General features: G+C 68.2%; 19 protein-coding genes (1 of these 19 only partly in view). 12 read left to right on the top strand and 7 right to left on the bottom strand.

Annotated features, from left to right (window positions below; genetic code table 11):
• Positions 1-56: 56 nt before the first annotated feature.
• Both ACH438_RS41095 and ACH438_RS41090 read right to left on the bottom strand, forming a co-directional pair.
• Complete coding sequence (locus ACH438_RS41095; RefSeq protein WP_397015713.1) at positions 57-860, bottom strand: SDR family oxidoreductase; 804 nt, start codon at positions 858-860, stop codon at positions 57-59.
• A 179-nt stretch (positions 861-1,039) separates the two neighbouring features.
• Entirely contained in the window at positions 1,040-1,267 is a 228-nt protein-coding gene (locus ACH438_RS41090) for a hypothetical protein (protein WP_397015711.1), read from the bottom strand.
• Positions 1,268-1,596: 329 nt separating this feature from the next.
• Between ACH438_RS41090 and ACH438_RS41085 the strand changes: the two genes are divergently transcribed.
• Complete coding sequence (locus tag ACH438_RS41085; RefSeq protein WP_397015709.1) at positions 1,597-2,793, top strand: cytochrome P450; 1,197 nt, start codon at positions 1,597-1,599, stop codon at positions 2,791-2,793.
• Between the two features lie 41 nt (positions 2,794-2,834).
• On the opposite strand, the gene ACH438_RS41080 is transcribed toward ACH438_RS41085, so the two are convergent.
• Complete coding sequence (locus ACH438_RS41080) at positions 2,835-3,185, bottom strand: zinc-binding dehydrogenase (RefSeq protein ID WP_397015707.1); 351 nt, start codon at positions 3,183-3,185, stop codon at positions 2,835-2,837.
• A 12-nt stretch (positions 3,186-3,197) separates the two neighbouring features.
• Between ACH438_RS41080 and ACH438_RS41075 the strand changes: the two genes are divergently transcribed.
• Positions 3,198-3,488 (top strand): hypothetical protein, encoded by a 291-nt coding sequence (locus tag ACH438_RS41075; protein ID WP_397015705.1) that lies wholly within the window; start codon positions 3,198-3,200, stop codon positions 3,486-3,488.
• A gap of 105 nt (positions 3,489-3,593) precedes the next feature.
• On the top strand, positions 3,594-4,301 hold the full coding sequence (locus ACH438_RS41070) for a YoaK family protein (protein ID WP_397015703.1): 708 nt from the start codon (positions 3,594-3,596) through the stop codon (positions 4,299-4,301).
• Here the strand turns inward: ACH438_RS41070 and ACH438_RS41065 are convergent.
• On the bottom strand, positions 4,256-5,632 hold the full coding sequence (locus ACH438_RS41065; RefSeq protein ID WP_397015701.1) for a histidine kinase dimerization/phospho-acceptor domain-containing protein: 1,377 nt from the start codon (positions 5,630-5,632) through the stop codon (positions 4,256-4,258). The two genes, ACH438_RS41070 and ACH438_RS41065, sit on opposite strands and share 46 nt — an antisense overlap.
• An 82-nt stretch (positions 5,633-5,714) precedes the next feature.
• Here ACH438_RS41065 and ACH438_RS41060 point away from each other — a divergent pair, with 82 nt between their 5' ends.
• On the top strand, positions 5,715-6,413 hold the full coding sequence (locus ACH438_RS41060) for a response regulator transcription factor (protein WP_397015699.1): 699 nt from the start codon (positions 5,715-5,717) through the stop codon (positions 6,411-6,413).
• A gap of 82 nt (positions 6,414-6,495) precedes the next feature.
• Positions 6,496-7,371, top strand: a complete 876-nt coding sequence (locus ACH438_RS41055) for an oxaloacetate decarboxylase (protein WP_397015697.1) — start codon at positions 6,496-6,498, stop codon at positions 7,369-7,371.
• A 25-nt stretch (positions 7,372-7,396) separates the two neighbouring features.
• Here ACH438_RS41055 and ACH438_RS41050 read toward each other — a convergent pair whose 3' ends face one another.
• The 3 genes from ACH438_RS41050 to ACH438_RS41040 all read right to left on the bottom strand — a co-directional run bounded on the left by ACH438_RS41050 (position 7,397) and on the right by ACH438_RS41040 (position 11,665).
• Complete coding sequence (locus tag ACH438_RS41050) at positions 7,397-9,298, bottom strand: BTAD domain-containing putative transcriptional regulator (protein ID WP_397015737.1); 1,902 nt, start codon at positions 9,296-9,298, stop codon at positions 7,397-7,399.
• 319 nt (positions 9,299-9,617) lie between these two features.
• On the bottom strand, positions 9,618-10,709 hold the full coding sequence (locus tag ACH438_RS41045) for a hypothetical protein (protein ID WP_397015695.1): 1,092 nt from the start codon (positions 10,707-10,709) through the stop codon (positions 9,618-9,620).
• Entirely contained in the window at positions 10,706-11,665 is a 960-nt protein-coding gene (locus ACH438_RS41040; protein ID WP_397015693.1) for an ACP S-malonyltransferase, read from the bottom strand. Before ACH438_RS41040 ends, ACH438_RS41045 begins: the two co-directional genes overlap by 4 nt.
• Before the next feature lie 260 nt (positions 11,666-11,925).
• Here ACH438_RS41040 and ACH438_RS41035 point away from each other — a divergent pair, with 260 nt between their 5' ends.
• The 7 genes from ACH438_RS41035 to ACH438_RS41005 all read left to right on the top strand — a co-directional run.
• Entirely contained in the window at positions 11,926-20,226 is an 8,301-nt protein-coding gene (locus ACH438_RS41035; RefSeq protein WP_397015691.1) for a type I polyketide synthase, read from the top strand.
• A gap of 14 nt (positions 20,227-20,240) precedes the next feature.
• Complete coding sequence (locus ACH438_RS41030) at positions 20,241-25,817, top strand: type I polyketide synthase (RefSeq protein WP_397015689.1); 5,577 nt, start codon at positions 20,241-20,243, stop codon at positions 25,815-25,817.
• Positions 25,814-39,784 (top strand): type I polyketide synthase, encoded by a 13,971-nt coding sequence (locus ACH438_RS41025; RefSeq protein ID WP_397015687.1) that lies wholly within the window; start codon positions 25,814-25,816, stop codon positions 39,782-39,784. The genes ACH438_RS41030 and ACH438_RS41025 overlap by 4 nt, the downstream gene beginning before the upstream one ends.
• 175 nt (positions 39,785-39,959) lie before the next feature.
• On the top strand, positions 39,960-41,216 hold the full coding sequence (locus ACH438_RS41020) for a glycosyltransferase (protein WP_397015685.1): 1,257 nt from the start codon (positions 39,960-39,962) through the stop codon (positions 41,214-41,216).
• Positions 41,213-42,694 carry an NDP-hexose 2,3-dehydratase family protein gene (locus tag ACH438_RS41015; protein WP_397015683.1) on the top strand — a complete coding sequence of 494 codons (1,482 nt, stop codon included), beginning with the start codon at positions 41,213-41,215 and terminating at the stop codon, positions 42,692-42,694. The genes ACH438_RS41020 and ACH438_RS41015 overlap by 4 nt, the downstream gene beginning before the upstream one ends.
• Positions 42,691-43,719 carry a Gfo/Idh/MocA family protein gene (locus ACH438_RS41010; protein ID WP_397015681.1) on the top strand — a complete coding sequence of 343 codons (1,029 nt, stop codon included), beginning with the start codon at positions 42,691-42,693 and terminating at the stop codon, positions 43,717-43,719. The genes ACH438_RS41015 and ACH438_RS41010 overlap by 4 nt, the downstream gene beginning before the upstream one ends.
• Positions 43,720-43,781: 62 nt before the next feature.
• A protein-coding gene (locus ACH438_RS41005; RefSeq protein WP_397015679.1) for a type I polyketide synthase crosses the window boundary here: on the top strand, positions 43,782-57,671 show its 5' portion. Its footprint extends 1,065 nt past the window's final position; only the first 13,890 of its 14,955 coding nucleotides appear in the window; its start codon is at positions 43,782-43,784; its stop codon lies beyond the right edge, outside the window.

The following is a 57,671-nucleotide window of genomic DNA, read 5'->3' as shown; positions in this document are numbered from 1 at the left end:
TGGACGCAGGCGAAGGGAGGTCCTGCTGGTACCCCCGAGGGCTGCGCACCCCGTCGCTAGGTACCGGATGCCGTGGTGGCGATGCCGCCGTCGATCGGGATGATGGTGCCCGTGAGGTAGGACCCGGCCCGGCTGGCGAGGAACACGGCGATCCCTGCCATGTCGTCATCGCGGCCGAGCCGGCGCAACGGGGCCTTCGCCACGATCGTGTCACCGACGGCATCGAGCGTGGACGCCATCATCTCCGACGGGAACGGTCCCGGCGCTACCGCATTCACCGTAATATGCTGCGGGCCAAGCTCTCTGGCCAGCACCCTGGTGAGCTGATGCAATGCCGCTTTGCTACCGGCGTACGAATAGTTGGGCGACTCAGCAACGTGGATCGCGGCGATACTGCCGATATTGATGATCCGCGCGGGATCATCGGCGCTGCCCGCCTTGCGAAGCGCGGGAAGCAGCGCCTGCACCAGCCAGAACGGTGATTTGAGATTGAGATCGAGCACCGCGTCCCACGCCTCGTCCGGGAACGTCTCCAGTGGCTCGCGCCGCATCGCTCCCGCGTTGTTGACGAGAATGTCCAGGCGTTCCGAGTCGTCCATGACGAAATCAGCAAGGCGCTGACACTCATCGTGCTTGGACAAGTCGGCGGGAATTGCCCGAACGTCACCGAATTCGGACAGCAGCTGCTGTGCCTCCGCGCACGCGTCTGCGTTGCGCGAACTGATAATGACGCGGGCGCCCGCCTGCAGCAGGCCGCGCGCAATCATCATCCCGATACCCTTGGTGCCGCCAGTGACAAGTGCGCACTTCCCACTCAGATCGAAAAGTGCTGTGTGAGTGGTGAATTGGTTCTCCGCCATCGGTCTTCGCCCGTTCTGCCGTGAATGCATGTGCTGACACGGTCAGATTGACAGGCGTCCCGAACGTCTGGGAGACCCTGGTGATACAGGCACTGGGAAAGCCTCCCTTATCAGGAACGGCCGGTCCGTCAAAGGCCTTTGACGGACCGGCCGTTCTCATGGGCTGCGCACCTCCTGGATTAGTGGTGCTGCAGTTTCTGCTTCATCTCGTTGTTCATGTCCTTGATATCCGACCGCGCCTGCTGGGCTTCACGCCGCACGCCGCCGCCGAGACGGTCCATCTCGCGCTTGGCTTCCTCGGCCATCCGGTCCATGTTCTGTTCCGCACGCTGGCCTTGGTCCTTCATGCCCTGCTTGGCCTTGTTTGCCATCTGGCCGGGTTTTCGGCCCTTATTGCGATCAGACATTCCAAACCTCCGAATCGGTAGGTTTCCGGTCCGAACTACAAGAATGGGACGCCGTATTACGGGTCCTTCGTGTCTTCGAGCGCTGCCGGGCGGTCTCTGTTGCGTTCCTGGGATCGCTGACAGCCGGAATAGCGCGGCAATCTGCCCTGGGAGGCAGTTGCGCCTCGTAAAGCCTGCCGACTTTGACTCTCCGCTGTCAACGTTTTCGCGAAATCGACCGGATTCGCGCCGGTGAGGGCGTTGACGTCGGTAGGGTGACCTCGTTCCGCGTCCGGGATGTGCGGTGTTCGGCGGCGGTGGAGTATTGCGCACCGTATGAAGTGGGGTCGATGTCAGAGTCAGTGCCCGGGGTGCCCCTCTACACCCCGGCGTTCGCCGCGGATCCGCATCGGGCCTATCGGGAGATGCGCGAGCAGTACGGGGCCATGGCTCCGGTGGAATTGGCGCCGGGGGTGCCGGCCACGCTGGTACTCGGATATCGCACGGCGGTAAGGATTCTCAACGATCCGGAACACTTTCCCGCCGACCCGCGACGGTGGCAGGCGGTGGTGCCCACGGATTGTCCGGTGTTGCCGATGATGCAGTGGCGGCCGAATGCCTTGCGCAGCGCGGGGATCGAGCACGCGCGGTATCGGCGGGCCAATACCGCGGGGCTGGCGGGGATCGATCAGTACGCTCTGCAGCGCGCGGTCGGGCGGGTCGCCGTGGCGCTGATCAATTCGTTCTGTGCCGACGGGTCGGCAGATCTGGTGAGCGACTTCGCTTTTCCGCTCGCGTTCCAGGTGCTCAACCAGATGCTGGGTTGTCCGGTGGATATCGCGGGGCAGGCGGCGGAGGGATTTCGCGCGATCTTCGAGGGTGTCGGCGCCGAGCAGGGTAACAAGCTGCTCGCGGACGCCTTGCATCGACTGACGCTGCACAAACGAGTGCAGCCGGGCGACGATGTCACCTCGCGCATGCTCGGTCACCAGTCCGGGTTGAGTGATACCGAGATGGTGCATCAATTGGCCACGCTCTACGGTGCGGGGATCGAGCCGCAGCAGAACCTGATCGTCAATACGCTGCTGTTGCTCCTGGTGGATGACCGGTTCGGCGGCAGTGCGCTGGGTGGGAGCCTGTCCACGCGCGACGCGCTCGATGAGGTGCTCTTCGATGATCCGCCCATGGCGAACTTCTGCATCAGTTTTCCACCGCAGCCGGTGCTGATGGACGGCTATTGGTTGCCCGCGCATCAGCCGGTCGTCATCAGCATGACGGCCTGCAACACCGATCCCGCGATCCGCGCGGGCGGGTTCGCGGGCAACCGTTCACATCTGGCGTGGGGTGTGGGCCCGCACGCCTGCCCGGCCAGTCCGCTGGCCTACCTGATCGCGCAGGAAGCCGTGGATCAATTGCTCGACGCGCTACCGGAAATCCGGCTGTCGGTGCCCGCCGACCAATTGTCTTGGCGCCCAGGGCCATTCCATCGCGCTCTGAGCGCCCTCCCCGTGATCTTCACCCCCGCACCACCATTGCCCGAGGCATGAGAACGGTTTCTGCTGCGGTCATGGCGCACGTTGGATAACCGTCAGGGCAGCAAGACGATTCTTCCGTGCGTTCGCCGCGCGGCGAGCTGCCGGTAGGCCTTGCGGACATCGTCGAGCGGGTAGGTGGCGGCGACAGGAATCTCGAGCTCGCCCGCGGCTACCAGATCGACGAGGCGTCGAAGTCCGTCCGCCCCTCCGGCATCGTTGGTGCCGGCGATGCCGGCGCGGCCATCGATCCCGGCTTGAAAGTCGACGACGGTATTGATGCGTTTCGCCGGTATACCCAGCTCGTGGGCGAGATCGACGTAGTCGGCGCCGAAGGTATCGATGAATGCGTCGAGGCGGCCGCCGAGCGCGCGGATCCGGGCCGACAGGCCGTCGCCGTAGGTCACCGGGGTGACGCCGTGAGCTCGCAGCCAGCCGTGGTTGTTCTCGCTGGCCAGGCCGACGACTGCCGCGCCTCGATGACGGGCGAGCTGAACCGCCACCACACCGACCGCACCTGCGGCGCCGGACACGACGACCGTTTCCCCAGGCGCGGGGGAGACGGCCTCGACGCTGGCGAGCTTCGATCATCGAGCGCCGACATCGACGAAGAGCTCCTCGGCCCGCTCGCCCCGACCGACCGGGCCGCCTTGCAACGCGCACTGCATGCGCTGCTCGAAGCATCCGGCATGCACCCTTGGCGGCACTGACACAGAACGCCAGCCAGGTCTGCTGGGCATCGTGGGTTGCGAGAACTGCAGCACCGCAACAGGGTTCGCAGCTCGCGGGTGAGATCTTCGGTACGATCCGCAGGCATGGTCCGATCATTCGCGAAAGTGCATGCGGGGAAAGTTCATCTGTGGCTGTTGATTGTGCTGACTTTCAGCACGGGGGTTGTCGATGCGGCCGGATTCCTGGGGCTCGGCCGGGTGTTCGTCGGCAATATGACCGGCAACATCGTGATTCTCGGGATGGGTGTGGCCGGGGCCGATGAGCTTCCGGTGACCGGACCGTTGGTCGCGTTGGTCGCTTTCGTTGTCGGCGCGGCGATTGCCGGGACCGTGCTGCGCGGGCAGCAGACCGGCTGGAGTCCGCGGATCACTTACTGTTTGGGTTGTGCGGCAGTGATTCTCGCGGTGTGTGCGGTTCTGGTATCGGCGGATCGGCCGCTGGGCAAGGAGTTGTTCGAACTGCTTGCGGCCGCGGCGGTCGCGGGTGTGATGGGCGGGCAGGCTGCTGTTGCGCGCAAGGTCGATGTCAAGGACGTGACGACTGTCGTTGTGACTTCCACGCTTACGCTTTTCGCCGCGGAACTGCCGACGAAACCGCTGGCGGCCGCACTGGGTAATCGGCGGGTGGCCGCTATTGTCGCGATTCTGTTGGGTGCCGGTGTCGGGGCGCTGCTGCACGTGCATATCGGGACATGGGTGGGCCTGACGCTGGCTGCGGTCCTGACGGGAGTTGTTGCGGCTGTGGGTCATTTCCATACACGCACGCTCGCCATGGTGCCGTCGGCGGTGTAGGAGCGGGGCGCGCTCGGTAGGAGGAGGCCGAAGGTTGGATGGGGTGCGGCGTGGCGCACTACGAGGCGTCCGCCTTCGGCTTCGGCGAGGGTACGGGCGAGGGCCAAGCCGATGCGGTGTGTGCCGTCGGTGTGTGAATCGCGGGGTGCGAATGCCCGGTCGGGGTCGCTGAGTCCGGGGCCTTGGTCGGAGACCTGAATCAGCAGGCCTTCGGCCACGGCTTGCGCCTCGACGAGGGTGCGGCCGGCGCCGTGTACGAGTGCGTTGTCGACGAGGACTTCGATGACGTGGCGGATCGCTGTCGTCGAGGCGTCCACCTCGGGAAGGTCAGGGGCGCACTGGACCTGGAATGGGCGGTCGCGCTCGGTGAATGCGGCGTGCCAGTGGTTGCGTACAGCATCGAAGAGCTGCGGGACGGCCAGTGGCGGGCGGTCGCGGGTCTCGGTGTCGCGGGCCAGTCGCAGCAGATCCTCGATGGTGGAACCCAATTGCTCGCCGCGGCGCAGCGCAGTGACCGCGGCCTTCCGCAGGTCGGCGCCGCGACGGGCGAGCGCGGACTCGAGACCCAGAAGTAGCGCGGTCAGTGGTGTGCGCAACTGGTGTGAGACCTGCGTGGTGAAGGCACGCTCGCGTTCGATCAGCGCCCCCAACCGTTTCGCTGTTGCCTCGAGTGCGTCGCCGAGCGTGTCGACCTCGGCGATACGGGAACGGCAGGAGTGGATGGTGAAATCGCCGTCACCCAGGGCGCGGGCCGAAATCGTCAGCCGTTCCAGGGGTTTGGCGATCCGCTGTCCTTCGGAGCGAGCCAGCAGAGCGGCGGTGGTCAATGCGAGCGCACCCAGTACCGCCATGGCAATCCACGCTTTGCGGGTCCGCTGCGCGACGAGAGCAGCCGGGGTGGACACTCGCACCACGGCAACGACCGCGCCACCGACGACAACCGGCGCCGAAACGGCCAATTCCGCGTTCTCCGACCCGATATGGGTGCGACCGTCGATAGCCGACGCCGCCAGCGACGACACCGCCGGACCGCTGTGCGCGCTCAGACGCCCGTTCGTGGAGTACACCCCGACACTGCGATCGTCGGGCAGATCGATCGGCAGCTGCAGCGGACTCGCGTCGGGCGATTCCGTATCGGGCATCATGGCGGCGACTCCGACGGCGTCACGCTGCAATTCGGTGACCGCTTCGGTGTGGTTCATGCGCTGAATGACCACCGCCAGCGGAACCGCGAACAGCAGGACCGACAGCGCCGCCACCACGATGATGGACGCACGCACCCGCGCCCGCAATGACAGCACCCGCACCCGAGCCGACCCCTCCGCGATCATCACAGTCTCCTCCATCCGAAATCGCTGTTGTCCCAACGGGAGTGCGCTTCACGCGCACCGGCCTCCTGCCTATCATCGGATCATGGGATCAGCACAATTGCTTGTCGTCGAGGATGATCCGGATATCGGCGGTGAACTCCGTGACGCACTGACCGGACATGGCTATGGCGTCGACTGGGTCCGCACTGCCGCCGAGGCCGAAGCGGCAGTGGTGCAACGACATCCGGATCTGATTCTGCTCGACCTGGGCCTGCCCGATCGTGACGGCGTGGCGTTGTGCCGGTCGCTACGGCAGGCGCTGCCCTCGACGGTCATTGTCGTATTGACCGCTCGTACGCAGGAAATCGAGGTCGTCGTCGCCTTGGATGCCGGCGCCGACGACTACCTCACCAAGCCGTTCCGGCTCACCGAACTGCTCGCGCGCCTGCGTGCGCATTTCCGGCGCCGTTTCGCCGATGACGGGCCGAGGATGCTCAGGGAAGGCAGTCTGCGGGTCGACCCGTCGGCTCGGCGCGTCTGGGTCTGTGATGTCGAAATATCCTTGCGGCCCAAGGAATTCGATCTGCTGCAGCTGCTCATCGAACATGCGGGTGATGTGATCAGCCGCGACGTGCTGATGGCCAGCGTCTGGGACGAGCACTGGTACGGGTCGACCCGCACACTCGACGTGCACGTCTCGGCCTTGCGCCGCAAGCTGGCCGAATACGCCGATGATCCGTTCGATATCACCGCCGTGCGCGGTCGCGGCTATCGGTTCGAACGCTGCGGCCGGGAAATGTGAATGCTTCTTTTACCTTGCGCTGTCCTGTCCCTGACTTTCGCGACCCTAATCTCGTGTCATACCAACGAACTCAGGAGAGCATATGCACCACGGCACAGCGCTTCGCACCGAGATTCAGAGTGACGACATCACCGCCCTCATAGGTATTTTCGATATGTACTCCGCTTCCTTGGCAGCACAGCAGTACGACGGAATGTTCGTGTCGGGGTTCGGATTCGCGGCCTCGTACTACGGGCTGCCGGATATCGGATTCATCGCGTGGCCGGACATGGTGGACTTCGTGCAGCGACTGCGTGTGGCCTTCCCTGATCAGCATCTGCTGGTCGACATCGACGACGGCTATGTCGATACCGAGGTCGCCTGCCACGTCGTGACGCACCTGGAACGAATCGGGGCCTCCGGAGTCATTCTCGAGGACCAGCAGCGGCCGCGGCGATGCGGGCACGTCAGCGGAAAGCAGATCCTGCCTTTCGATGAATACCTCGACAAGCTGAACCGGGTGCTGGACACCAGAACCGACATGGTCGTGGTGGCCCGCACCGATGCCACCGAGGAATCGGAGATCCTCTATCGCGCGGCGGCCCTGTCGGATACCGACGCGGATGTGCTGCTCGTGGACGGGGTGCGCAGCGTGGAATGGATCCGCAGGATCCGCTCGGTGATCGGGGATAAGCCGTTGCTGTTCAACCAGATTGCCGGTGGGCTGTCACCGCGGCTGTCGCTGACCGAGCTGGAGGATCTGGGTGTGAATGTGGCGATCTACTCCACGCCGTGCCTGTTCGCGGCGCACACCGCAATCACCGACGCGCTCACCGAGCTGCGCGCCAACGACGGCCGCCTACCCGAGAGTGATCCCTCCCAGGTAGGCGTCGGCACGTCTCTGACACTGCTGGAACGCAATCTCGTCACGCATCGCGGCGCAGCAGCTCGCCGCACTCCGCAGTTGGCCGGTCGCTGATCCCAGCGCGTCGCCGGGACCGCTGTCAGATGGGCAGGGGTCCCGGCGGCGCGACGGGCAGGTCGGCCGGGTAGCCGTTGCGGCCGAGCCGGCGCAATGCCGCGACGTAGGACCCGGACAACTCCTCCTGGTACATGCGTTCACAGGCGAAGGCCGCGGTCAGACGATCCATCGTGTAGTGGCCCCCACCTGCGGCTTGCAGCAGGTGAGCATCGGCCAGGTCGTCCAGCAGTTCCTCGGCATGGCCTACCGAGCACTCCAGCAGCACAGCCACGGTCTGCGCCTCGATGTTGTGGTCGGGGATCATGCTGAGGCAGCGGAAGGCCTTGCACAGATCACTGCCCTTGCGTGAGCAGCGGCCGAGCGCGTCGTACACCCGCGCCAGTGCCGCGCGGACCGCGAGATCACCGATCTGCAGTTCGTCGAGGACCTGCGGGGGATCCGAAAGCCGTTGCGCGGTCTCGGACAGACTGCGATTCGGGCGGCTCAATGCCCGCAGACCAGCGATGCGCAACGCCAGCGGCAGTCCGGCGCAGGCGTGCACGATCGCGCGGGCCGCCTCGGGTTTGGCCTCGATCCGTTCGCGGCCGAGGATGCCGGTCAGCAGGTCCACCGCGGTGCGTTCGTCGAGCGAGCGCAACACGACCGTGCTGGACCCGTCGAGACCGGCCAGGCGTCTGCGGCTGCCGACCAGGATCCGGCTCTCGCCACTGCCGGGCAGCAAGGGCCGCACCTGCGCGGCGTCGCAGACGTCATCGAGCACGATCAGAATCCGCCGCCGCGCGACGACCGACCGATAGAGCGCCAGCCGGTCGGCATCGTCCTCGGGAATCGCCGATCGCGACAAGCCCAGCCCGATCAGGCAGTGCAGCGCCACGCAGGCGGGGTCGACCGGCGAGCCGGGTGCGCCCTCGAGGCTGGCGTAGAGCTGACCATCGGGGAAATCGGCGCTGGCCGCGTGTGCCACCCGCAGCAGCAGGCTGGTCTTACCGACCCCGGCGGCACCGGTGACAATGACCGCCGACGCCGGGCGTTCGGCCCTGGCCCCGTCGATGAGCAGGTCACGCACCTCGCGGGTTTCGGCGATGCGGCCGGTGAAATCGCGCACCGCGGGCGGTAATTGGGCCGGCATCGGTATCTCGACGGTGTCGACGATCGCCGGAACCTCGACAGGTGGCGTCGCCGCGATGGCGACCGGTTCGTCCTCCCCGCGCAGGATGCGTCGCTGCACCTCACGCAATTCCGGGCCCGGTTCCATACCGAACTGACCGATCAGATCGGCACGAACGCGCTGGAACAGTCCCAGCGCTTCGGGCTGTCGGCCGACGCGCGAGAGCGCGAGCATGAGCCGCCCGACGAAGGCCTCGTGCAGCGGCTGTTCGCGCACGACCCTGCGCAGTTCCGGGAGGATCTCCGCGTGCCGATGCAGCGCGAGCTGCATGTCCATGCGCCAGCCCAAGGTCTGTAATCGCAGTTCTGCCAAATGCATTCCCTCCGAATCGTGCAGCCGCGTGCACGGCACATCGACGAAAGGATCACTGCGCCACAACATGAGCCCGCGATCGAGTTCGCGCACCGCGGCGGCGGTATCACCGGATTCGGCGAGCCGCTTCGCCTCGATCCGATGGGCGAGGAATCTACCCAGATCGGTATCGCTCTCCTCGATGCGGATGCGATAACCGGGCGCGACCGTCTGGATTCGTTCGGCGCCGAATGCACCGAGCACGCGCCGCAATCGCATGACATAGGTGCGGACGGTGGCCGCCGCGCTGGGCGGCAAGGGTTCATCCCAGACGAATTGTGCGATGCGGTCGACGGATACGACCTTGTTGGGGTTGAGCAAAAGCGTTGTCAATACGATCCGTTGGCGTGGGGCCGAGACGGCCACCTCACGATCCCCCGAGCGAACAACCAACGGGCCGAGCATCAGGAACTCCACAACTCTCCTTCGAGGACAGCGTGGAACAGTCACCCGCTGTTCCGGACCGCCTTACACGTACCATTCATTTCCTGCGGTCCCGGGCCATTGCCGGGCCATTGCAGGCGCAATATCAGTGAATAGGTTGAATCTGTGCAACCGCGCGGCAATTGCTGATAAAACTCCTTCAATCTGTTGTCCTGGGGTGCCGCCGACCGTACCAGAGAGTACGTACTACCGTCGATAACAGACATCGACGGTAGTACGTTATGCCGCAGGCGCTTTCGATATTGCGCGCCCGCAATTATGGGTGCCGGATTGTTGGGATTCAGTAAAGACCTTCCGGTGCGGTGCTGGTGATCTGCAGCGGACGGACATTGGCGACACCGTCAGCAGGCCAATCCGGGCCGGTGTCGAAGCGCAGCGCCTGATCACGTTCGAGGACATTGGGCAGGAACAGATCCTCGTGCAGGACCGTGAGGCGGACCTGCCCGGATGTGCCGTAAGGGACTGTCGCCGACCAGTTGTCGCGTTCGACGACACTCATGGTGACCTGGGGGTAGTTGGGGGCGTAGGGGAGCAGTTCGCCGTCTGCTTCGGCGGGCAGGCCGGCGCCGTTGCCAAAAGTATTGCCGTAGCTGCGCCCACAGATTCCGCCGTCGAGCGCGGCGACGAGGTCGCGGTAGAGATCGGGGGTGACCTGGGTGCCGCTGAGGCGGGCACCGCTCAGGCCCGCCACCAGGTCCGGGTAGCGGCGTGCGAGCACCTGCAACAGCGCGGGAGTGGTGTTGAGGTAGTCGACGCGGCCGTGCTGCAGGACATCGGCGATCTGCTCGACGAGGTGGGTGCTGTATTCATTGGCCTCGACCAAGCGGCCTTCGCGGATAAGGCGTTTCACCCAGCGCGGGTCCATATCGATGCCATAGACCAGGCCGGCGTGCAGCTCACCTGCCTCCCAGGAGCCGTTGCCGATCAGATGCGGCCCGGTGGGCGTGGCCTGCAACCAGGTGCGATGAGCCTCGAAACCCTCGGTGACGAACGACCATCGACGCCAAGCGCCGCGATGCATGAGCATCTCGGGGGTGTAGTAGACACGGCAAGGGGTGCCCGTGGTGCCGCCGGTATCCCACATACGGCCGGTCAGCGGGCGCGATACGGCCAGCGGCACGAGTTCGGCCGGGTCGTGGGTACGCAGGGTATCCAGGGGAAACGGGCCGAACGCCGTGAGCTCCTCATAGCGGGTGATGTCGCGGGGTTCGAAATCCAGCTCGGTCGCGCGGCGCAGCCAATAGGGCGCACCGGACAGCGGGTCGAAGGTCCGCCGGATGACGCGGCGGGTCCAGTCGTCGAGGTCGGTATCGAGCCAGCCCTGGATCAGGGCGTCACATTCGGCGGCGCGCGGCGCGTAGGCGGTGGTCATCGCGTCACCCGCGGGGAGATGTCGACACCGAGATCGAAGACGGTGGTCAGGGCCTGCTCGAGGTGTTCGGGCCGGTCGACGTGCACAACCGGGAACGGGAAACGCAGCACGCCATCGGGGATGGATCCGCCCATGATCAGGCCCAGGCGCACGCCCTCGTCCTTCATGGCGTCGTAGAGGTAGGGCAGGCTGATCGGGGCAGTTGGGTTGCGCTGGAAGGTGTCTCGCACATCGGCCGCGCTCACCAGGATCTTGCGGTCCAGACACGAGATCAGCGGCAAGGCCGGATCGGTGAAGGGCATGGCATCGATGTAGGGCGCCATGAACGTGCGGAAGTGGCCGCGCAAGGGGGAGTGGATGGCCATCGAGCGGCCCGGGAGCTGGATGACGGCGTCTTGCGGGAGGTCCGCGCCGAGCTGTTCGAGGGCTGCGCGCTCGCCGGAGAGCATGAGGATTCGGGTCGCGCCATCGGTGGTGGGACCGAACTGCCCGGCCAGATACACGCCGGGATGGTCCGCACCGCGGTAGCGGCCGGTGGTGTCGGCGATCGGTTCGAAGGCCAGGGCGAGTCCCTGTTCGGGGCTGTCGGCGGGTCGGTCCGGGGCGTTGCGGGCATGGGCGAGCATCTCGAACAGTGCTCGGCGATCGATCGCGCCGGCCAGGGCGGCAGCCGACATGCCACCAAGGCTCAGGCCACCCAAAACTGCTGGCCGCAGCCCCTTTTCGGCGAGTGCGTCGTGGACGGCGATGGCGTGGACCGACTCTCGGATCGTGCCCACGCTCTGTCTTATCTCGGGTGGGGTCGGTAAGTCCTCGTCCAAGATCTGGCCGACTGTCAGGCCGGTCCACTCCGCGACCTGACTGTAGAGCGCCTGCACGCCGGGATAGGCGCGGTACAGCTCGACACCGCGTGGTTCGCTTCCGACTCCGCCGCCGAATAGATAACCCAGGCTCATAGTATTTCTCCCGCTGCATATTTGTTGATGGAAATTCATCGTCCGCAATGGACGGCGGCGAGGGGCCGTCCTATTTTCTCTTTGTACCTAGCGACGCATTGGTTTACAAGTCCGCGACATGCGGTCTCGGCGCACGCTATCGGGACGATATCGCCATGAGGAATGATCATGTTTCAGCGGAGTTGAAGCGTCGATTGTCTTAGTCAGAGGTAAAAGGAAGTCGATCTCGGCATTGCCGAGGAATTCGAGGCACCGGTTTCATGAATTCCATCGTTCCCATCGCCGTCGTCGGCTACTCGTGCCGGTTCCCGGGAGCCGATGGCCCAGCCGAGTTCTGGCGGCTGCTGGCCGCCGGCCGCGACGCGATCACCGAGGTCCCGGCCGACCGCTGGGACCCCGCCGCCACCGCGGCGACACGCTGGGGAGGCTTCCTCGACGACCCGGCCATGTTCGACGCCGGGTTCTTCGGAATCTCACCGCGCGAGGCCGCGGCCATGGACCCGCAGCAACGCCTCGTCCTCGAATTGGGCTGGGAGGCAATGGAACACGCCGGGATCATCCCGGCCGCCGTGTCCGGTAGCCGGACCGGCGTGTTCATCGGTGCCGCACTCGACGACTACGCCGTGCTGCGCGGCCGCCTGGGTGCGGCCGGCATCACCACCCACACCACCACCGGCACCCTGCGCAGCATGATCGCGAACCGGCTGTCCTACCTGCTCGGCGTGCGCGGGCCCAGCCAGATCGTCGACTCCGGGCAGTCGTCCGCGCTCGTCGCGATCCACCAGGCCTGCGAGAGCCTGCGCGCGGGCGAATGCACTGCGGCACTTGCCGGTGGCGTCAACCTCATCCTTGCGGGGGAGACCACGCTGGCCCTCGACGCTGCGGGTGCGCTATCGCCGGACGGGCGCAGCTACACCTTCGACGAGCGGGCCAACGGGTACGTGCGCGGCGAGGGCGGGGCGCTCGTACTGCTGAAGACCCTCGATCAGGCGCACGCCGACGGGGATCGCGTGCGCTGCGTGATCTCGGGCTCGGCGGTCAACAACGGCGCGGCCGCCGCCGCGCTCACCATCCCGGAGGCCGAAATCCAGTGCGAGGTCATCGAACTCGCGCACCGGCGAGCCGGGATCATCGCATCAGATGTGCACTACGTCGAACTGCATGGGACCGGCACCGCGGTCGGTGACCCGGTCGAGGCGGCCGGGCTCGGTGCGGCGATCGGCGTGTTCCGCCCTGCGGATCGCCCGCTGCGGGTCGGGTCGGTCAAGACCAACATCGGTCACCTCGAAAGCGCCGCCGGAGTGGCCGGGCTGCTGAAAGTCGTGCTCTCGCTGGAGAACCAGGCACTGCCTGCCAGCCTCAACTACCGCACGCCGAACCCGGGCATCCCATTGGAGCGGCTCAACCTGCGCGTGCAGCAGACACTCGAATCCTGGCCGGCGCACGGCGACATCCGCCGGGCCGGGGTAAGCGCCTTCGGGCTCGGCGGCACCAATGCGCACCTGATCGTGGAGGAAGCGCCGCGCGAGACCGGAACCGTTGCGGCACAGACGAAACCGCGATCTGATGACCCGGCAGCGCCGGTGCTGTGGGCCTTGTCCGGGCGCAGTGACGAGGCGGTGCGGGCCCAAAGTTCACGGCTTTACGCGTATCTGACAGAACACCCGGAGCTGACACCGGCCGATATCGGCCGGTCACTACTCACCGCACGTACCGCCTTCGAATATCGCGCCGCAGTGGCCGGGCATGACCGTGACACGCTGCTCGAGGGCTTGGCGGCCTTGGCCGAAGGCCGTATCCACACCTGTCTCGTCGAAGGTGTCGCGGGACCGGCTGCGCGACCGGTCTTCGCCTTCCCCGGTCGGATGCCGCGATGGACCGCGGCAGCGGCGCGATTGCTCGAGCAGGCGCCCGCATTCGCGGCGCGAATAGCGGAGTGCGAGAACGCAATCAGCCCCTACATCGACTGGTCACTGACCGCGGTCCTCCGTGGTGACGCCGATGCGCCGCAGCCGGATCGAGTCGATGTCGCGCAGCCCGTGCTGTTCGCCGTCACGGTGTCGCTGGCAGCGCTGTGGCGCTCCTACGGTGTCGAGCCCGGCGCCGTCGTCGGCCACGGTCAAGGCGAGATCGCCGCGGCAGTGGTGGCGGGCGCGATATCGCTCGAGGACGGCGCGCGCATCGTCGCGCTGGGCAGCCGGGCCTTGCAGCAGCTGACCGGCCGCGGCGCGATGCTGGGCGTAGCCGCACCGCTCGGCGAGACGTCGCGGCGACTCATGTCCTGGGCGGGACGGCTCTCGGTCGCAGAGGTCAATTCGCCAGGGGCGCTGATCGTTTCGGGCGACCCGGAAGCGCTGGACCAGTTCGGCGCCGAGCTGACCGGCGACGGGGTGCTCTCGTGGCGGGTGCCCGGTGTCGGGTTCGCGGCCAACTCCATCCAGGTGGAAGAGGTACGCGCCGAATTGCGGGACGCCTTCGCCGGGATCACACCGCTGCGTTCGCGGATCCCGTTCTACTCGACGGTCACCGGTGGTCGGATCGAAGCCTCGGTGCTGGATGGCGAGTACTGGTTCCGGAATCTGCGTGAGCCAGTGGAGTTCGCGGCCGCAGTCTCGACCGTGCTGCACAACGGGCACGCGGAGTTCGTCGAGATCGGCCTGGAACCCGTACTGGCGGAACGGCTACGTGAGGCCGTGCAGCGAGCAGGCGGAAGCGGTGGTGTGGCCAGCGTTCCCGGCGATGATCGCGACGGGCTCGACGGATTCCTGATGGCGCTCGCGACGGCACACACGAACGGCATCGCGATCGACGCGCAGGCAGTTTTCGCGGGCGGATGCCCGGTCGACCTGCCCACCTATGCCTTCCAACGCCGCCGCTACTGGCTCACCCCGGCAGCGGCCACAGCCAGCGAATCGACACCTACGGCCGCCGCGGTTGAACTGCAGGCGGAGAAGTCGGCTTCGGAGCCGATCGGAGATGTCGCCGCGTTGGTCAGGTCACAGGTTGCGGAGGTGCTCGGCCACGATGAGGCCGGCGCTGTCTCGACGGCCAGCACCTTCAAGGAACTCGGCCTCGACTCCCGGATGGGCGCGGAGCTGAGCGAGATTCTCTTCCGCAGAACGGGCGTACGCCTCTCGGGCACCGTGATTTTCGACTATCCGACGCCTGAGGCCCTGATCGCTCACCTGCGCCGCAAACTGCGCCGGGCCACCGCGTCGCGGCCGGTGACCGCGCCACAATCCTCGACCGCCGGGGTCCTCGGCGCGACCGCTCCGCAGACCGGCACCGCGCCGGGGTCCCCGGCGGTCGAGGAAGACGATCCAATAGTCATCGTCAGCATGGCGTGCCGGCTGGCATCCGGGATCAACTCACCGGATCGGTTGTGGCAGGCAGTCACCGAGGGTGTCGACGCCATCTCGGCATTTCCCACCGACCGTGGCTGGGAGCTCGGGACGTCGGCCACGGCCGACCGGCTCGACGCGGTAAACCGTGGCGGATTCCTCGACACTGCGGCGGATTTCGACGCCGGGTTCTTCGGCATCAGCCCGCGCGAGGCCACTGCCATGGACCCGCAGCAGCGGCTTCTGCTCGAAACTGCCTGGGAGGCCTTGGAGCACGCCGGAATTCGGCCCGACGGGCTGCGAGGCGGCCGCGTCGGCGTGTATGTCGGCGGTACCGCCATGGAATACGGGCCGCGGCTGCACGAGCCGATCGGGGACACCGAGGGTCTGCGATTGACCGGTACGACCGCCAGCGTCATGTCCGGCCGGATCTCGTACGTGCTCGGGCTGGAAGGTCCTGCGGTGACGGTGGATACGGCTTGCTCGTCGTCGCTGGTGGCCTTGCATCTGGCTGCGCGGTCGCTGCGCGGCGGGGACTGCTCGCTGGCGCTGGCCGGTGGCGTCACAGTGATGTCGACCCCCGGCATGTTCGTCGAATTCGCGCGCCAGCAGGGTCTGGCGCCGGACGGGCGGTGCAAATCATTCTCCGAGGACGCCGACGGGACCGGCTGGTCGGAGGGAGTGGGATTACTTGTCCTGCAACGATTGTCGGAGGCGCGACGCGCGGGACGGCCGGTGCTGGCAATCGTGCGTGGATCGGCGATCAATCAGGACGGCGCATCGAACGGCCTGACCGCGCCGAACGGTCCGGCACAACAGCGAGTCATCAAGGCGGCGTTGGCCGATGCCTGTTTGACCCCGGCGGACGTCGATGCCGTAGAGGCGCACGGGACAGGCACCAGACTCGGTGACCCGATCGAGGCGCAGGCCTTGCTGGCAACCTACGGCCAGGACCGGCCTGCCGAGCGACCTTTGTGGCTGGGGTCGCTGAAATCGAATATCGGGCACGCACAGGCGGCCGCGGGTGTGGCGGGCGTGATCAAGATGGTGCAGGCCATGCGACACGGAGTACTGCCGCGGACACTGCACGCGGATGTTCCCTCGCGGCAGGTGGACTGGTCGTCGGGGGCAGTCCAGCTGTTGTCGGAGTCGCAGGCGTGGCCGGATTCCGGGCGGCCGCGGCGAGCGGGCGTGTCATCGTTCGGGATCAGCGGGACCAATGCGCACGTCATCCTCGAATCTCCGGGAAACGACATCGAGACAACGTCGCCGGAGCCTAGGCCCACCGGCGACGAACCGATGCCCTGGGTGTTGTCGGCCGGCACCGAGTCGGCACTGCCCGTGCTGGCCGCGGACATTGGGAAGGCCGCCGCCGAGTTGCATCCGCTGGATGTCGGCTGGTCGCTGGCAACGACGCGAGCCGCGTTGAGCCACCGCAGCGTGGTGCTCGGCCATGATCGAGACGAACTCCTCGACGGTCTGCGGGCGGTCGCCGAAGGCCGATCAAGTGTCGGCGTGGTGCACGGGCGAGCCGTGTCCGACGGTGCGGTGTTCGTCTTCTCCGGTGAAGGCTCGCAATGGGCCGGTATGGCCGCGCGACTGCTCGACATCTCACCCGCCTTCGCGGACAAGATGTCAGAATGCGCCAAAGCGCTCGCACAGCACATTGACTGGTCACTCCTCGCTGTAATTCGCGGCGAGAACGATGCGCCCTCGCCGGAGCGCGTCGATGTCGGTCAGCCCGTGCTGTTCGCCGTGAGCGTGTCGCTCGCCGCGATGTGGCAGTCCTACGGCGTCCAGCCCGCCGCGGTGATCGGGCACTCCCGTGGCGAAATCGCCGCGGCCTGCGTGGCGGGGCTGCTCTCACTACACGACGCGGCTCGACTGATCGCGGCCCGCGGGCGCCTGCTGGCCGAATCCGGGCTGGCCGGTCAGGGCGCGATGGTCTGGCTGGCACTGAGTCGCGAAGAGGTGAGCGACCGGCTCACCGACGGGCTCGACATCGCCGCAGTGAACGCGCCCTCCTCGGTTGTCGTCGCCGGTGATCCGGACGAACTCGCCGAATTCACGCGCGCCTGCGAGGCCGACGGCATCCGCACCCGGAAGACCGCCTCGGACTTCGCCTTCCATTCCGCGCAGATGAAGATCGTGGCCGACGACCTCGCCGAGGCCGTCGCCTCCGTCCATCCCACAGCGGCGGCCGTGCCCTTCTTCTCCACCGTGACCGGCGCCGTGCTCGACGCCGATGCCATGGACGCGGACTACTGGCGGCGAAATCTGCGCGACACCGTGCGATTCGACGACGCCGTCCGTGCACTACTGACCGGCGGGCATCAACTCTTCATCGAAGTCAGCCCGCACCCGGTACTGATCACCGCGATCGAGGAGACCGCCGAAGAACTACGCGTACCGATCGCGACCGTCCCGACCCTGACCCGCGGCGCCGACGATCGCGAGCGCCTGCTTACCAGTCTGGCGCGCGCGTACGCGCATGGCGCACCGGTCGATTGGACCGGCGCATTCGCCGGATCGGGTGCGCGCATCGTCAGTCTGCCCACGTATCCCTTTCAGCGGCAGCGGTACTGGCTCGATGTCGGCGCAGGAGCAGCCTCTCGCGCGGTCGATCCGCATCCGGGACTGCGCTCGGCGGCGCATCCACTGCTGACCGCAGCAATAGAGGTCGCGGACGGCGGCACTGCGGTCGTCCTGACCGGGCGGCTGTCGCAGCAGACACATCCGTGGCTTGCCGACCACACGATCGACGGCACTGTACTGCTCCCGGGCGCCGCGTTGATCGAGCTCGCCCTGCGTGGCGGCCAGGAGATCGGCTGGGGCGCAGTCGAAGAACTCGTGCTGCAGGCGCCACTGATCCTGCCCACCGAGGGTGCGGTCGACGTGCAGGTTTTGATCGGTGACGTCGCGGGAGACCAGCGACAGCTCAGCATCTTCTCCCGAGCGGTGGAGGACCGATCCGGTAGCGAATGGACTCGGCACGCGAGCGGGACACTCAGCACCGACAACCCGGCCCGCCCGGACACCGATCCCTCGCCCTGGCCACCGGCTGGCGGTGCGGCAGTCGCGATGGATGACGTCTACGCGGGATTGGCGGAACGCGGCTACGAGTACGGTCCGGCGTTCCAGGGACTACGCGCCGCCTGGCAGCACGAGGACGAACTGTTCGCCGAAGTCGACCTACCCGCTGCCGCCGCGGCCGGGGAATATGCCGGGGTGCATCCTGCGCTGCTGGATGCCGCCGTACAAGCAGTGCTGCTGTCTCCCATCACGGATGAAGGCACCATGTTGCCCTTCGCCTGGGCCGGTGTCCGCCGGTATACCGCCGGTGGATCCGTGTTGCGGGTCCGGATCAAACCGGTTTCTGCCGATGCCGTGACGGTGACCATCACCGACGAGCACGGCGCGCCGGTCCTGACGATCGACACCTTGACCATGCGCGCCATCGCGCGCGGGCAGCTGGCGGCCGAGGGTGAGCATGAACTCTACGAAGTGCATTGGGTCCCAATGGAATCAGGCACCATTACGCCTGTCGCCTGGACGGAATGGGCCGGTGACGCCACCCCGACGCAGGTAACCAGCGGCGCGGTCCTGCTCGACACCCGCACGTTCGGCCGTGAGCTGGTTGCCCGCGACGCCGGGGCCGCGCAGGCCGCGGTCGGGCAGGTGCTGGATGCATTGCAGCGGTGGGTGAATGCCGAAGGCTTCGACCGTTCCCAGCTGGTCGTGGTGACCGCCGGTGCGGTGGGGCCGGAAGTGACGGACGTCGTCGGATCGGCCGTGTGGGGCCTGGTGCGGACGGCGCAGGTGGAGTTTCCCGGGCGATTCGTGTTGGTCGACGTGGACGGCGCTGTCGAGTCCTCCGGAGTGGCGACTCTGCTGGACGAGCAGGGGTTGCTGCGGTTGTCGGATTCCGAGGATCAACTACTGGTGCGTTCGGGCCAGATGTCTATTCCGCGGTTGAGTCGCGTTGCGACAGAGCCGAATTCGAGCGAACCCGCACTGGGCGACGGCGCGGTGCTGATCACCGGTGGCACGGGGACGCTGGGTGGGCTGCTGGCGCGGCATATGGTGCGGCACAAAGGTGTCCGGCATCTGGTGTTGATGTCGCGGCGCGGACCTGCGGCGCCGGGCGTGCCGGAGCTGGTGGCCGAGTTGGAGGGCCTGGGCGCGCACGTCGAGGTCGTGGCCTGCGACGTGTCCGACCGCGAAGCGCTCGCGGCCGCGCTGGCAGCACTGCCGTCGTTGTCGGCGGTGGTGCATGCGGCGGGCGTGCTGCGGGACGTAACGCTCACTGGCATGTCGCCACAGGATGTCGACGAGGTGTTCCGGGCGAAGGCGTTGTCGGCCTGGCATTTACACGAGTTGACCGCTGGCGCTGGGCTCTCGGCGTTCGTGCTGTTCTCGTCGGTGATGGGTGTGCTCGGCGGTGCCGGACAAGGCAATTACGCGGCCGCGAACGCCTTCCTCGACGGGGTCGCGGAGATGCGGCGCGCCTCCGGCTTACCCGCCGTGTCGATGGCATGGGGGTTGTGGGACGCGGCGAGCGGCATGACGGGCGGATTGTCGGAGGCTGACCGGCAGCGGATGGCGCGCAGCGGTCTGGTCCCGATACCGGATGACCGGGCGCTGGCCCTGTTCGATGCCGCTCTCGGTGCGGGACGGGCCACGGTCGTACCGATGGGCGTGGACCTGACCGCGCTGCGTCGCGGTGCGGCGGACCCGGCCCCGATGTGGCGAGGCATGATCCGCCCTGCCCGCCGAGTCCTGGCCGCGCCTGCGGCACCGCTCGATTTGGGTCAACGGCTCGCCGCGCTGCCGGTGGCCGAGGACCGGGAACGGCTGGTGGCCGACGTCGTGCGCGGAGAGGTTGCGGCCGTGCTCGGGCAGTCGGATCCCGAATCCATCGACCTGCATCGGGCTTTCAAGGAACTCGGGTTCGATTCGCTGATCGCCCTCGATCTGCGCAATCGCCTGATCCAGGCGACCGGTTCGAGGCTGCCCTCGACGCTCGTGTTCGACCATCCGCGCCCGGCCGCGATCGTCTCCTATCTCCTCGGAGCGCTGATCGATACCGAAGACGCCGTCGTTGCCACAGAAACCGCGGCAGCGGAGCGGTATTCGTCTCCCTCCGCTCCGGATGACGACGTGATCGATGGGTTGGGGATAGCGGATCTGATTTCTCTGGCGCGTGAAGGGGCTGAGTAGTGAAGGGTTCCGAAATGGGAAGTGGCGTGCCGGGTGGGTCCGTCGAAGAGTTGGTGGGTGCACTGCGTGATGCGGTGAAAGAGACTGTGCGACTGCGCAAACAGGTCGCCGCGGCGCGGGAGCCGATAGCGATCGTGGGGATGGCGTGCCGGCTGCCCGGTGGGGTGAGTTCGCCGGAGGGGCTGTGGGATCTGGTTGCCTCGGGTGGTGACGGGGTATCGGGATTTCCGACCGACCGCGGCTGGGATCTGGAGGGCTTGTTCGATTCGGATCCGGATCGAGCGGGCCGATCGTATGTGCGTGAGGGCGGGTTTCTGCATCAAGCGGCGGACTTCGATGCCGAGTTCTTCGGTATCTCGCCGCGTGAAGCATTGGCGATGGACCCACAACAGCGCCAGCTGCTCGAAACAGCCTGGGAAGCAGTGGAATACGCCGGGATCGACCCGTCCTCGCTCCGAGGCACCCGCACCGGTGTCTACGCCGGTGCCATGTACCACGATTACGAGCCGGCCCTGCTGGAACGCCTACCTGCCGTCGAGGGCCAGCGCATAGCTGCTGCCACGAGCGTGCTGTCGGGACGGGTGTCGTTCGTCCTCGGGCTGGAAGGCCCGGCGGTGACGGTGGATACGGCATGCTCGTCGTCGCTGGTGGCCTTACATCTGGCCGCGCAAGCACTGCGCCGCGGCGAATGCGATCTCGCGCTGGCAGGCGGTGCCACCGTGATGGCCCGGCCGGCGGTCTTTGTCGATTTCAGTCGCCAGCGTGCACTGGCCGCCGATGGCCGCTGTAAAGCGTTCGCCGCCGCGGCCGACGGCACCGGCTGGTCCGAGGGCGTCGGCGTGCTGCTGGTCGAACGTTTGTCGGATGCGATGGCCAATGGTCATCGGGTGTTGGCGGTGCTGCGCGGTTCGGCGGTCAACCAGGACGGTGCATCGAACGGCCTGACCGCACCGAACGGGCCCGCGCAGCAACGAGTCATCCGGGCCGCATTGGCCGACGCGGGATTGAATGCCGCCGATGTGGACGCCATCGAGGCGCACGGCACCGGCACCAAGCTCGGCGATCCGATCGAGGCGCATGCTCTGCTGGCCACCTATGGCCAGGACCGGCCCGCCGATCGGCCGCTGCTGCTGGGGTCGCTGAAGTCGAACATCGGCCACGCGCAGGCAGCGGCAGGTGTGGCCGGCGTGATCAAGATGGTGCAGGCCATGCGGCACGAGATATTGCCGCGGACTCTGCATGTCGATGAGCCCTCGCCGTTCGTCGACTGGGATTCCGGGTCTGTCTGCTTGTTGACAGCGGCGGTCGCGTGGCCGCGGGGTGAGCGCCCGCGACGGGTAGGTGTGTCCTCGTTCGGGATCAGCGGGACGAACGCGCATGTGGTGCTGGAGGAACCGGCCACCGCGGACGCCGAGATCGAGGACGACGCCGAGATTCCCACTCGACCTGCCGACGCCGAGGCGACCGGTGTGCTGTGGCCGATCTCGGCGAACACCGAAGCGGCCCTGCGCAATCAAGCGCAACGTCTGCGCGCGCATCTGGTGGACCGGCCGGGCTGGCGGCCCGCCGATATCGGCTTCTCGCTTGCGACTACGCGTGCGCCCCTGCGGCATCGCGCCGTCGTACTCGGTGACGACCGCGAATCTCTGCTCACAGCGCTGGCCGGACTGGCCGGGGCAGGCTCTTCCACCCGCGTCGTGCGCGGTACGCCCGCTGGTGGCGATCTGGCGTTCCTGTTCACCGGGCAGGGTGCACAGCGCCCCGGAATGGGCCGCGGGCTCGCCGCCCGGTTCCCGGTCTTCGCGCAAGCGGTGGACGAGATCTGCAGCGCCTTCGGCGACCGCCTCGGCCGTCCACTGCGCGAGGTACTCGACACCGACGAGCCAGAGTTGCTGGACCGCACGGTCTTGACACAGGCAGCCCTGTTCACCATCGAAGTCGCGCTGTATCGACTGCTGCAGCACATCGGAATCCGGCCCAACCGCGTGGCCGGGCACTCGATCGGCGAGATCGCCGCAGCCCACGTGGCCGGCGTCTTCTCCCTCGAGGATGCGGTCACCCTCGTCGCGGCGCGCGGCCGGCTCATGCAGGACCTGCCCGCCGGCGGCGCAATGATCGCCGTCCGCGCCACCGAGGACGACGTGGCCGAACTACTGGCCGGGCAAGAGCTTCACGCCGGGATCGCGGCAGTGAACGGGCCACACTCCCTGGTGATCTCCGGCGACGACGACGTCGTGACGACGATCGCAGACCAGCTCGCGGCCCGCGGGCACAAGACGAACAGACTGCGGGTCGCCCATGCCTTCCACTCCCCGCGCATGACTCCGATGCTCGACGAATTCGCCGCTGTGGCAAGCACTCTGACCTACAAAACGCCCAGTATCCCGGTGGTGTCGAATCTGACCGGCACGGCCGCAGGACGAGACATCTGCACGCCCGCCTACTGGGTCCGCCATGTCCGCGAGGCAGTGCGGTTCGGGGACGGCATCCGCCACCTGCACGACCGCGGCGTCACCACCTACCTCGAAATCGGACCCGACGCGGTGCTCACCGCCATGGCACCCGAATGCCTTACCGACGACGAGGCGCAAACCTCCGAATTCATTGCGGCACTGCGGAGGAATCAGCCCGAGGAACTCTCGTTCCGGACCGCCGTGGCCCGGTTGCAGGTCCGAGGCTTCGAGCCGGACTGGACTGCCCTGTACACGGGAGCGCGCCGAGTCGACCTGCCCACCTACGCCTTCGAGCACAAGCGCTACTGGCCGAGCGTCACCTCCGGCGCCGGCGACGGCGCGCGCGGGCTGGGACTCGATGCCACCGATCACCCGCTACTCACTGCCGCGGTTCGCCTGGCTGGTACCGACTCGGTATTGCTGACCGGGCGGCTCTCGCTGGGCGTGCATCCGTGGCTGAACGACCACAAGGTGTGGGACCGGGTCGTATTCCCCGGAGCCGGCCTGGTCGAACTGGCGCTGGCCGCGGCCGAACGGGTGGGCGCGGACACCATCGAAGACCTGACCTTGACCACCGCACTCACACTCTCCGAGGAGAGCGCGGTCGATATCCAGGTCTTCGTTGCCGAGGCCGATGACGACGAGCGGCGGTCAGTGACCGTGCATTCCCGACCCGCACAGGACGAGGCGACCGAGGACTGGACTCTGCTCGCCACTGGCACGGTCACCAGCAGCGCGGGCGATGCGGAGGCCACTGCTGACTTCCCCGCCATATGGCCTCCTGCGGATGCCGAGGCGGTCGACTTGACCGGCTGGTATGACACCCTCGGTGCGAGCGGACTGGAATACGGTCCCGTATTCCAAGGACTGCGCGCGGCGTGGCGCAAGGGCGCGGAGGTTTTCGCCGAAGTCGTTCTCGCCGAGGAGGAATCGAAGCAGGCGGACTCGTTCGGTCTGCACCCGATACTGCTCGACGCGACACTGCACGCTCTCGGACTGGGTACGCTGCCGCTCACCGAACACGCTCAGGTGCCGTTCGCGTGGACCGGCGTACGCCGCTGGTCCAGCGGGCCGTCGGCGCTGCGCGTGCACATCACGCCGGTCGGTGCGGCCGCGATCGCGCTCACCGTGACCGATCCTGCCGGGCGGCTGGTCGCCTCAGTGGCCTCGCTGAGCCTGCGACCGGTCACAGCCGACCAGCTCGGCGCGGTCTCCGACTCGCTGTTCGACCTGCAGTGGATTCCCATTGCGGCAGAGCCGGTCCCGCCGCCCATCGCATGGACCGTGGTCGGTGACAGCCTCGGACTGACCGAGCAGTTGATCGATGCCGGGCACGCTGTCGACGTCTTCGCCGATCTCAGGGCTCTCGCCACCGCCATCGACGGGGGAACGGCCACACCGGACGTCGTGCTGATCCCGTTCGAGGGTGGAGCAGACGACTCCGTCGACGTGGCGGCGGCTGTCCACACTGCGTGCCACCGAGCAGCAGGACTAGCCCGAACGTGGCTGTCGGACAGCCGGTTCGGAGCTGCGCGTATGGCCTTCGTGACGCGCGGGGCGATCGCAGCCCGCCCAGGTGAGAACATCACCGACTTGGCGGCGGCGAGTGCTCGAGGGCTGATGCTGTCCGCCCACACCGAGAATCCGCAGCGCTTCGTCGCGGTCGACCTGGATTCCGACCCGGCATCGCACCGCGCCCTGACCGCAGTGCTGGAAGCCGATGAACCCCAAAGCGCGCTGCGGACCGGCACCTTGCTGGCGGCGCGCCTGGCAGCAGCCGGGACGGCGATCTCGCCGGAGTCGAAATCGCCGACGCAGGAGCTTGATTCGGCTATTCCGCGAGGGGGGTGGTCTACGGAGGGCACAGCGCTGGTCACCGGCGCGACCGGTGCGTTGGGCCGACTCATCGCTCGCCATCTCGTGCTCGAACACGGTGTGAGGCGGCTGCTGCTCGTCAGCCGGCGCGGGGAACAGGCCGGCGGTATGGCGGAGCTGTGTGCCGAGCTGACTGGGCTGGGTGCCGAAGTTGTGGTGGCTGCCTGTGATGTCGCGGAACGCGAGGCGCTCGCTCGGACGCTGAAGAGCATTCCAGCCGAGCGCCCACTGACAGCCGTGATTCATGCGGCCGGAGTCCTTGATGATGGCGTTATCGGCGCGCTGACCGCCGAGCGGATCGACAGCGTGCTGCGGCCCAAGGTGGATGCCGCGTGGAATCTGCACGAGCTGACACGAGACGCCCAGCTTGCGGCGTTCGTGCTGTTCTCGTCTGTTTCAGGTGTTTTCGGTACGGCCGGGCAAGGGAACTATGCGGCGGCCAACGCATTCCTCGACGCGCTGGCCAGGCAGCGGCGCGAAATGGGAATGGCCGGTATCGCGCTCGGCTGGGGTGCCTGGGCGGAACGCGGCATGGCGGCCGAGCTGGGCAAGGCCGAGCGTGCTCACACGGCGCGGGCCGGGATCGGCGGCTTGAGCGATGCCGACGGGTTGCGGCTGTTCGATATCGCGCTGCGACAAGATGTCGCGTACCTCGCGCCGATGCTGCTGGATCGCGCCTCGATCGCAGGCGAGACACCGCCGTTGCTGCGCGGGCTGATTCGCACTCGTCGTCCGCAGCGGCGCGGTGAGACGTCCGGTGACCCCGATTTCCTGCGGCGCCTGGCCGTATTGACGCCGGAGAGACAGGAACAGGCACTGCTGGATGTGATTCGCGCCGAAGTGGTTGCGGTACTGGACTATTCCGGCGTCGGACGAGTACCGGACGGGCGGACCTTCACCGAACTGGGCACGGACTCGCTCACCGCGCTCGAACTGCGCAACCGACTCACCCAAGTTACCGGGCTGCGACTGCCACCGACCGTCCTGTTCGACCACCCCACGCCTGGCGAGCTCGCCCGCAAGCTGCGTGCGGACCTGTTCACCGCGACCGCAGAAGACGCGGACGACGGATTCGACGAGGCCCGCTTCCGCCGCGAGTTCGCCGCGGTACCGATCAGCAGACTCCGCGAGGCCGGGCTGCTGGAAGGGCTGCTCGCCGTGCTCGATTCGCGGCCCGGCACCGCCGAGGTGGACGAGGACGCAATCGACGGACTGGCACTGGCGGATCTGATTTCTCTGGCGCGTGAAGGGGCTGAATCGTGAAGGATTCCGAGACCGGGTCCGCCGAGCTGATCGGCGCTCTTCGGGATGCGGTGAAAGAGACCGTGCGGCTGCGCAAGCAGAACCGTGAACTGGAAGCCGCCGCACGGGAGCCGATCGCGATCGTCGGGATGGCATGCCGGCTGCCGGGCGGGGTGCGCTCGCCCGAAGGTTTGTGGGATTTGGTGGCTTCCGGCGGGGACGGGATCTCGGGTTTCCCGGTTGATCGGGGCTGGGATCTGGAGAGTTTGTTCGATTCGGATCCGGATCGGGCGGGCCGGTCGTATGTGCGCGAGGGCGGGTTTCTGCATGAGGCGGCGGAATTCGATGCCGAGTTCTTCGGCATTTCGCCGCGTGAAGCGCTGGCGATGGACCCGCAACAGCGACTCCTGCTCGAAACGGCCTGGGAAGCAGTGGAATACGCGGGCATCGATCCGCACTCGCTGCGAGGTTCACGGACCGGCGTTTATGCCGGTGCCATGTTCTACGACCAGGGACTCACTCTCCCCGGCGGCTTGTCTTCGATCGACGGTCAGCGGTTGGTCGGCAGTTCGGGCAGCGTCGTCTCGGGGCGGCTGTCGTTCGTGCTCGGGCTGGAAGGCCCAGCGCTGACACTGGATACGGCGTGTTCGTCGTCGCTGGTGGCGTTGCATCTCGCGGCGCAAGCACTGCGTCGCGGCGAATGCGATCTCGCGCTGGCGGGCGGCGTCACGGTCATGTCCAGCCCCGCCGAATTCATCGGCTTCAGCCGCCAGCGCGCCCTGGCACCGGACGCTCGTTGCAAGGCGTTCGCGGCCGCTGCGGATGGAACCAGCTGGGGTGAGGGCGCGGCGCTGCTGCTCGTCGAGCGTTTGTCGGATGCGGTGGCCAATGGTCATCAGGTGCTGGCGGTCGTCCGCGGTTCGGCCGTCAACCAGGACGGGACCAGCAACGGGCTCACCGCGCCGAACGGCCCTTCCCAGCAACGGGTGATCCGGGCCGCACTGGCCGACGCGGGATTGACCACCGCCGATGTCGACGCCGTCGAGGCGCACGGCACCGGCACCAAACTGGGTGATCCCATCGAAGCGCAGGCACTGCTGGCGACATACGGCCGCACGCGGTCCGCTGAGCAGCCGCTGCGGCTCGGGTCGCTGAAGTCGAATATCGGCCATACGCAGGCGGCAGCAGGTGTCGCCGGTGTGATCAAGATGGTGCAGGCCATGCGGCACGAGATGTTGCCGCGGACTTTGCATGTGGATCAGCCTTCGTCGTTCGTGGACTGGGCATCCGGCGCTGTCTCCTTGCTGACCGAGGCGGTCGAATGGCCGCGAGGTGAGCGGCCGCGGCGGGTAGGTGTGTCGTCGTTCGGCATCAGTGGAACGAACGCGCATGTGCTGCTGGAGGAACCGGCCACCGAAGCCGAACCCATCGAACCGCCCGTCCCGCCTGTGGGACGGGTGCCGCTCGTATTGTCGGCCCGCACGCCGCAAGCACTACGTGACCAGGCGCGGCTGGTGCTTCCGCTGGCCTGCGATGACGCGGTGATTCCGCACGATCTGGCCCACGCCTTGGCCACCACCCGTGCCTCCTTCGAGCACCGCGCGGTCGTCGTCGGCGACCGGGCGGAGCTTTCAGAACGGTTCCCCGCCTTCGCTGCCGGGCAGATCGGTCCGGGCATCGCGGTGGGATCGGCAGCCGACGCCGGACCGGTGGTCTTCGTGTTTCCGGGTCAGGGCTCGCAATGGGCGGGTATGGCTCGGGAGCTGTTGGACGAGTCTCCGGTATTCGCGAAGCGGATGGCCGAGTGTGAGGCGGCGTTGGCGCCGTTCGTGGAGTGGTCTCTGATTGATTTGCTGCGTTCGTCGGGTCCGTTGGATCGGGTGGATGTTGTTCAGCCGGTGTTGTTCTCGGTGATGGTGTCGCTGGCTGCGGTGTGGCGGTCCTTCGGTGTGGAACCTGCTGCGGTGGTGGGTCATTCGCAGGGTGAGATCGCGGCCGCGGTGGTGGCGGGTGGATTGTCGCTGGTGGATGGCGCGAAGGTAGTCGCGTTGCGGAGTCAGGCCATCGCCGCGCTCGCGGGCCGTGGCGGCATGGTGTCGATCGCCCGTTCTGCTGAGGACACTGCGGATCTCCTCGCCCCCTGGTCGGACCAGATCTCGACCGCCGCGATCAACGGTCCCGCCGCGACCGTGGTGTCCGGTGACCCCGACGCGCTGATCGAACTTCTGGACCTATGCGCGGCCGAGGGGATCCGGGCGCGACGCATCGACGTCGACTACGCCTCGCATTCGGCGCAGGTCGAGGAGATCAGCGCCGAGCTGCACGCCTCGCTGGACGGAATCCGTCCTGGCACCGGCGATATCCCCTTCTACTCCACGGTGGACAGCGACTGGGCGGACACCGCCGAGCTCGACGCCGGCTACTGGTACCGCAATCTGCGGCAGCCGGTCGCCTTCGCCCCGGCGGTCCAGGCCCTGATCGAACTCGGCCACACCGCATTCCTGGAGATCAGCTCGCACCCCGTCCTCGCCGCGAGCATCGAGGACAGCGCGACGGCCGCCGAAACCTCCGTCGCCGCACTGCACAGCCTCGAACGTGGCGAGGGCGGCGGGCATCGCCTGCTGTGCGCGCTGGGCGAGGCGTGGGTGCGCGGGCTGCCGGTCGACTGGACCGTGGCACTCGACGGTACTGCCGTGCGCCCGGTCGCCCTGCCCACTTACCCGTTCCAGCATCGGCGGTACTGGGCCGATCCGGAAATCCGCACCGCGGCAGTGGAATCCGATGACTTCTGGCGTGAGCTGGAAAGCCAGTCGGTGCCGGAACTGGCGCACGCGCTGGACGTCGATGCCGAGGCCCTCGCACGGGTCCTCCCGGCCTTGTCTGCCTGGCGGGCACATCGCGGCACTTCGTGGCGTTATCGCACTGTCTGGCAACCGCTTTCACTGCCGCCCGCACCGCCTGCCGGACCCTTGCTGCTGGTCGAACCAGAAACCGATGGCGGTGACGTCGCAAGCGCGCTGATCGCCGCAGGGCTGGAACTGATCCGGCTCACCGTGTCAGGTCCCGATCAGGACCGGGTGGGGCTGGCCGCACTGGTAAGCGAAGCGATCGGGGACCGGCCTGTCACCGCCGTGCTTTCACTGCTGGCCGACGAGTTACGTCCCCACCCGGATTACCCGGAGCTACCCGGCGGCGTGGCGCTGACACTGGCCCTGGCACAAGGCCTGGGCGACGCCGGTATTGCCGCTCCGCTGTGGTGCGTCACCCGCGGCCTGGCCGCGATCGGCTCCGGCGAACAGCCCGGCACACCCGCGCACGGCGCCGTCGCGGGGCTGGGTCGCGTTCTCGCACTGGAACATCCGGACCGTTGGGGCGGACTCATCGATCTGCCACCGGAGTTCGACGGCAGGCTCGCGGGCCGGCTGCGTACCGTCCTTGGCGGCGCGCGCGACGAAGACCATATCGCTGTCCGCGCGACCGGCGTGTACGGCCGCCGACTGCAACCGGTCGTGGAAGGCCTCGGCACAGGGGAACAGTGGCCGGGTACGGGCACCGTGCTCGTCACCGGCGGAACGGGTGGACTCGGCGCCCATATCGCGCGGCAGCTCGCCGCGAGCGGAGTCCCGCATCTGCTACTGCTCAGCCGCCGCGGACCGCAAGCCCCTGGCGCGGACGAGCTTCGCGCGGAACTCGTCGCCGCAGGCACGTCCGTCACCCTCACCGCATGCGACGTCACCGACCGCGAGCAGCTCGCCGCCGCACTGGCCGCAATCCCCGCCGACCTGCCACTCACCGCCGTATTCCACACGGCCGGAATCCTCGACGACGGCATGGCCGACACCCTGACTCCGGCCCGTCTCGACAGCCAGCTCCGGATCAAGCTCACCGCCGCAACACATCTGCACGAACTCACCGCCGGACACGACCTGTCGGCGTTCGTCCTGTTCTCCTCGCTCATGGGCTCGATCGGCGGTCTCGGCCAGGCGAACTACGCCGCCGCCAACGCCGCCCTCGACGCGTTCGCCGCCGGCCGCCGGGCAGCGGGCCTGCCGACCACCTGCGTGGCATGGGGCATGTGGGCCGGTGACGGCATGGTCGACCAGCGCAATGCCGAAAGGTTGGACAGCCTCGGCGTCCGCGCCATGGACCCGGCCGCTGCCCTGGACGCGCTGGGCCGAATCCTCGCAGGTGAGAGTGCCGAAACGATTGTCGCCGACGTGGATTGGTCCCGTTTCGTCACCGCCGGCCGCACCCGTGGCCTCGCACTGTTCGGGCAGCTGCCCGGTGTCGCGACGACACCCGCCGAACCTGCCGACTCACCGCGGACAGGACTGGCCGCATTACCGATCGCCGAGCGGACCCGCCGGCTCGCCGGGCTGATCGGCGAACTCGCCGCCCAGGTGCTCGGACACGACAGCTCGGACGCCCTCGACACTCGAAAGGCCTTCGCAGAACTCGGCTTCGACTCCCTCAGCGCGGTCGACATGCGCAACCGGCTCGCCCGCGCCACCGGACTGCGCCTGCCCACCACGATCCTGTTCGACCACGCCACGCCGCACGCCCTCGCCGCTCACCTGGCCACCGAACTCGGTGAACCGGACACCGCGACTCCAACCGTCATCGCAGCCACCGCCACCACAGATGATCCGATCGCCATCGTCGGCATCGGCTGCCGATTCCCCGGCGGCGCACACGGACCCGACGCGTTCTGGCAGTTGCTCGCCGAAGGCCGCGACATCATGGCCGACTGGCCCGACGACCGCGGCTGGGACCTCGCGCGACTCTACGATCCACAGCGCCGGCGACCGGGCACCACCTACAGCCGAGTCGGCGGCTTCCTCTCCGACGCGGCGGGTTTCGACGCGGCCTTCTTCGGCATCTCCCCGCGCGAGGCCCTGGCGATGGACCCGCAACAGCGCATCCTGCTCGAAACCTGCTGGGAAGCAATCGAACACGCAGGCATCGAACCGGGCTCACTGCGCGGCGACGCGGTCGGCGTCTTCATCGGCACCAACGGCGGGGACTACTCGGCGCGCATCGCCGGATCGGCCGACGACACCGAAGGCCACTTCCTGACCGGCAATACCGCCAGCGTGCTCTCGGGTCGACTGTCCTATACGTTCGGTCTGGAAGGGCCCGCACTCACCGTCGACACCGCCTGCTCGGCCTCCCTGGTGGCCCTGCACCTTGCCGTGCAGGCCCTGCGCCGCGGCGAATGCGAACGAGCACTGACCGGCGGCATCACCATCATGAGCTCGCCGACCCTGTTCCTCGAATTCAGCAGGCAAGGCGCCCTGGCCCGCGACGGCCGCTGCAAAGCCTTCTCCGCCAACGCCGACGGCACCGCCTGGTCGGAGGGCGCCGGAGTCCTGATGCTCGAACGACTTTCCGCCGCCCGCCGCCACGGCCACCGCGTGCTGGCCCTCGTCACCGGCACCGCGATCAACCAGGACGGCGCCAGCAACGGCCTCACCGCCCCCAACGGCCTCGCTCAGCAACGCGTCATCCGCGCTGCCCTCGCCGACGCGGGAATCTCTGCCACCGACGTGGGCGCGGTCGAGGCCCACGGCACCGGCACCAACCTCGGCGATCCGATCGAAGCGCAAGCCCTGCAAGCCGTTTACGGCAACCGCGAAACCCAGCCGCTGTGGCTCGGATCGGTTAAGTCCAACATCGGGCACACGCAGGCTGCGGCCGGTGTGGCCGGCGTGATCAAGATGGTCCTAGCGTTGCAGCACGGCGAACTCCCGCCGACCCTGCACGCAGAGGCGCCGACCCCGCACATCGATTGGGACACTTCGGGTCTGCGGTTGCTCACCGAGCCGACTTCATGGTCGCGAGCGGCAGGTCCGCTGCGGGCCGGTGTGTCCGCATTCGGCATCAGCGGCACGAACGCGCATGTGATCCTCCAAGAACCGTCGCAGGCCGAGGACCGGGAAACACCAGCGGCCCTGGATCACGAGACGACTGGGATCGGGGGAGAGGTCGCGGCTGAGACTTTCGCGTTGCCCCTGGTGCTGTCCGCGGCTACCCAGGAAGCGTTGCGTCTCTTGGCGTCCAGCATCGGCGAGCATGTCGCCGCCGATCCGGACATCGCCGTGGCGGATGTCGCGCACACCCTCGCCGCCACTCGTGCGGGCCTGCGCCACCGGGCGGTGATCCTGCCACAGGACGACATGGCTGCGCTGCAGGCGCTCACCGGCTTCGGTCACGGAATTCCTGCCGACGATGTGATCACCGGTATCGCGCAGGGAAATGGGCGCCTGGCGTTCCTGTTCCCCGGGCAGGGTAGTCAATTCGCCGCTGCGGGCGCCGAGCTGTACCGCGCTGAGCCCGTGTTCGCCGAGGCGCTCGACGAGGTGCTCACGCACTTCGCGCCGCACCTCGATCGTTCCTTGCAGGAGATCCTGTTCGCGGCCGAGGACACCGATGCGGCCCGGCTGCTGGATCGAACCCGGTACACCCAGCCCGCGCTCTTCGCCGTCTCGGTGGCCTTGTCGCGCTTGCTGGAACGGCGGGGAGTCCGGCCGGATCTGCTCATCGGGCACTCCGTCGGCGAGCTCGCAGCCGCACATATCGCGGGCGTGCTGACCCTGCCCGACGCGTGCGCGCTGGTCGCCGCGCGCGGACGGCTCATGGACGAACTGCCCGAGGGCGGCGCGATGGTGGCGGTCGAAGCCACCGAGGACGAGGTCCGCGAACTCCTTACCGAGGACGCCGTCGCGATCGCAGCCGTCAACGGGCCGACATCCATTGTGCTGAGCGGTGACAGCGAGGCCGTCGAAGGCATCGCCGGCCAACTGCGCGCGCTCGGGAGACGCACCCGGCGGCTCGCCGTCAGTCACGCATTCCATTCCGCCCGAATGGAACCCATGCTCGACGAGTTCCGGAGCATCGCGGAATCGATCACCTATGCGCCGCCGCAACTGACGGTGATCTCCAATCTGACCGGTGCGCCTGCGACGGCGGACGAGTTGTGCACCGCCGACTACTGGGTCCGACACATTCGCGGCACTGTGCGCTTCCGCGACGGCATCGACGCACTGGCTGCCGAAGGGGCGTCCGTCTTCCTCGAGGTCGGCCCCGGTGGCATCCTCGCGGCGCTGCTGGCCGACTGCCTGCCCGCGAACCCTGCCGGAACGGCCTTGCCCCTGCTTCCCAAGGGGCGCAACGAGTCCCGATCGGTCACCGCAGCGCTCGCCGGGCTATACGTGCGCGGCATTCCGGTCACCTGGCCTGCGGTGGGCAAGCAGATCGACCTTCCCACGTATCCGTTCGAGCATCAGCGGTTCTGGCCGGAGAACGCCGCCGCGGACCCGACCGCTGGCGCCGACTGGAATCTGTTGCGCGACAACGATGCATCAGCACTGGCCGCCCTGCTGAATATCACGGTCGATACCCCGCTCGCTGATGCGCTGCCCGCGTTGTCTGCATGGCGTGCACGGACCGAACGGGAATCCCTCGCCACGACTCTGCGCTACCGCATTTCCTGGCAGTCATTGACGGCACCGGCCCACCCCCGCCTGAGTGGTCCGTGGTTGCTGGTGGTGCCGGCGCCGGAGAAGGACACGGCCGCCACTGCATCAGCGGAACGAATGCTCGCGGTGGCAGAGGCGCTCGCCGGGCATGGCGCTGAGGTGAGCATCCTCGAGGTGGGCGCAGCAACGACCCGTGCCGAACTCTCAGAGCAGCTGCGGGATTCGGCGCCGGCGGGGGTGGTGTCGCTGCTCGCGCTGGGAGCTGATCCGCTCGGAAACACCCTCCGTCTGGTCCAGGCAGCGGGCGATATCGACGCCGATCTCAGGCTGTGGTGCGTCACGTCCGGTGTGGCGCAGGACGTGCCGCCGGTAGCGGAGCAGGCGCAGATCTGGGGTTTCGGGCGCGTTGCCGCACTGGAACATCCCCGAGTCTGGGGCGGGCTCGTCGACCTGCCAGAGGTCCTGGACGACACCGCCCAGCGACTGCTCGCAGCGGTGGTCAGCGGCGGGCTGGGGGAGGAGGATCAGTTCGCGATCCGGCCGTCCGGGCTGTTCGGGCGACGTCTCGTCCGCGCTGTCCCGAGCGCGCCGGCGGACCGGCCACGCTGGAAACCGGCTGGCACCATCCTGATTACGGGTGGCACCGGTGGGATCGGCGCAGAAGTCGCGCGCAACCTGGTGGCCGACGGCGCCGGGCACCTCGTCCTCGTAAGCCGTCGCGGCGACGCCGCACCGGACGCGGCGGCGCTTGCCGCTGAGCTGGAACGCATGGGTAGCCGCGTCACCCTGGAGGCTTGCGATATCGCCGATCGCACCGCTGTCGCGGGATTGCTGGAACGACTACGCGCAGCCGGTGATTCGCCGCGCGCCGTCTTCCATGCGGCAGGCCTGGTGTCGGTCAGGCCTATCCAGGACCGCACCGCCGACGAGCTGGCCGATGAACTGGCCGCCAAGGTGACGGGCGCGACGCACCTCGACGAGCTACTCGACCCGCAGTCGCTGGAAGCGTTCGTCCTCTTCTCCTCGATCGCCGGAACTTGGGGCAGCGGTGGGCAGAGCGGCTATGCGGCCGCCAACGCGCACCTGGATGCACTCGCCGTGCGCAGGCACGCCCGCGGACTGCCCGCTACCTCGGTGGCCTGGGGGCCGTGGGCCGGTACCGGAATGGCGCAGGGCGGCGCGGGAACAATCCTGTTGCGGCACGGCCTGATCGGACTGGAACCAGCCATGGCGGTCGCGGCGCTGCGACAGGCCATCGACGAAGGCGATACGCACGTGGTTGTGGCCGAAGTGGACTGGGAGCGGTTCGCACCCACCTTCACCTCCGGCCGGCCGAGTGCACTACTGCGCGGGATCCCCGAGGCCATCCCGGCAGATACGGGGCAACACACCCCGAACGATTCCGCCCACGGGTGGCGGCAGCGGCTCATCGGATTGGCCGAGCCCGAACAGCACCATCTACTGCGGGAATTGGTGAGCACCGAAGTCGCCAAGGCGCTCGGGCACGATGCCGGGCACGCATTCGATCCCGAACGCCCGCTGCGTGAACTCGGGTTCGACTCCCTGACCACCGTCGAGGTACGCAATCGGCTCGCTGCGGTCACCGGTCTGACTTTGCCCGCCTCGCTGCTTTTCGACCATCCGAGCATCGTCGCATTGAGTGCACATCTGCACGAGCTGCTGGCCGGAGGCCTCACGGCCACACCGGCACCCGTCGCCGGAACCACCGCCGATCCCGCCGAACCGCTCGCCGTGGTCGCCATGGCCTGCCGCTTCCCCGGCGGCGTGCGAACCCCAGAAGAGTTGTGGGACCTTGTTACCGGCGAGGTCGACGCCCTCTCGCCAATGCCTGCCGATCGCGGCTGGAACCTCGGCTCCCTCTACCATCCCGACCCGGACAACCTCGGGACCTGCTATGCCACCGGCGGCGGATTCCTCACCGAGGCAGCCGATTTCGATGCCACATTCTTTGGCATCTCACCGCGCGAGGCGCTGGCCATGGACCCTCAGCAACGGCTGCTGCTGGAGACCGCATGGGAGGCACTCGAGCGCGCGGGGATGGACCCGCTGCGGCTCGAGGACAACACCGGCGGGGTCTTCGTCGGCGTCGCCGGACAGGGATACGGCTCCGGACCAGCCTCACCCGAGGTCGAGGGACACCTGCTTGCAGGCACCGTCACCAGCGTGGCCTCCGGGCGCATCGCCTACCAATTCGGCCTCGAAGGACCGGCCGTCACCCTGGACACCGCCTGCTCCTCCGGCCTGGTTGCCCTGCACCTTGCCGGTCAGGCGCTGCGTTCCGGAGAATGCTCCTTCGCCCTCGTCGGCGGCGCGGCCATCATGGCGGTACCGGACGTCTTCGTCGAATTCAGCAGACAGCGCGGACTTTCCGCGGACGGCCGCTGCCGCTCCTTCGCCGAAACCGCCGACGGCACCGGCTGGGGCGAGGGCGTCGGCATGCTGCTCGTCGAGCGACTGTCCGACGCTCAGCGACACGGCCACCCCGTACTCGCCGTCATCCGCGGCAGCGCCGTCAACCAGGACGGCACCTCCAACGGCCTCACCGCCCCGAACGGCCTTGCCCAGCAACGGGTGATCCGCCAGGCACTCGCCAATGCCGGACTCGACGCCGCGGACATCGACCTCGTGGAAGCACACGGCACGGGCACAGTCCTCGGCGACGTGGTCGAGGCACAAGCGCTCCTCGCCACCTACGGCGCCGAGCGCCACGGACGAGGACCACTGCGGCTGGGTTCGCTGAAATCCAATATCGGCCACACCCAGGCCGCCGCCGGAGTCGCGGGCATCATCAAAACGGTCCAAGCATTGCGACACGGACTACTGCCCCGGACACTGCACATCGACGAACCGACCTCCCGCGTCGACTGGTCCACGGGTGAGATCGAACTGCTCACCGAGGCCAGGCCCTGGGAGAGCGACGGCCACCCACGCCGGGCCGGAGTCTCGGCCTTCGGCATGAGTGGCACCAATGCCCACGTCCTGCTCGAAGAGGCGGTGCCCGAGGGTCCGGCCACGACGCTGAACGAGTGGTCGGGCGACGCAGCCGGTGAGCAGCTCCACGCTGTTCCTGATGCGCGGCCTGCCGCAATGCTCGGCGAGCGGGCTGCCGCTGCGTTCGAAACGATCGGCGAGCCGGTGTCCTGGGTACTGTCCGCGCGGAGTGAAACGGCGTTGCGCGGGCAGGCAGTCCGGCTGCGCGATCACCTGATTGCCCATGCTGGAGTCGAAATCGCCGAGGTGGCAGGCGCATTGGCTGCGCGGTCGGACTTCCCGATGCGTGCGGTCGTCGTAGGCACGGATCGAGAAACGCTACTGCAGTCGCTCACTGATCTCGCCGAGGATCCGGCCGCGCCCGGGATTGTTCGGGGCGAGGCCACAGCAGGGCGGACGGCGTTCGTGTTCCCGGGACAGGGTGCGCAATGGCCGGGTATGGCCGCCGAATTGCTGGACACCGCGCCCGAATTCGCCGTCGCGATTGCCGAGTGTGAAGCGGCGCTGACGCCTTGGGTGGACTGGTCACTGACCGACGTGTTGCGGGCCCGGCCTGACGCGGCCTCGCTCGAACGGGTCGATGTCGTGCAGCCCGCGCTCTTCGCCGTGATGGTGGCGCTGGCTGCCCAATGGCGTGCCGCCGGTGTGCATCCCGACGCGGTGATCGGGCACTCTCAAGGTGAGATCGCGGCCGCCTGCGTCGCCGGTGCGCTGTCGCTCGCCGACGCGGCCAAGGTCGTGGCACTGCGCAGCCGAATGTTGCGCAGCCTGTCGGGTGCGGGCGGCATGGTGTCCATGGCGGTCGGACACTGGCGGGCCGAAGAGCTGATCGCCCCGTACGGCGAGAGCATCTGCGTCGCAGCCGTCAACGGCCCGGGCGCAGTGGTCGTCGCGGGAAAGCCCGAGGCATTGGCCGACTTGGTGGCCAATTGCGAAGGCCGAGGTATCCGTGCCCGCCTCATCCCTGTCGACTATGCCGCGCATTCCACTCAAGTGGAGCGACTCCGCGACGAAATGCTGCACCTGCTCGCCGACATCCGGCCGCGCGACGGTGATATCCCGCTCTACTCGACGGTCACCGGCGAACGCACCGACGGCGCGTCCCTGGACGCCGCCTATTGGTTCCGCAACCTGCGCGAGACCGTCGAATTCGACTCGGGGACAAGAAGCCTGCTCGACGCCGGCATCACCAGATTCCTCGAAATGAGCCCGCATCCCGTCCTCACCGCCGCAATCGACGGCACCGCGGAGGAGACCGGCCGCACTATCGCTGCCATCGGCTCGCTGCGCCGCGACGACGGCGGCCGCCAACGCCTACTCACCTCACTGGGCGAAGCCTGGTGCGCCGGAGTGACGGTGTCGTGGGACCGGGTGGCCGCGCCGAACGGCGAACGCGCCGCCCGCGATACAGGTGGCGTCCCGGCGGTGCCCCTGCCCACGTATGCGTTTCAGCGCGAACGATTTTGGCTGCCGTCACCGGGACGGCACGCTCCCGCAGCGGGTGGCGGACTCGCGACCGTCGCCGACGCGGAGCTGACCTACCGGATCGGCTGGCAGCCCGTTACCGGCTTGCCATCGGCGCGATTGTCCGGCGACTGGCTGCTGCTCGTGCCGAGCGATCAGCAGCAGCACCCGGCTGTTGAAATCTGCGCCCGAGCCCTGCGACAAGGCGGCGCGCGACCCGTGATCGTCACCCTGGCCGCCGGCACCTCCGCTGACGATGTGCTGGCCGATCCCACCCTGCCTGGACAACCAGCTGGCATCGTCTCGCTGCTCGGTCTGAACGAGGACCTGGCACCGGGCCGTGGCGCGACACCGGCCGGACTTGTCGCGACCGTGGAAATGCTGCGTGCGCTCGACGCACGGGAGATCACCGCACCGCTGTGGTGCGTGACAACCGGTGCGGTCGCTGTCGACGACGAACAACTCGAGTACGCGAACCAGTCCTGCCTGTGGGGACTGGGTCAGGTTCTGCTGCTGGAACAGGAAACACGCTTCGGTGGCCTGCTCGACCTGCCCTCCGTGGACCAGGACGCCTTCGCTGCAGGGGGAGACACGCTCGCAGACCGGGTCGCGGCAGTATTGACCGGCGGTCACGGCGAGGACCAAATCGCAATTCGGAGTGCCGGTACCTACGGAAGACGCCTGCAGCGCACCGATATTCACGACGGTCCGGTACTGCGAGACTGGTCGCCCACGGGTGGCACAGCGCTGATCACGGCGGGGAGAAGCGAGCTGACGGCCGAGTTGGCGCGGTGGCTCGCTACGCAAGGCGCCACGCACGTCGTGATCGCCGGAGGAGGCAGGAACGACAAGCCCGACTCGGAGGTGTCCGCCAATAGCGAGGCTGTCGAAGACATACTTCGCGAGGAAGAGGCGCTGCGCGAGCAGTTGGCTGAGCTCGGCGCGGAACTGACTGTAATCGACTGTGCCGCTGGCGATCCCGAACTAGCGGCCGACCTGGCGGACGGGCCGCCGATCCGCATCGTCGTGCACTCGGCATTGCCCGAGCCTGGTGCGACTGTCGCTACCCTCACCGCGCGGGAGCTCGGCGAAACCGTGGACACGGCAATGGCGGCAATGCGAAACCTGGAGGCGCTGAACACATCCGGGGACACGACCTTCCTCGTGCTGACCGCGTTGAGCGGAACATGGGGCGCGGCCAGGCACGGCGCGGCCACCGCTGCTAGCGCAGCCATCCAAGCGCGGCTGCGACAACGCCGCGACCGCGGTGCGCACACCTTGGTGGTCGCACTCGGGGGACAGGATGCACGGTCTATTGCGACCGACCGGGCGCTGCCCATTGGGACCGTCACCGCGGTGCTACAGCGGATGCTCGATCAGGACGAGGCCGAGGGCTTTGTTGCCGATATCGATGTAGACCGGATTGTCGCGTCGGTGCCCAGTCCGCGTGCTCTGGGTCTGATTCGGGACCTGCCCGATATCGCGCAGGCGCTCGGCAGCCGAGCTGACACCGAGGCCGCGCCCACCGCGCTTGCCGGACGGCTGGAACCGCTCGATGAACCGGCCCGCCGGCGGATACTGCTCGATATCGTCACCGGTCACGCGGCGGCAGTGCTCGGCCACAGTGATCGCTCGGCCGTGCGGGCCGAGCAGGCCTTCGCCGACAGCGGCTTCGATTCCATGCTCGCTGTGCAGTTCCGGAACCAATTGCGCTCTGCCACAGGGGTTCAGCTGCCTGCGACGGTGGTCTTCGATCATCCGACCCCGAGTGCACTGGTCGATGTGCTCTACGCCGAACTGTGCTCCGACAGTGCGGCAGGAACTCGCGCGTTGACCGAGCTCGAGCGCCTGGAATCGGCGTTGGCCGGTCTCAGCCCCGGTATTCCGGGTGGGCAGGAGATCGGAGTCCGCCTGCAGCAGCTCGTGCGCCGGTGGACCGAGTCCGAGGCGCCCGCTCCGGACCGGGATCTGCTCGGCGACGCCTCCGCGGACGAGCTCTTCGAACTCCTCGACAACAACTACGGCCTGGACTGAAGGCGGATCTACCTATGCCGAACGACCACAGATTCCCCGGATACCCGGGGCTACGTATCGCCGCCCTGACGTGTGCGTGCACACGCGGCGCTATCGAGATGATAACCGCGCCGATTACGGTCGAATTATCTGGATTTCCCTTCTCCACCAGTAGTTTTCGCAGAGAGGAACGTCGATGCGCATAGCCTTGTCGACCATCGGCTCGCGTGGCGATGTGCAGCCGTTCGTACTTCTGGGCAGTGCGCTGCGCGCACGCGGTCACGATGTATGGCTCGCTACCACACCGGAATTCGAGAATCTGGTGCAGGGAGCGGGACTGGAGTTCCGGCAGCTCGGAAGTTTCGGCGCCGGCTATGTCGAAGAGATCATGTCGCATCCGAAGGTGCAGGAGGCGTTGCGGCGCGGCCCGTCGATGTATCGCATGGCGATGGCCGCACCCCGGCCGAGTGCCGCCGAGCAGTTGGCGTTCACCGAAGCGATGGTGGCCTCGGCCGAGGGCGCGGATCTGATCATCAACTCCAACTTGACCAGGATCGGTGCGCTGGCCAAGCCGGGAACGCCGTGGTGCTCGGTCTCGGCGTGGCCGGTCACCGAGACCGCGGCCTGGCCGGCACTCGGTGCGCCCGAGTGGCCGCTCGGCGGGGCCTACAACCGGTTCACCCATCGGGCGATGGGCACGCTGGAATGGCTGGTGTACCGCGCCAGCGTGAATCAGGCACGCCGCGCCTCGGGCCTGCCTCGCGCGGGTTTCCGGTCGCCGTTCCGCGACGATGGGCGCACGCGGCCGATCCTCTACCAGTTCAGTCCGCAGATCTTCGCGCCGCCGAAGGACTGGCCCGAGCAGTGTCATGTCACCGGTTATTGGTCGGACAACACCCGCTGGGAGCAGTCGGCGGAACTGACCGAATTCGTGGAACATGGAGCGCCGCCGCTGGTTACCACCTTCGGTAGCTCGTGGCTCCCGTGCGGGACCGATCTGCTGCGCGCAACCCTGGACGCGGTCCGCGCGACCGGGCACCGGATGGTGATCATCGGCGGCCCGGAAACCGATATCCCGGACGATCTGGATGTGTTCCGCAGTGAGACAGCGGATTTCACCTGGCTGCTCCCGCGGGCCGCGGCGGTGCTGCACCACGCCGGCCAGGGCACTACCGCAGCGGTGGTGTCCGCGGGTGTCCCGCAGGTCGTCGTGCCCTGCTACGCCGATCAGCCGCTGTGGGCGCGCCGGATGCATACCCTCGGCGTCGCCCCCGCGCCGGTTCCTTACGCCGGGCTGACCGGTGAGAAGCTGGCGGCCGCAGTCCGGATCGCCACCACTGATCCTGAAATCGCCGCGCGCGCAATGAAACTGGCGGATGCCGTGCGCGGCGATCCGGGCGTGGAGGCGGCCGCCGATGTCGTCGAGGCCTACGCCGGCAGCGTGTGCCGATGACCGGACCACTACGCCACCAGGACCGCACGCGCCCGATCCAACTGGCCCGCTCGGCGGTAGCCGCCACGGGCGCGATCGACTCGACCGCCGACTTCCACCGCTGGTTCACCGCGCGGACCGCCGCCGATCCGACCGTCGTCACCGGCATCGACTTCGCCGACCTGATCAGCTGGCGATTCCATCCGGACACCGGCAACCTCGTGCACGACAGCGGCAAGTTCTTCGCCGTCGAGGGACTGCAGGTGACCACCAGCTTCGGCGCGGTCGCGCAGTGGTCGCAGCCGATCATCGACCAGCCCGAAACCGGCGTGCTCGGCATTCTCGTCAAACAGTTCGACGGCGTACTGCACTGCCTGATGCAGGCGAAGATGGAGCCGGGCAACCACAATGCGCTCCAACTCTCGCCGACCGTGCAGGCCACCATCAGCAACTACACGGCGGTGCATCACGGGCGGCCCGTGCCCTACCTCGAATACTTCTCCGGCGCACGCCCGGAGGTGGTGCTGGCCGATGTGCTGCAGTCCGAGCAAGGGTCCTGGTTCTACTGCAAACGCAACCGCAATATGGTCGTCGAAACCGACGGACCGGTCGAGGTGCGCGACGGCTTCCGCTGGCTGTCACTCGGCCAGCTCTATGAACTGTTCGCCTACGACGACCTGCTGAACATGAACACCCGCACGGTGCTGTCGTGCCTGCCGTTCTCCGGCGGACGACTCGTCGAGGAACTGCCCAGCGTGCAGGGGAGTTTCCGGGCGGCCCTGGTGCGTTCGCTCGACACCGACCAGGGCGCGCTGCACACCAGCGAGGAAATCCTCAGCTGGGTAACGGATCTGCGCGCCCGCCGCGAAGTCGTCGCGACCCCGATCGCCCTGCCCGAGGTCCGTGACTGGACGCGGCGAGCCGACCGGATCGAACACGACTCCGGTGCGTTCTTCGACATCCGGGCGGTCGCGGTCGATGGCGGCAATCGCGAGGTGAACAGCTGGACCCAGCCCATGATCGCCCCGCACGGTCTCGGCGTCATCGCCTTCCTCGCTAGTCGATTGCGCGGCGTGCTGCACGTACTGGTCAATGCCCGATCCGAGCCCGGCTTCCTGGACTTCGTGGAACTCGCGCCGACCGTGCAGTGCACCCCGGAAACCTACGATCAGCTGCCGCAACTGACCCGGCCACCGTTCCTGGCCGATGTGCTCGGCGCGGCGCCTGACCGAATCCGGTTCGACACCATCCTGTCCGAGGAAGGTGGCCGGTTCTTCCACGCCCGCAACCGATATCTGGTGATCGAGGTCGACCCGCTACCCGAAGACACCGATCCCGACAACGGACCGTCGCGATATCGCTGGATGACCATCGGCCAGCTGGTCGGGCTGACGCGCTACAGCCACTACGTCAATGTGCAGGCCCGCAGCCTGATCGCCTGCCTGCACAGTCTGATCGCCGCGGAGGACGACCGCATCGAGGCGAGGTCGAGCCGGTGAGCGACGCAGACCTGGCGACAAACCCCGTGCGCATCGGCGTACTCGGCGCGGCCTCGGTGGCGTGGCGGCGGATGCTGCCGGCCTTTTCCGCGGCTGCCGGTGTCGAGATCGCGGCGGTCGCGAGCCGGGATCTGGCCAAGGCGACCCGATTCACCGACCGATTCGGCGGCGTCCCGGTCGGCGGATACGCCGAACTGCTGGCGCGCCCGGACGTGGAGGCGATCTACCTGGCCCTGCCCAACGGTCTGCACCACGAATGGGCTTCCGCCGCACTGCGGGCCGGCAAGCACGTACTCGGGGAGAAGCCGCTGACCATCGATGCGGCCGCCACGGCCGATCTGATGAGGCTGGCCGCACAGCGCAATCTCGTGCTGCGTGAAAACTTCACGCCCGCACACCATCCCATGCACGGCGTCGTGCGTGATCTGCTCACCGATGGTCGGCTCGGCGCATTGCGGCACTTCACCGGCTCGTTCTGCTTCCCTCCACTGCCCAGTGGTGATGTGCGCTACCAATCGGACCTGGGCGGGGGCGCGCTACTCGATGCGGGCGTGTATCCGCTGCGCCTGGCGCAATTCCTGGTCGGCGACGAGGATCGGCTGGAGCTGAGCGGCGCTGTGCTGCGCATCGATCCGGACTCCGGCGTCGATGTCTCCGGCAGCGCCCTGCTGGTTTCCAGTAGCGGAGTGATCGTGACCGCCGAATTCGGTTTCGAACACTGCTACGCCTCGCGCTATCAACTGTGGGGTGCCGAAGCACGGCTCGCGGTCGAGCGTGCGTTCACGCCGCCGCCGGAGCATCGACCCGTATTGCGCATCGACGAGCAGGGCCACGCCGAGGAGCTGGTGCTGCCCGCAGTCGATCAATACGCCTGCACAGCAACGGCATTCGCCGCCGCGATCCGCGCGGCCCGCACCGGTGCCCCCACTGCGGCCCTGGACGCGGCAGCCACGTTGCGCACCGCCGAGCTGGTGGACGAGATCCGCGCGACCGCGCGCCGCATCCAGGTGACCGAAAGCGGCTGACGCGCGCCGCTTTCCACCGAACCCGACAACAACTACGGCATGGCCTGAGGACGGACACAAAGATGCCGAACGACGAGAAACTCCTGGAATACCTACGGCGCGCCACCGCCGACCTGGGTGACGCGCGGCGCAAGCTGCGGGAGACGGAGGACGCCCGGCACGAGCCGATCGCGATCGTCGGGATGGGCTGCCGGTATCCGGGCGGCGCGAATTCACCGGAACAACTGTGGGACCTGGTCACCGCCGGCACCGACGCCATCACCGAATGGCCACGCAATCGTGGCTGGGACGTCGACGGCCTCTACGACCCGGACCCGGACAACCCCGGCACCTCCTACACCCGCAACGGCGGATTCCTCTACGACGCCGGCGAATTCGACCCTGGCTTCTTCGGTATCTCACCACGCGAAGCGCTCGCCATGGATCCGCAACAGCGGTTGCTGCTGGAAGTAGCCTGGGAGACCCTGGAACGCGCCGGCATCGTGCCCGCCGCCCTGCGCAATACGGCCACCGGTGTCTTCATCGGCGCCATGGTCAACGGGTACGGCGCGGGCTGCGCCACCATCCCGGAGGTCGAGGGCCTGCTGCACACCGGCACCACCGGCAGCGTCGTCTCCGGGCGAGTGTCCTACGTGCTCGGCCTGACCGGACCGTCGTTCACCGTGGACACCGCCTGCTCGTCCTCATTGGTCGCGCTGCATCTGGCTGTGCGGTCGCTGCGTTCGGGGGAGTGCAGCATGGCACTGGCCGGCGGCGTGACCGTCGGCGCCGAACTCGACGCGTTCGTCTCCTTCAGCCGGCAGCGTGCCCTCGCCCCCGACGGCCGCTGCAAGGCATTCTCCGAGACCGCGGACGGCACCGCCTGGTCGGAAGGCGTGGGAGTACTGCTGCTGGAACGCCTTTCCGACGCAGTAGCCAACGGGCACCAGGTGCTGGCGATCGTGGCCGGTTCGGCGGTGAACCAGGACGGCGCATCGAACGGCCTCACCGCACCCAACGGCCCCGCACAGCAGCGGGTCATCCGCGCCGCCCTGGCCGATGCCCGGTTGTCCACGGCCGATGTCGATGTCGTCGAAGCGCACGGCACTGGCACCCGGCTGGGCGACCCGATCGAAGCCCAGGCCCTGCTGGCGACCTACGGCCGCGCCCGGCCCGCCGACGCGCCGCTGTGGCTGGGATCGCTGAAATCGAACATCGGGCACACCTCCGCGGCCGCGGGCGTGGGCGGAATCATCAAGATGGTGCAGGCGCTGCGGCACGGCGTACTGCCGCGGACGTTGCATGCGGATGAACCGTCCTCGCAGGTGGATTGGACCTCGGGCGCGGTGCGGCTGCTGTCCGAGCAGCGGGCCTGGCCGGACGTCGAACGGCCGCGACGCTCGGCCGTGTCCTCGTTCGGGGTGAGCGGGACCAATGCGCATGTGGTGCTGGAACAAGCACCTGAACCCGCAGCCACCGCAACATCTCCAGGCGAAGTAGCGCGTCTGCTGCCGTTCGTCGTCTCAGCGCGGACCGAGGATGCACTCGCGGCGCAGGCCCGCAGTCTGTATGGCGTTGTTGAGCGCGGAAGTGAGACTGGCGCAGCCTCGATTGCGCGGGCATTGGCCACCACGCGTACCGCATTCGAGCATCGCGCGGTCGTGATCGCCGACGGCCGCCACGACCTACTGGCGGGGTTGCGTGCACTCGAATCGGGCGACGATACAGCCGCCTTAATTCGCGGCGGTGGGACACACACCGGCCGAGTGGCCTTCATGTTCCCCGGCCAAGGCTCGCAGTGGGTGGGCATGGCCCGCGAGCTGTGGGAGCAGTCACCGGTCTTCGCGGCGCGGATGGCCGAGTGCGAGGCGGCCCTCGACCCGTTCGTGGACTGGTCACTGCGCGAGCGGATCTTCGAGGGCGACGCCTGGGATCGGGTGGATGTCGTTCAGCCGGTGCTGTTCTCGGTGATGGTGTCGCTGGCCGCGCTGTGGCGATATTTCGGCGTGGAACCCGCAGCGGTGGTGGGTCATTCGCAGGGTGAGATCGCTGCTGCGGTAGTGGCTGGCGGACTGTCGCTGGCAGACGGCGCGAAGGTTGTCGCGCTGCGGAGTAAGGCCATTGCCGCGCTCGCGGGTCGCGGTGGCATGGCCTCGGTACCGCTGCCAGTCGCGGACGTGACAGATCGCCTGCGCGACTGGACGGACCGGCTCTCGATCGCGGCCGTCAACGGTCCGTCATCGACTGTGGTCGCGGGTGATTCCGAGGCTATCGAGCGATTCGTCGCGGACCTCGTCGCCGCCGATATCCGCGCCCGGGTCATCCCCGTGGACTACGCGTCGCATTCGCCACAGGTCGAGGAGATTCGCGCCGAACTGCTGGCAGCACTCGCCGATATCGCGCCCACTTCCGGCGACATTCCGTTCTTCTCCACCGTGGACGCCGACTGGCGCGACACCGAGACCCTCGACGCCGAGTACTGGTATCGCAACCTGCGCCAGCCCGTACGCTTCGCCGACGCCACCCGCACCCTGCTCGACGACGGCTACGCCTTCTTCCTCGAACCGAGCACCCACCCCGTCCTCACAATCGGTGTGAACCAGACCGCCGAAGCGGCCGGCATCGAGGCCACCGCTGTCGGCACGCTCCGCCGCGACCAAGGCGGTCTCGACACCGCGCTGCGCTCCTTCGCCGAGGCACAGGTCCGCGGACTGTCCCCGGACTGGTCCGCCTTCTTCGCCGAAACACCCGGCACCGCAGTGCCACTGCCGACCTATGCCTTCCAGCACCGCTGGTTCTGGCTGCAGAGCCCGGAGGACGCCGTCATCGCGCCGCCGGCGGCCCACCCGGCAGAAACCGCCTTCTGGCAGACGGTCGACGACAAGAACCTCGCCGCCTTCACCGCCACCCTCGGCGTCGACCCCACCGACACGGTGAGCGACGTACTACCCGCCCTCGCGACCTGGCGCCGCGGCCTCGAAGACCGCGCCACCGCCGACTCCTGGCGCTACCGCGTCGATTGGGAACCGCTCACCGACCGCCCGAGCGCAGCACTCACCGGCACCTGGCTGCTTGTCACCTCCGCAGCCAATGGCGCGGATTCCGAACACGCCCATCCGCTGGCCGCTACGTGTGCGCGGGTACTCGCGGCCGGTGGCGCAGCTGTTGTGCCGGTCGTGCTGGATTCGTCCGCCGACGATCGGGAAGTGTTGTCCGCCTTGCTGACCGATGTGCTTGAAGGACTGCCGGAGCCGGTGGTCGGTGTGCTTTCCCTGCTCGGCCTCGACGAAACCCCGCACCGGCGCAATCCCCAAATGACCGACGGCACAGCACTGAGTCTGGTGCTGCTGCAGGCGCTCGGCGACAGCGGCTGCGCGGCCCCGATGTGGTGGGCCACTCGCGGCGCTGTGGCCGTCGATGGCGCCGATGTGCTCACGAGCCCGGCGCAGACTCTGCTGTGGGGTCTCGGTCGCGTTGCGGCGCTGGAGCATTCGGCTCGCTGGGGTGGCCTCGTCGACCTGCCCGCGACCCTCGACGAGCCGGCCGCGAAGCGACTGCGTCAGGTGTTCGCCCGTTTGGATGACGAGGATCAGGTCGCGATTCGTGCAGCTGGGATTCACGGAAGGCGCTTGGTCCGAGCCGAACTCGGCGACACCGTAGCCGCGCATCCCTGGCAGCCGCGCGGCACGGTTCTGATCACCGGCGGTACCGGTGGCGTCGGCAAGCACTTGGCCCGTTGGTTCGCCGATCGCGGCGCGGAGCACATCGTGCTGATCGGCCGCCGTGGCCCGGTCGGGGTGGAGGGCCTGACCGAGCTGACCGAGCAGCTGCTCGCGCGTGGCACACGGTTGACCATCGCCGCCTGCGATGTCGCGGACCTGGCGGCGCTGACGGAGCTCGTCGACGGATTGCGCAGCGGCGGAGCCGATATCCGCACTGTGGTCCACGCCGCCGGCGCGGGTGTGCTGATCCCGCTCGCCGATACCGATCCCGATCACTTCGCCGAAACGCTGGATGCCAAGGTCCGCGGTGCCGAGAATCTCGACGTCGTCTTCGGTGCGGACACATTGGACTCGTTCGTCCTGTTCTCCTCCATCTCCGCGGTCTGGGGCAGCGATGAGCACGGCGCGTACGCCGCCGCCAACGCCTACCTCGACGGCCTGGCCGAGAACCGCCGATCCCGCGGCCTGACCGCCACCTCGATCGTCTGGGGCATCTGGGATCCGGCCGACGGCGGCGGCATGGCCGCCAACCTCGCCGAAGCGCAATTGCGTGGCCGCGGTATCCCTTTCATGCCGCCGGCCGTCGCGCTCGATGCCTTCGGGCGGGTGCTCGACAACGACGACACCGTCGTACTGGTGGCCGCCGTCGATTGGGACCGCTTCGCGCCGGTGTTCACCTCGGTGCGGCCGAGCCCGCTGATCGGAAGCCTGCCGGAGGTCCGTCGCATCCTGGCCGCCGACGATGCGCCTGTCGCTGATGATGGTGCGGGTGCGGCACTGCGCCGCCAGCTACGCGAGGCCGCCCCGGCCGACCGCGATCGGCTCTTGATCGACTTGGTGCGCACTCATGCCGCACGGGTCCTTGGCCACGACTCCGCCTCCGCGGTCGAATCCGAAAGAGCCTTCCGCGACCTGGGTTTCGATTCGCTGACTGCTGTCGAGATGCGTAATCGGCTCAATACTGCGACCGGGCTGCGTCTGCCGGTGACGGTCATCTTCGATTACTCGTCGGCCACCGCGCTCGCGCGGCATCTGGGTGAATTGGCGCTCGGTACCGGAACCGATGCGCCCGAGCCGCTGCCGGTCGTCGCCGTCGACGACCAGGATCCCATCGTGATCGTCGGCATGGCCTGCCGCTATCCGGGTGGCGTGCAGGATCCGGACGGATTGTGGGACCTGCTGGTCGAGGGCCGTGACGCTGTCGCCGAACTGCCGGTGGACCGCGGCTGGAACGTGGAGTCGATCTATGACGCCGACCCGGACCAGCCCGGCTCGACCTATGCGGTCGAAGGTGGATTCCTCAGCGACGCAGCAGAATTCGACAACGCGTTCTTCGGTATCTCACCGCGTGAGGCGCTGGCCATGGATCCCCAGCAGCGACTGCTGCTGGAGACCTGCTGGGAGGCGCTCGAGCGCGCGGGCATCGATCCGGCCACCGCGCGTGGCAGCCGGACCGGCGTCTTCGCCGGCGCCGCCTACCAGGGGTACGGAAACCACGATGTGCCCGCGGAGGTGGAGGGCCATCTCATCGCGGGCGTGTCCACCAGCGTGCTGTCCGGCCGGATCGCCTACAGCCTCGGGCTCGAAGGCCCCGCCATCACCGTGGATACCGCATGCTCGTCCTCGCTGGTCGCGGTGCACCTGGCCGCACAGGCCCTGCGTAGTGGCGAATGCACGCTCGCCCTGGCCGGCGGCGTCACCATCCTCGGATCGACGCTGTCGCTCACCGGATTCAGCCGCCAGCGCGGCCTGGCCGCCGACGGGCGCTGCAAGTCCTACGCCGCGGCCGCGGACGGCTTCGGTATCGCCGAAGGCGTCGGTGTACTGCTGCTGGAACGACTTTCGGATGCCCGCCGCAACGGCCATCCGGTACTGGCCACGGTCCGCGGGTCCGCGATGAACCAGGACGGCGCCAGCAATGGCCTCACCGCCCCGAACGGCCTTGCCCAGCAGCGGGTCATCCGCGAGGCACTCGCCGGCGCCGGTCTCACCGCCGCCGACGTCGACGTGGTCGAAGGACACGGCACCGGCACCAAACTCGGCGACCCGATCGAAGCCGACGCACTACTGGCCACCTACGGCCGCAATCGGCCCGCGGACCGGCCGCTGCGCCTGGGCTCGGTGAAATCGAATATCGGCCACACCCAGGCGGCTTCGGGTGCCGCGGGCATCATCAAAGTGGTGCAGGCGTTGCGCCACGACCTGCTGCCGAAGTCCCTGTATGCCGCCGACCCCACGCCGAATGTCGACTGGTCCGCGGGCGCGGTCTCGCTGCTGGTGGAGTCCGAGCCGTGGGTCAGGAACGGACGACCGCGCCGCGCGGGCGTTTCCTCCTTCGGTCTCAGTGGCACCAATGCGCACGTGATCATCGAGCAGGCGCCCGAAGCGGAATCGGAAATCGATGCCCCGCAGCTCGATCGGCCTGTGCGGGAAGATCCTGCGTCGCAGGTGGATCGGCCTGTGCTGTGGCCCCTGTCCGGTCGTACCGAGCCTGCATTGCGGGCGCAGGCTGCCCGGCTGGCCGAGCACCTCGCTGCTCAGCCCGCGCTGTCTCCTGCGGATGTCGGGTACTCGCTGATCCGCGATCGGACACCGTTCGAATATCGGGCCGTCATCGGCGGCAACGATCGCGATGCCATGCTCGCGAGCCTGACCGCGTTGGCCGGAGGGCGCGCTGACGATCTACTCGTCGAGGGCATGGCCGCCCCGGTGGGCCGGACCGTTTTCGTGTTTCCGGGTCAGGGCTCGCAATGGGCGGGTATGGCTCGGGAGCTGTTGGACGAGTCTCCGGTATTCGCGAAGCGGATGGCCGAGTGTGAGGCGGCGTTGGCGCCGTTCGTGGAGTGGTCTCTGATTGATTTGCTGCGTTCGTCGGGTCCGTTGGATCGGGTGGATGTTGTTCAGCCGGTGTTGTTCTCGGTGATGGTGTCGCTGGCTGCGGTGTGGCGGTCCTTCGGTGTGGAACCTGCTGCGGTGGTGGGTCATTCGCAGGGTGAGATCGCTGCCGCGGTGGTGGCCGGCGGACTGTCCCTAGCAGACGGCGCGCGCATCGTCGCCCTGCGCAGCAAAGCGTTGCTGCCCCTCATCGGCCAGGGCGTGATGCTGTTCGCGGCCGTCCCGGCGGACTCGATCACCGAATACCTGGAGCCGTGGGCAGATCGGGTATCGGTGGCCGCGGTGAACGGTCCCGGCTCGGTGACGGTCTCGGGAGATCCCACCTCGCTGCAGGAGCTGAGCGAGCGGCTCGCCGACGCCGGAATCATGTCCTGGGAGCTGCCGGGCGTCGATTTCGCCGGACACTCGCCGCAGGTGGAAGCGCTTCGCGCCGAACTGGACACGGCCTTCACCGGAGTGACGCCACAGGTCTCGGAGATCGCGTTCTACTCCACGGCCACCGGCACGCGCCTCGACACCACCGCGCTGAACCCCGCCTACTGGTACCGGAACCTGAGGGAGCCGGTCCTGTTCTCGACGGCCGTCGACGCGCTGCTACGCGACGAGCACACGGTATTCGTCGAAGTCAGCCCGAATCCGGTGCTGTCGGTATGGCTGCGGCAAGCCATCGACACGGCCGAGGCCGCCGGATGCGTCACCGGCACCCTCGCCGACGGTGACGGTGGCCTGCGCCGCTTCCTGCTCTCACTCGGCACACTGCACACCTGCGGTGCCGACATCGATTGGGATGCCGTACTTTCCGGCACCGGCGGCAGCCGCGTCGAACTACCGACCTACGCTTTCCAGCGTTCCCGCTACTGGCTGCAGGCGCCGGCTATCGACCGTGCCGAGGTAGGGACGACCGGCGCTGATCCGGTTGCCGCCGGCTTCTGGACAGCGGTCGAGTCCGGTGACGTCACCACTGTGGCAAGCACACTGCGGATGACCGACGAGGAGACGCAGGCGTCGCTGAGCGCGGTGCTGCCCGCCCTTTCCTCATGGCATCGTGACCGCCGCGATCGTTCTACGCTGGATACCTGGCGGTACCGGGTGATCTGGAAGCCACTGCAGATCGGCGCGGAAAAGCCGGTGCTGCAAGGCATCTGGTGGCTGATAGTCCCCATCTCGTCGATGACCGACCCGGCCGTGGCCGCCTGCGCGAGCGCACTCGAGCGGCACGGCGCCACCGTCGTGACCGTGCCGTTCGACGACTCGGCCGATCGGGCTGCTGTCGCTGACGATCTGAGTGACCGCCTCCGTACCGGCGCACCCACCGGGGTGCTGTCGCTACTCGGTCTCGCGGCCGGCGGGCACGCGTCGGCGCCGGTATTGCCGTCCGGTCTGGCCATGACCGTGACGCTGGTGCAGGCGCTGGGCGACGCCGGTGTCAGCGCACCGATGTGGGCCGCGACCGTCGGCGCGGTCCGGGTGGGCCGCTCCGATGCGGCGCCGGCCGAGGACCAGGCGATGACCTGGGGGTTGGGTTCCGTTGCGGGCATGGAGTACCCGCAACGCTGGGCCGGTCTGATCGATCTGCCGGCGCAGTGGGACGAGCGGGTGCTCGACCGACTGGTTCGTGTACTCGCCGGTCTCGACGGTGAAGACCAACTCGCGTTGCGCGCCTCCGGTGTTTTCGCTCGCCGCCTCGTGCGGGCCGAACCGGTTGCGCCGGACGCCACCTGGACCACTTCGGGGACCGCGCTGATCACCGGCGGTACGGGCGCTCTCGGGGCGCATGTCGCACGGTGGCTGGCGCGTGCCGGTGCACGGCACATCCTGCTCGTCGGCCGGCAGGGACCTGCCGCGCCCGGTGTGGCCGCACTGGTGGCCGAGCTGGCGGAACTGGGCGTGGACGCCGAGGGCGTCGCCTGTGACGTCACCGACCGTGACGCGCTGGCCGCTCTGCTCGATTCGATTCCGGCGGACCGACCGCTGCGCACTGTGGTGCACGCGGCAGGTGTGCTGGATGACGGCGTACTCGACGCCCTCACCCCGGAACGTGCCGCCGCCGTGCTGCGTCCCAAGGCCGAGGCGGCCGCGCACCTCGACGAACTCACCCGCGATCTGGAGCTGGACGGGTTCATCCTCTACTCCTCACTCGCCGCCACACTGCCGGGTACCGGTCAGGGCAGCTATGCGGCGGCCAACGCCTATCTCGATGCCCTCGCGGAACAGCGCCGGTCCCTTGGCCTTCCGGCCACCTCAGTGGCTTGGGGGCTGTGGGCGGGCAATAGCGCCGCCGCCGCAGTGGGGGATCGGCTCGTCCGTGCGGGCCTGCAACCGATGGCACCGGACCTGGCCCTCGCCGCACTGGGCGCGGCGCTGGCCGAGGGTGAATCACGGCTCACCGTCTCCGGTTTCGACTGGGAGCGGTTCACTCGCACGTCGGTCACCCTGCGGCCCAACACCGTACTGCGTGAGCTGCCCGAAGCCGTCCCGTTCCTCGGCTCGGATACCGCTGACAGCGAGGGAGATTCACTCGCGGCACGGCTGGCCGGACTGTCCGCAGCCGAGCGTGAGGAGGAACTGATCGCGCTGGTCCGCGCGGAAGTCGCCGAGACGCTCGGTTACGCCGACGCCGACGGCATCGAACCCGGCCGGGTATTCCGTGACCTCGGCTTCGATTCGCTGACCGCCGTCGACCTCCGTAACCGCTTGGCGGCCACCACCGGGCTGCGACTGTCGGTCACCCTGGTCTTCGACCACCCCACGATCACCGCACTCGTACGCCACCTCGGCGAACTGCTCGGCGTCGAAACCATGGCACCCACCAACACCGCGACCAAGACAACCACCGCGACCGCGGCTGCCGCGAGCCAGACATCCACCGGGTCGGTCGAAGTGGACGATCCCATCGCGATCGTGGCGATGAGCTGCCGCTTCCCCGGCGATGTCGAAACCCCAGAGGACCTGTGGCAGCTCGTCCACGACGGCGTCGACGCCATCTCACCGTTCCCCGTCGGTCGCGGCTGGGACCTCGATGACCTCTACTCCGACGATCCGGGCCGGCTCGGCACCTCCTACACCCAGCACGGCGGATTCCTGCACCGCGCAGACGAATTCGACCCCACCTTCTTCGGCATCTCCCCACGCGAAGCGCTGGCGATCGACCCGCAGCAGCGGCTGCTCCTCGAAATCGCCTGGGAGGCCTTCGAACGGGCCGGGATCGATCCACTGTCACTGAAGGGCAGCCGTGCCGGTGTCTTCGTCGGCTCCAGCTACCACGACTACGGCGCCCGCGTGCGACAGCCGTCCGAAGAGCTCGAAGGCTATCTGGGCCTCGGCAGCGCCGGCAGCGTCGCCTCCGGTCGCATCGCCTACACCTTCGGAATCGAAGGGCCCGCCGTCACCGTGGACACGGCGTGCTCCTCATCGCTGGTGGCCATTCACCTTGCCGCACAGGCACTGCGCGGCGGTGAATGCATGCTCGCCCTGGCAGGTGGCGTGGCAGTCATGGCCACTCCGACGTCATTCGTCGAATTCAGCCGACAGCGCGGGCTCGCTGAAGACGGCCGATGCAAGCCATTCGCCGCCGCGGCCGACGGCACCGCCTGGGCCGAGGGTGCAGGCGTCGTTGTCCTGGAACGTCTCTCGGACGCGCGACGGAACGGGCACCCGGTACTGGCACTGGTCCGAGGCTCGGCCGTCAATCAAGACGGCGCCAGCAACGGCCTCACCGCCCCGAACGGCCCGGCCCAGCAGCGGGTCATCGCACAGGCGCTGGCCAGCGCCGGAATCACGGCCGCCGAGATCGACGCTGTCGAGGCGCACGGCACCGGCACCCGCCTGGGCGACCCCATCGAAGCTCAAGCGCTGCTGGCCACCTACGGGCAGGACCGGCCGGCGGATCGGCCACTGCTGCTCGGCTCACTGAAATCCAATATCGGGCACACCCAGGCGGCTGCCGGTATCGCCGGAGTCATCAAGATGGTGCAAGCCATGCGGCACGGCGTCCTACCCGGCACGCTGCACGTCGACCGGCCTACCCCGCTGGTCGACTGGTCCGCCGGCGCGGTGAACGTGCTGACCGAGAACACCGCCTGGCCCGAGACCGGCCACCCACGCCGGGCCGGCGTGTCCTCCTTCGGTGTCAGCGGCACGAACGCCCACACCATCCTGGAACACGTCCCCGCAGAGCATGACTCGAACTCGACATCGACGCCCAGCAGTGAGGGGGGTGGGCTGTGGCTCGTCTCCGGCCGCAGCGCGGCATCCCTGCGGGCGCAAGCAGGGCGACTGCTGGCGTACATCGAGGACCGTCCCGGGCTCGCCTCCGCCGAGATCGGCAGGGCTCTTGCGTTGCACCGCAGTGCTTTCGAGCATCGTGGCGCGGTCGTCGCCGACAGCCGCGAGACGCTGCTGGCGGGCTTGCGCGCACTGGCGGACGACGGTATCGCGCCCGGTGTACTGCGTGGCCGGTCCGGGGCGGGGAAGACGGCCTTCCTGTTCGCTGGGCAGGGCAGTCAGCGCGCCGGGATGGGGGCGGACCTCTATCACGCCCAACCTGTCTTCGCCGATGCGCTCGATGCGGTGTGCGTCGAGTTCGACACGGTGCTCGACCGGCCGTTGCGTGAGGTGATGTTCGCAGCGGCGGGATCGCCCGAGGCGGCGCTGCTCGATACCACCGCCTTCACTCAGCCCGCACTGTTCGCACTGGAGACGGCTCTGTTCCGGTTGCTGGAGCACTGGGATGTGACTCCGGCACTGCTGCTGGGGCATTCGGTGGGCGAGCTCGCCGCGGCGCATGTCGCGGGTGTGCTGTCGCTGCCGGACGCGGTCCGGCTGGTCGCGGCTCGTGGACGGCTCATGCAGGCCCTGCCGGAGGGCGGCGCCATGATCGCACTGACCGCCTCGGAAGCCGATGTGCTGCCGTTGTTGGCGGGGCTCGAGGATCGGGTGTCGATCGCGGCGGTGAACGGTCCGGCCTCGACGGTCGTCTCCGGTGACGCTGACACCGCGCTCGATATCGCGGCCCGCTGGCAGTCCGTGGGCGGCAAGGCGCGGCGGCTCACTGTCAGTCACGCCTTCCATTCCCCGCACATGGACGCGATGCTCGACGACTTCCGGCAGGTCGCCGAAACCGTCGACTTCCACGCACCGCTGATCCCGATCGTCTCGAATCTGACCGGACGGATCGCGAGTGCCGAGGAGATCCGCACCGCCGACTACTGGGTTACTCACGTACGCAACGCTGTTCGATTCCATGACGGCATGGCGTGCCTGCATGCACAGGGCGCCATTCGGTACCTGGAGCTGGGCCCCGACCAGTCGCTGACCGCGATGGGCCGAGACAGCCTCGCCGACCACGGCGTCGATCCGGACGTCCTGGTTTCGCTGCTGCGGCGCGACCGTGCCGAGATTGCCTCGGCGACAACCGCGCTGGCGCAGCTCCATACCCGTGGGCTGCCGGTCGATTGGGCACGGTTCTTCGGCGGCCCGGCGGGTGCGCATGTGGACCTACCCACCTACGCCTTCCAGCGCGAGCGCTACTGGCTCGAAGCCGACGCTGCCACCGGCGATGTCGGGTCGGCGGGCCTGCGTCCTGCCGGGCACCCGTTGCTGGGTGGAGTGGTCGAACTCCCGGACACCGGCGGATTCCTGTGCACCACCAGGCTTTCCCTCCGCAGTCACCCCTGGCTGGCCGACCACGCCGTATTGGGCTCGGCGCTGTTCCCGGCCACCGCCTTCCTCGAACTGGCCATCCGGGCCGGCGACGAAGCCGGCTGCACCGAGGTCGACGAACTGTTGCTGGAATCGCCCCTGGTGATCGCGCCGAACAGCGCTGTGCTCCTGCAGGTTTCAGTGGGCGCACCCGGCGCGGACGGCAGCCGATCGATCGCGGTGTACTCCCGCCCCGAATCGTCGGCTCCCGGACAGCCGTGGACTCGCCACGCCAGCGGCCTGCTCACCGAAGCCGAACCGAACGAGCCCGCGGTCGTGGGCGAATGGCCGCCCCGAGACGCCGAACCGATCGACGTAACGGACCTCTACGAGCGCTTCGAACAAGGCGGCTTCGCCTACGGACCGGCCTTCCAAGGCCTGCGCGCCGCCTGGCGCCTCGGCGACGAGGTCTACGCCGAAGCGAGCCTGCCGCGACAACATCGCGGCGACGCGACCGCCTACGGCCTGCACCCCGCCCTGCTCGACAGCTCCCTGCACGCACTGACCTTCGGCATCCTCGAAGGTTCGACACAGAGCTGGTTGCCGTTCTCCTGGAACGGCGTCCGCCTGCACGCCTCGGGCGCCTCCACACTGCGCATCCGATTGCGCCCCGCCGGGCGCGACGCGGTCGAGGTCCTGGCAACGGACGCGGCAGGCGACCCCGTCGCCTCGATGCGCTCCCTGGTACTGCGCCCGGTGTCCGCCGACCAGCTCGGCGCCGCCCGCCCAGCCGCCGGACACGAGGAACTCTTCCGTGTCGAATGGTCTGCTCTGCCGACGAAAACGCCTGCTGCGGCGGGCGACTGGGTCGTCCTCGGCGAGGAGTCCGCACAGTGGACCGCGGCAGGCGTCACACGCGGTGTGACCGATCTCGCCGAGCTGCTGACCGGCGACCTGCCCGCAGTGGTGGTAGCTCCGATCCCGTCCGCTCCGGCCTCACTGACCGATGATCCGGCCGCACCAGGGAAGGGCGATCCGTCTGTGAGGGCGGAGATTTCGTCAGAGCCGGCGCCGCGGGATGAGGTGGCGGCAGTTCGAGCAGCGAGCGAGTACGCGCTCGCGCTGGTCCAAACCTGGCTCGCGGACGAGCGGTTCCGGGGTGCGACCCTGCTGGTGGTGACGCGCGGTGGAGTCGCCGTGCGACCGGACGCCGATGTGCCGGACTTGGCCCATGCCGCGGTCTGGGGGCTCGTGCGTACCGCGCAGACAGAGCATCCCGGCCAGTTCGTGATCGCGGATCTGGACGGCGAGACCGGCTCTCTAGCCGCGCTTCCGGCAGCGGTAGCTTCCGGCGAGCCGCAGCTGGCCGTGCGTTCCGGTGTGGCACATCAGGCTCGGCTGGCCCGGGTTCCGCGTGCCGATGCGCCCGCGGAGCCCGTGTGGGAGCGCGGCGGGACCGTCCTGATCACCGGTGGTACCGGTGCGATCGGGCGGCACATCGCGCGCCACCTCGTGTCCGAGCACGGTGTGCGGCGGCTGGTTTTGACCGGCCGACGTGGACTCGCCGCAGACGGCGCGGCTGAGCTGCGGGACGAGTTGAGCGCGCTCGGTGCGGATACCCAGATCGTCGCTTGCGATGTCGCCGAACGGGATCGGGTCGCCGAGCTGCTCGCGGGGATTCCCGCGGCGCATCCGCTCACCGCGGTAGTGCATGCC

Source organism: Nocardia sp. NPDC020380 (genome assembly GCF_044386975.1).
In the GTDB taxonomy this organism is placed as follows: Bacteria; Actinomycetota; Actinomycetes; order Mycobacteriales; family Mycobacteriaceae; genus Nocardia.
Note: the sequence above shows the minus strand (reverse complement) of the source record. Positions and strands in the feature narration are given on the sequence as shown.

Coding starts and splice junctions, on each gene's coding strand:
- ACH438_RS41030 (WP_397015689.1), top strand. CDS start 20,241: ATGGGAAGTGGCGTGCCGGGTGGGTCCGTCGAAGAGTTGGTGGGTGCA.
- ACH438_RS41070 (WP_397015703.1), top strand. CDS start 3,594: ATGGTCCGATCATTCGCGAAAGTGCATGCGGGGAAAGTTCATCTGTGG.
- ACH438_RS41050 (WP_397015737.1), bottom strand. CDS start 9,298: ATGCTCGGCCCGTTGGTTGTTCGCTCGGGGGATCGTGAGGTGGCCGTC.
- ACH438_RS41090 (WP_397015711.1), bottom strand. CDS start 1,267: ATGTCTGATCGCAATAAGGGCCGAAAACCCGGCCAGATGGCAAACAAG.
- ACH438_RS41045 (WP_397015695.1), bottom strand. CDS start 10,709: ATGACCACCGCCTACGCGCCGCGCGCCGCCGAATGTGACGCCCTGATC.
- ACH438_RS41095 (WP_397015713.1), bottom strand. CDS start 860: ATGGCGGAGAACCAATTCACCACTCACACAGCACTTTTCGATCTGAGT.
- ACH438_RS41055 (WP_397015697.1), top strand. CDS start 6,496: ATGCACCACGGCACAGCGCTTCGCACCGAGATTCAGAGTGACGACATC.
- ACH438_RS41085 (WP_397015709.1), top strand. CDS start 1,597: ATGTCAGAGTCAGTGCCCGGGGTGCCCCTCTACACCCCGGCGTTCGCC.
- ACH438_RS41065 (WP_397015701.1), bottom strand. CDS start 5,632: ATGATCGCGGAGGGGTCGGCTCGGGTGCGGGTGCTGTCATTGCGGGCG.
- ACH438_RS41035 (WP_397015691.1), top strand. CDS start 11,926: ATGAATTCCATCGTTCCCATCGCCGTCGTCGGCTACTCGTGCCGGTTC.
- ACH438_RS41020 (WP_397015685.1), top strand. CDS start 39,960: ATGCGCATAGCCTTGTCGACCATCGGCTCGCGTGGCGATGTGCAGCCG.
- ACH438_RS41060 (WP_397015699.1), top strand. CDS start 5,715: ATGGGATCAGCACAATTGCTTGTCGTCGAGGATGATCCGGATATCGGC.
- ACH438_RS41015 (WP_397015683.1), top strand. CDS start 41,213: ATGACCGGACCACTACGCCACCAGGACCGCACGCGCCCGATCCAACTG.
- ACH438_RS41040 (WP_397015693.1), bottom strand. CDS start 11,665: ATGAGCCTGGGTTATCTATTCGGCGGCGGAGTCGGAAGCGAACCACGC.